General features: G+C 48.0%; 53 protein-coding genes and 1 pseudogene (1 of these 54 running past the window's edge). 32 read left to right on the top strand and 22 right to left on the bottom strand.

Annotation, left to right across the window (positions count from 1 at the left end):
• From KDK13_RS17300 to KDK13_RS17270, 7 genes are all read left to right on the top strand, one after another.
• Positions 1 to 251 carry the 3' end of an ammonium transporter gene (locus tag KDK13_RS17300; protein WP_257286239.1) on the top strand. Its footprint begins 958 nt before the window's first position, so 251 of the gene's 1209 nt are visible here — the last part of the coding sequence; the start codon falls outside the window, past its left edge; its stop codon occupies positions 249 to 251.
• A 319-nt stretch (positions 252 to 570) separates the two neighbouring features.
• The gene (locus KDK13_RS17295) at positions 571 to 915 is read left to right on the top strand and encodes a metalloregulator ArsR/SmtB family transcription factor (RefSeq protein ID WP_257286238.1); all 345 of its coding nucleotides are present in this window, start codon (positions 571 to 573) and stop codon (positions 913 to 915) included.
• 15 nt (positions 916 to 930) lie between these two features.
• Positions 931 to 1938 (top strand): ArsJ-associated glyceraldehyde-3-phosphate dehydrogenase, encoded by a 1008-nt coding sequence (locus KDK13_RS17290; RefSeq protein WP_257286237.1) that lies wholly within the window; start codon positions 931 to 933, stop codon positions 1936 to 1938.
• Complete coding sequence (gene arsJ, locus KDK13_RS17285; protein ID WP_257286235.1) at positions 1938 to 3179, top strand: organoarsenical effux MFS transporter ArsJ; 1242 nt, start codon at positions 1938 to 1940, stop codon at positions 3177 to 3179. Before KDK13_RS17290 ends, arsJ begins: the two co-directional genes overlap by 1 nt.
• A gap of 87 nt (positions 3180 to 3266) precedes the next feature.
• Positions 3267 to 5093: a hypothetical protein gene (locus tag KDK13_RS17280; protein WP_257286234.1), complete on the top strand. Its 1827-nt coding sequence runs from the start codon at positions 3267 to 3269 to the stop codon at positions 5091 to 5093.
• A 205-nt stretch (positions 5094 to 5298) separates the two neighbouring features.
• On the top strand, positions 5299 to 6057 hold the full coding sequence (locus tag KDK13_RS17275; protein ID WP_257286233.1) for an FKBP-type peptidyl-prolyl cis-trans isomerase: 759 nt from the start codon (positions 5299 to 5301) through the stop codon (positions 6055 to 6057).
• Positions 6058 to 6130: 73 nt separating this feature from the next.
• Entirely contained in the window at positions 6131 to 6304 is a 174-nt protein-coding gene (locus KDK13_RS17270) for a hypothetical protein (protein WP_257286232.1), read from the top strand.
• 7 nt (positions 6305 to 6311) lie between these two features.
• Here the strand turns inward: KDK13_RS17270 and KDK13_RS17265 are convergent, their stop codons facing one another.
• On the bottom strand, positions 6312 to 7655 hold the full coding sequence (locus tag KDK13_RS17265; RefSeq protein WP_257286231.1) for a sodium-dependent transporter: 1344 nt from the start codon (positions 7653 to 7655) through the stop codon (positions 6312 to 6314).
• A 229-nt stretch (positions 7656 to 7884) separates the two neighbouring features.
• On the opposite strand from KDK13_RS17265, the gene udp reads away from it, so the two are divergent.
• Together udp and KDK13_RS17255 are read left to right on the top strand one after the other, a co-directional pair.
• Complete coding sequence (udp, locus tag KDK13_RS17260) at positions 7885 to 8658, top strand: uridine phosphorylase (protein WP_257286230.1); 774 nt, start codon at positions 7885 to 7887, stop codon at positions 8656 to 8658.
• Between the two features lie 46 nt (positions 8659 to 8704).
• A complete protein-coding gene (locus tag KDK13_RS17255) occupies positions 8705 to 9634 on the top strand; it encodes a hypothetical protein (protein ID WP_257286229.1) in 930 nt (309 codons plus the stop codon).
• Here KDK13_RS17255 and KDK13_RS17250 read toward each other — a convergent pair.
• From KDK13_RS17250 to KDK13_RS17235, 4 genes are read right to left on the bottom strand one after another with little or no spacing between them, the layout of a single operon-like run.
• Positions 9607 to 10245 carry a PqiC family protein gene (locus KDK13_RS17250; RefSeq protein ID WP_257286227.1) on the bottom strand — a complete coding sequence of 213 codons (639 nt, stop codon included), beginning with the start codon at positions 10243 to 10245 and terminating at the stop codon, positions 9607 to 9609. The genes KDK13_RS17255 and KDK13_RS17250 overlap by 28 nt on opposite strands.
• Entirely contained in the window at positions 10242 to 11195 is a 954-nt protein-coding gene (locus tag KDK13_RS17245) for an MlaD family protein (protein ID WP_257286226.1), read from the bottom strand. Before KDK13_RS17245 ends, KDK13_RS17250 begins: the two co-directional genes overlap by 4 nt.
• A gap of 53 nt (positions 11196 to 11248) precedes the next feature.
• On the bottom strand, positions 11249 to 12031 hold the full coding sequence (locus KDK13_RS17240) for an ABC transporter ATP-binding protein (protein WP_257286225.1): 783 nt from the start codon (positions 12029 to 12031) through the stop codon (positions 11249 to 11251).
• A gap of 2 nt (positions 12032 to 12033) precedes the next feature.
• Positions 12034 to 13152 (bottom strand): ABC transporter permease, encoded by a 1119-nt coding sequence (locus tag KDK13_RS17235; RefSeq protein ID WP_257286224.1) that lies wholly within the window; start codon positions 13150 to 13152, stop codon positions 12034 to 12036.
• A gap of 162 nt (positions 13153 to 13314) precedes the next feature.
• Between KDK13_RS17235 and KDK13_RS17230 the strand changes: the two genes are divergently transcribed.
• On the top strand, positions 13315 to 14649 hold the full coding sequence (locus KDK13_RS17230) for a hypothetical protein (protein ID WP_257286223.1): 1335 nt from the start codon (positions 13315 to 13317) through the stop codon (positions 14647 to 14649).
• Positions 14650 to 14679: 30 nt separating this feature from the next.
• Here the strand turns inward: KDK13_RS17230 and argR are convergent, their stop codons facing one another.
• Positions 14680 to 15138, bottom strand: coding sequence for a transcriptional regulator ArgR (argR, locus tag KDK13_RS17225; RefSeq protein ID WP_257286222.1), 459 nt, complete (start codon positions 15136 to 15138; stop codon positions 14680 to 14682).
• Between the two features lie 220 nt (positions 15139 to 15358).
• On the opposite strand from argR, the gene KDK13_RS17220 reads away from it, so the two are divergent.
• The 5 genes from KDK13_RS17220 to KDK13_RS17200 all read left to right on the top strand — a co-directional run bounded on the left by KDK13_RS17220 (position 15359) and on the right by KDK13_RS17200 (position 19337).
• Positions 15359 to 16099 (top strand): ATP-binding cassette domain-containing protein, encoded by a 741-nt coding sequence (locus tag KDK13_RS17220; protein WP_257286221.1) that lies wholly within the window; start codon positions 15359 to 15361, stop codon positions 16097 to 16099.
• Positions 16100 to 16149: 50 nt separating this feature from the next.
• The gene (locus KDK13_RS17215) at positions 16150 to 16926 is read left to right on the top strand and encodes a transporter substrate-binding domain-containing protein (RefSeq protein WP_257286220.1); all 777 of its coding nucleotides are present in this window, start codon (positions 16150 to 16152) and stop codon (positions 16924 to 16926) included.
• A gap of 2 nt (positions 16927 to 16928) precedes the next feature.
• Positions 16929 to 17648 carry an arginine ABC transporter permease ArtQ gene (artQ, locus tag KDK13_RS17210; protein ID WP_257286219.1) on the top strand — a complete coding sequence of 240 codons (720 nt, stop codon included), beginning with the start codon at positions 16929 to 16931 and terminating at the stop codon, positions 17646 to 17648.
• Entirely contained in the window at positions 17645 to 18316 is a 672-nt protein-coding gene (gene artM / locus KDK13_RS17205) for an arginine ABC transporter permease ArtM (protein ID WP_257286218.1), read from the top strand. Before artQ ends, artM begins: the two co-directional genes overlap by 4 nt.
• A gap of 127 nt (positions 18317 to 18443) precedes the next feature.
• The gene (locus tag KDK13_RS17200) at positions 18444 to 19337 is read left to right on the top strand and encodes a D-hexose-6-phosphate mutarotase (RefSeq protein ID WP_257286217.1); all 894 of its coding nucleotides are present in this window, start codon (positions 18444 to 18446) and stop codon (positions 19335 to 19337) included.
• Between the two features lie 68 nt (positions 19338 to 19405).
• On the opposite strand, the gene KDK13_RS17195 is transcribed toward KDK13_RS17200, so the two are convergent.
• Entirely contained in the window at positions 19406 to 20032 is a 627-nt protein-coding gene (locus KDK13_RS17195; RefSeq protein ID WP_257286216.1) for a TetR/AcrR family transcriptional regulator, read from the bottom strand.
• Between the two features lie 129 nt (positions 20033 to 20161).
• On the opposite strand from KDK13_RS17195, the gene KDK13_RS17190 reads away from it, so the two are divergent.
• The 6 genes from KDK13_RS17190 to KDK13_RS17165 all read left to right on the top strand — a co-directional run bounded on the left by KDK13_RS17190 (position 20162) and on the right by KDK13_RS17165 (position 26391).
• Entirely contained in the window at positions 20162 to 22180 is a 2019-nt protein-coding gene (locus KDK13_RS17190) for an NADPH-dependent 2,4-dienoyl-CoA reductase (RefSeq protein WP_257286215.1), read from the top strand.
• Positions 22181 to 22486: 306 nt separating this feature from the next.
• Positions 22487 to 23455: a hypothetical protein gene (locus KDK13_RS17185; protein WP_257286213.1), complete on the top strand. Its 969-nt coding sequence runs from the start codon at positions 22487 to 22489 to the stop codon at positions 23453 to 23455.
• 33 nt (positions 23456 to 23488) lie between these two features.
• Positions 23489 to 24496, top strand: a complete 1008-nt coding sequence (locus KDK13_RS17180; protein ID WP_257286211.1) for a hypothetical protein — start codon at positions 23489 to 23491, stop codon at positions 24494 to 24496.
• 353 nt (positions 24497 to 24849) lie between these two features.
• Positions 24850 to 25050 (top strand): hypothetical protein, encoded by a 201-nt coding sequence (locus KDK13_RS17175; RefSeq protein ID WP_257286210.1) that lies wholly within the window; start codon positions 24850 to 24852, stop codon positions 25048 to 25050.
• A gap of 140 nt (positions 25051 to 25190) precedes the next feature.
• The gene (locus KDK13_RS17170) at positions 25191 to 26045 is read left to right on the top strand and encodes a hypothetical protein (RefSeq protein WP_257286209.1); all 855 of its coding nucleotides are present in this window, start codon (positions 25191 to 25193) and stop codon (positions 26043 to 26045) included.
• Between the two features lie 214 nt (positions 26046 to 26259).
• Positions 26260 to 26391 carry a DUF2237 domain-containing protein gene (locus tag KDK13_RS17165; protein ID WP_257286208.1) on the top strand — a complete coding sequence of 44 codons (132 nt, stop codon included), beginning with the start codon at positions 26260 to 26262 and terminating at the stop codon, positions 26389 to 26391.
• On the opposite strand, the gene KDK13_RS17160 is transcribed toward KDK13_RS17165, so the two are convergent.
• Positions 26388 to 26840, bottom strand: a complete 453-nt coding sequence (locus KDK13_RS17160) for a bacterioferritin (RefSeq protein WP_257286207.1) — start codon at positions 26838 to 26840, stop codon at positions 26388 to 26390. The genes KDK13_RS17165 and KDK13_RS17160 overlap by 4 nt on opposite strands.
• 280 nt (positions 26841 to 27120) lie before the next feature.
• Here KDK13_RS17160 and KDK13_RS17155 point away from each other — a divergent pair, with 280 nt between their 5' ends.
• Positions 27121 to 31377 (top strand): hypothetical protein, encoded by a 4257-nt coding sequence (locus KDK13_RS17155; protein ID WP_257286206.1) that lies wholly within the window; start codon positions 27121 to 27123, stop codon positions 31375 to 31377.
• Between the two features lie 30 nt (positions 31378 to 31407).
• Here KDK13_RS17155 and KDK13_RS17150 read toward each other — a convergent pair whose 3' ends face one another.
• Positions 31408 to 32181 (bottom strand): hypothetical protein, encoded by a 774-nt coding sequence (locus tag KDK13_RS17150; protein ID WP_257286205.1) that lies wholly within the window; start codon positions 32179 to 32181, stop codon positions 31408 to 31410.
• A gap of 451 nt (positions 32182 to 32632) precedes the next feature.
• Between KDK13_RS17150 and KDK13_RS17145 the strand changes: the two genes are divergently transcribed.
• Both KDK13_RS17145 and KDK13_RS17140 read left to right on the top strand, forming a co-directional pair.
• Positions 32633 to 33784 carry a hypothetical protein gene (locus KDK13_RS17145; protein ID WP_257286204.1) on the top strand — a complete coding sequence of 384 codons (1152 nt, stop codon included), beginning with the start codon at positions 32633 to 32635 and terminating at the stop codon, positions 33782 to 33784.
• Positions 33785 to 33794: 10 nt separating this feature from the next.
• Positions 33795 to 34802, top strand: coding sequence for a hypothetical protein (locus KDK13_RS17140; protein ID WP_257286203.1), 1008 nt, complete (start codon positions 33795 to 33797; stop codon positions 34800 to 34802).
• A 315-nt stretch (positions 34803 to 35117) separates the two neighbouring features.
• Here the strand turns inward: KDK13_RS17140 and KDK13_RS17135 are convergent, their stop codons facing one another.
• The 8 genes from KDK13_RS17135 to KDK13_RS17100 all read right to left on the bottom strand — a co-directional run bounded on the left by KDK13_RS17135 (position 35118) and on the right by KDK13_RS17100 (position 43315).
• Positions 35118 to 35903, bottom strand: a complete 786-nt coding sequence (locus tag KDK13_RS17135) for a type VI secretion system baseplate subunit TssG (protein ID WP_257286202.1) — start codon at positions 35901 to 35903, stop codon at positions 35118 to 35120.
• A gap of 142 nt (positions 35904 to 36045) precedes the next feature.
• Positions 36046 to 37815, bottom strand: a complete 1770-nt coding sequence (locus tag KDK13_RS17130) for a type VI secretion system baseplate subunit TssF (RefSeq protein ID WP_257286201.1) — start codon at positions 37813 to 37815, stop codon at positions 36046 to 36048.
• Complete coding sequence (locus tag KDK13_RS17125; protein ID WP_257286200.1) at positions 37794 to 38183, bottom strand: hypothetical protein; 390 nt, start codon at positions 38181 to 38183, stop codon at positions 37794 to 37796. Before KDK13_RS17125 ends, KDK13_RS17130 begins: the two co-directional genes overlap by 22 nt.
• 28 nt (positions 38184 to 38211) lie before the next feature.
• Positions 38212 to 39462: a type VI secretion system contractile sheath domain-containing protein gene (locus KDK13_RS17120; RefSeq protein ID WP_257286199.1), complete on the bottom strand. Its 1251-nt coding sequence runs from the start codon at positions 39460 to 39462 to the stop codon at positions 38212 to 38214.
• Between the two features lie 8 nt (positions 39463 to 39470).
• Complete coding sequence (tssC, locus tag KDK13_RS17115) at positions 39471 to 40955, bottom strand: type VI secretion system contractile sheath large subunit (protein ID WP_257286198.1); 1485 nt, start codon at positions 40953 to 40955, stop codon at positions 39471 to 39473.
• A 2-nt stretch (positions 40956 to 40957) separates the two neighbouring features.
• On the bottom strand, positions 40958 to 41458 hold the full coding sequence (gene tssB, locus KDK13_RS17110) for a type VI secretion system contractile sheath small subunit (RefSeq protein ID WP_257286197.1): 501 nt from the start codon (positions 41456 to 41458) through the stop codon (positions 40958 to 40960).
• Positions 41459 to 41576: 118 nt separating this feature from the next.
• Complete coding sequence (locus KDK13_RS17105; RefSeq protein WP_257286196.1) at positions 41577 to 42116, bottom strand: type VI secretion system tube protein Hcp; 540 nt, start codon at positions 42114 to 42116, stop codon at positions 41577 to 41579.
• Positions 42117 to 42265: 149 nt separating this feature from the next.
• Entirely contained in the window at positions 42266 to 43315 is a 1050-nt protein-coding gene (locus KDK13_RS17100) for a hypothetical protein (protein ID WP_257286195.1), read from the bottom strand.
• A gap of 352 nt (positions 43316 to 43667) precedes the next feature.
• Between KDK13_RS17100 and KDK13_RS17095 the strand changes: the two genes are divergently transcribed.
• The 8 genes from KDK13_RS17095 (at position 43668) to KDK13_RS17060 (ending at position 53891) form a co-directional block, all read left to right on the top strand.
• Positions 43668 to 45623, top strand: a complete 1956-nt coding sequence (locus KDK13_RS17095; protein WP_257286194.1) for a type VI secretion system Vgr family protein — start codon at positions 43668 to 43670, stop codon at positions 45621 to 45623.
• Positions 45624 to 45669: 46 nt separating this feature from the next.
• Positions 45670 to 46215: a hypothetical protein gene (locus KDK13_RS17090; protein WP_257286193.1), complete on the top strand. Its 546-nt coding sequence runs from the start codon at positions 45670 to 45672 to the stop codon at positions 46213 to 46215.
• A 3-nt stretch (positions 46216 to 46218) separates the two neighbouring features.
• A complete protein-coding gene (locus tag KDK13_RS17085) occupies positions 46219 to 46521 on the top strand; it encodes a PAAR domain-containing protein (protein WP_257286192.1) in 303 nt (100 codons plus the stop codon).
• A 94-nt stretch (positions 46522 to 46615) separates the two neighbouring features.
• The gene (tssJ, locus tag KDK13_RS17080) at positions 46616 to 47110 is read left to right on the top strand and encodes a type VI secretion system lipoprotein TssJ (protein WP_257286191.1); all 495 of its coding nucleotides are present in this window, start codon (positions 46616 to 46618) and stop codon (positions 47108 to 47110) included.
• Between the two features lie 40 nt (positions 47111 to 47150).
• Complete coding sequence (gene tssK / locus KDK13_RS17075) at positions 47151 to 48473, top strand: type VI secretion system baseplate subunit TssK (protein WP_257286190.1); 1323 nt, start codon at positions 47151 to 47153, stop codon at positions 48471 to 48473.
• 12 nt (positions 48474 to 48485) lie between these two features.
• Positions 48486 to 49310 (top strand): type IVB secretion system protein IcmH/DotU, encoded by an 825-nt coding sequence (gene icmH, locus KDK13_RS17070; protein WP_257286189.1) that lies wholly within the window; start codon positions 48486 to 48488, stop codon positions 49308 to 49310.
• Complete coding sequence (locus tag KDK13_RS17065) at positions 49282 to 52653, top strand: ImcF-related family protein (protein WP_257286188.1); 3372 nt, start codon at positions 49282 to 49284, stop codon at positions 52651 to 52653. Before icmH ends, KDK13_RS17065 begins: the two co-directional genes overlap by 29 nt.
• A gap of 281 nt (positions 52654 to 52934) precedes the next feature.
• Positions 52935 to 53891, top strand: coding sequence for a hypothetical protein (locus KDK13_RS17060; RefSeq protein ID WP_257286187.1), 957 nt, complete (start codon positions 52935 to 52937; stop codon positions 53889 to 53891).
• Positions 53892 to 54326: 435 nt separating this feature from the next.
• On the opposite strand, the gene KDK13_RS17055 is transcribed toward KDK13_RS17060, so the two are convergent.
• The 5 genes and pseudogenes from KDK13_RS17055 to KDK13_RS17035 form a co-directional block, all read right to left on the bottom strand.
• The gene (locus KDK13_RS17055; protein WP_257286186.1) at positions 54327 to 54977 is read right to left on the bottom strand and encodes a DUF799 domain-containing protein; all 651 of its coding nucleotides are present in this window, start codon (positions 54975 to 54977) and stop codon (positions 54327 to 54329) included.
• A gap of 1 nt (position 54978) precedes the next feature.
• A complete protein-coding gene (locus tag KDK13_RS17050; RefSeq protein WP_257286185.1) occupies positions 54979 to 55350 on the bottom strand; it encodes a DUF4810 domain-containing protein in 372 nt (123 codons plus the stop codon).
• Positions 55347 to 55673: a hypothetical protein gene (locus KDK13_RS17045; protein WP_257286184.1), complete on the bottom strand. Its 327-nt coding sequence runs from the start codon at positions 55671 to 55673 to the stop codon at positions 55347 to 55349. The genes KDK13_RS17050 and KDK13_RS17045 overlap by 4 nt, the downstream gene beginning before the upstream one ends.
• 10 nt (positions 55674 to 55683) lie before the next feature.
• Complete coding sequence (locus tag KDK13_RS17040) at positions 55684 to 56643, bottom strand: CsgG/HfaB family protein (RefSeq protein ID WP_257286183.1); 960 nt, start codon at positions 56641 to 56643, stop codon at positions 55684 to 55686.
• Between the two features lie 68 nt (positions 56644 to 56711).
• Positions 56712 to 56969 (bottom strand): annotated as a pseudogene (locus KDK13_RS17035) (transposase); the annotation flags it as partial.
• Positions 56970 to 57671 lie beyond the last annotated feature (702 nt).

Here is a 57671-nt window from a genome sequence, read left to right as displayed (position 1 = left end):
GTGTAGGCGGTTTTCTTGGTACTGTACTTATTGGCGTATTTGCCAATGAGCTGGTTAATCATGTTAGTGCCAGTGTCGAACAATTTTTAGTGCAACTCTTTGGCGTTGTCCTTGTCAGCGTATACTCCATGGTGATTTCTTATCTGCTGATGAAATATATGGACAGAGACAAAGCTATTCGCGTATCAAAAGCACAAATAGAAGCCGGGCTTGATGAATCACTGTTTCGTGAGGGGTACAGTAGTGATTAACTGATGCAGAAAGCAAACCAGGTTTTCGATGGCTGTTGACTTAACAACCATCGAACATTTTTGTGCATATCCGATACGCTTTGGTAAGTGTCAAATTAAGACGAAATTATTCCTGATCATAAAATCCCGGGAAATCGATCAGCGGAACCCAATCAGCACGTCCACAATTTTGTCTTTCCGGAAAATCACCTGCCCAGGTTGCATGATAACTTCTCTTGAAAACACAGTTACCGCTTAATCACTCCGAAAAAACAATTACTTATTGCATTTTATTTTTTATATGCGAATATGCGCATATACACATATTCAAGTAATTTTTATGCTACCTCATGAGTTCTTTAAAATGATGGCGGATGAAATACGGCTCCGCTGTCTGCTACTGATAGCCCGGCAAGGTGAGCTGTGTGTCTATGAACTGGTGGCTGCCCTTGATGAGCCACAACCCAAAATATCAAGACACCTGGCACAAATGCGAAATCACGGTTTGCTAAACACCCGTCGTCAAGATCAGTGGATTTTCTATTCAGTGGCAAAAGACCTGCCCGGCTGGATGAACAAAATCGTTGATGGCCTGCGCCACTCAAACTGTCTTAAAAGTGAGTACCGGCAGGATATCCACCGCCTTGAATCAATACCTAACCACCCTTCTGACACAAACTCTTGAAATATGGAGTATCACATGACGATTAAAGTAGGTATCAATGGCTTTGGCCGCATTGGCAGACTGGCGCTCAGAGCCGCATGGCACTGGCCGGACATTAAGTTCGTCAGAATTAATGACGTGGCCGGAAATAGCGCAACACTGGCCCACCTGCTGGAATTTGACTCCGTACAAGGCACCTGGCAGGAAACCATTTCATCCGACAACCAGCATATTTTCATCAATGGACAGGGAATTGAATGTTCTCAGGAAAAAGAGATTGGTGCCGTAAACTGGTCAGATTGTGATGTGGTAATTGATGCCACAGGCGTTCACCGGGCAACAGCCAAACTTAACCAATACCTTGAGCAGGGCGTTAAACGAGTCGTCGTCACCGCGCCTGTGAAGGAAGAAGGTGTTCTGAATGTGGTGATGGGGGTTAATGACCATCTCTATGATGCCAGCCAGCATCGAATTGTCACAGCCGCATCCTGTACCACCAACTGCATAGCCCCTGTTGTTAAGGTCATTCACGAAAACCTTGGCATTGACCGGGGCGCTATCACCACCGTTCATGACCTGACCAATACCCAGACGATTCTGGATGCCCCCCACAAGGACCTGAGAAGAGCCCGTGCCTGCGGCATGTCCCTGATCCCGACAACCACGGGTTCCGCTACCGCTATCACCCAGATTTTTCCTGATCTGAAAGGTCGGTTGAATGGCCATGCTATCCGGGTTCCCCTGGCGAATGCCTCAATCACCGATATGGTGTTTGACGTGTCCAGGGATACTTCGGTGGAGGAAGTTAATCAGTTGTTGAAATCCGCCGCTGAGGGCTCACTGAGAGGCATCCTTGGTTATGAGGAGAAGCCACTGGTGTCCATCGATTACCGTGGTGACCAGCGTTCTTCAATCATTGATGCACTGTCCACGATGGTGGTTGACCAGCGCATGGTCAAAATCTATGCCTGGTACGATAATGAAATGGGCTACGCCTGTCGTACGGCTGAGCTGGCGCTCAAGGTTGGCAGAGAGAATTCCTGATGACTGAGACTACCCACGTTGAAAATAGCAGGCAATTCCGGCAACAGCAGATAAGAAATTACGCGCTTATCACCTTCAACTACTGGAACTTCACCCTGACCGATGGCGCCCTGCGCATGCTCGTGGTCCTCCACTTCTATTCGCTGGGCTATTCCGGTCTGGAAATTGCCATGCTGTTTCTCTTTTATGAGTTCTTCGGGGTAGTCACTAACCTGATTGGCGGCTGGCTGGGGGCCCGCATCGGTCTGAACAGAACCATGAATATCGGCCTGTTCATGCAGATCACCGCCTTGCTGATGCTGTCAGTCCCTGCACAGGTCCTTTCAATACCCCTGGTGATGTTTGCCCAGGCTATTTCAGGTATTGCCAAGGACCTGAACAAGATGAGCGCGAAAACTTCCATAAAAACCCTGGTCAGCAGCCAGCAGCCTGGAAAACTCTATCGCTGGATTGCCATTTTGACCGGTTCAAAAAATGCCCTGAAAGGTGCCGGTTTCTTTCTCGGTGGTGCCCTGCTGAGTCTGATTGGATTTCAGAATGCCATGTTTACCATGGCTGCTATATTGACCCTGGTATTGGCAGGCAGCCTGGTATGGCTGCAAAAAGACATGGGCAAAGCCGGCAGCAAGCCCAAATTCACCCGGATATTCTCCAGGAGCAGGGCCATCAACACGCTCTCTGCTGCCCGGCTTTTTCTCTTTGCCTCCCGGGACGTATGGTTTGTCATCGCCCTTCCCGTCTCCCTGAGTGCCGTTTTTGGCTGGAGCCATGTGGAAACCGGGAGTTTCATGGCCATCTGGGTGATTGGTTACGGCCTGGTTCAGGGTATTGCACCCAAAATTACCGGGTCTGAGAGCCAGCATACCCAGAGCCGTCTTCCGCTGGTAGTTTGGTCGGCAACTCTACTGTTAGTGTCAGTATTGCTGGCACTGGCGATCACATGCCAGTGGTATCCACAGTTGAGCCTGATTGCAGGGCTGCTGATTTTTGGCGCCATATTCGCCATCAACTCATCACTACACTCTTACCTGATCGTCTCTTTTGCCCGGGAAGAAGGCGCATCGATGGATGTTGGCTTCTACTATATGGCCAACGCCATGGGGCGTTTAACCGGAACCGTGCTGTCGGGGTGGGCATTTCAATGGGGAGGGCTGGCAACGTGCCTGTGGATCTCTGCACTCTTTATCATGCTCACTGTCATGATTTCGTTGACAATGCCTGCCCGGGAAGCTGTCCAGTAGGGCATAACGGTACTATTATTGCCATCTTGAGGTTAACCAACACAAGAAAAGCGATGTTATACCGCCAATAGAGGGAGGATAGTTGTCGTGGACCCAAGCTGTGCGCCGTCAGCAAGTATGTCAATCCCGGGTACCAGCAGCCAGGCCAGTGAACTGAAAATGCTATCTGACGATATTGCCGACCGCCGGTTTTGTCAGCTTTGTGCCCAATATATTGAGCATCCTCCCTTTATGGTATCCCTCTGTTGCAAACGTACCTACCACAAAACCTGTTCTCTCGCGTTCCGGGATATTCTCCATTGCTCTGTCTGTAATTCGGCCCATATTAAGTTTTACCAGGATACTGACTTTGCCGAAGAGGTGAAGCGCTACGACTGGAGCATGTTTGAACCAGCAACCCGGGAAGCAACGGGGGACCATGCACCGATCCAGATCCCGGTGGTCGATAGTGGCGAGACCAGTAAACGACCCGAATCACCAGTGGCGGGACCGTCCGGGCTATCGTGGAACAATAACCAACAACTCGACCAACAACACGTACAACAAGCCGGGCAACAAAAATCAGCACTTGACAAAAACGTTGGCGAAGCACTCTCCCAAATGGGTGCCTTCGCCTTTATCCCGCAGGAGTTTCAGGAAGTGTTGTCACCCCGGACGGTTTTTTCTGCTCAATCGGCAACGTCAGAAATGGTCCTTCAGCCCACGGAGCAACTGGACCTTTACCAGATGACCAGCACCTTTGAACGGCTGTTTAGCGCGTTCCCCATACCCGGTGGGCTGGAAGCCCTGGCAAAGGAGTCTGGGTACAGTTTTCTGACCGAGATGATGGACGTTGGGGTGGTGCCAAAATGGCGGGAAATATGCGACAGAGAAGGCTATGTGTGTGGCAAGCAGATGAATATTGGCAAATCCGCAGAGGCCAACGCGTTCTTTACCGCGATGCAACAACATCTTGATCAGCTGGCCCCCGGGGATCTGTTCTTTTTTACCTTCGTCTGTCGACGGCCGAGCAGTAAATCGGGGTTGCTGCAACAGGTCTCGCCGGTATCGCGAATTTTCCGTCACCCGTCCGGGGATCGTCTGACATGGCTATGTACTAACGATAAGCCATTGGCCAGAAATCCCCTTGGACGCCTGACTTTCCGGGTGTTTGCCAGCGGTACCCAACTGGTGAAATACCTGCAGTTCCTTACCCTGACCGCTGAGCCTACCCAGGCCATATTTGTCCGGCCAACCCAGAAAGGAAAACCGGATGCCGAAGGCCTGGATAAAATCAATATCAAGGAGTTTATCCGGGATTACCCTCCCAGGGATATGGGGACCGGGGCAGAGTTAAAAAGCGACAAGGAAAAGCTTCTTGCGGCCGCCCAGAGCCTCGGTCTGCAGCGTATCCTCAAAGTGGCTGCCAGTCAGGTTGTGCTGCTGAACAACCTGATTGACAACAACTTTCGCAACCCACAACTGACCGAAGATCGCCTGGTTGACCACCTGAGCAACCTTGGTTATTACCCAGACTACGAGATAAACCTCACTTCCAGGCGGACGTTCGAGCAGTTGCTCGGGTTACCTGTGAGCGATGAAGAGTCCTTTAGACGAAAAGCCCGTATACAAGACCAGGTGGCCGATACCTTGAAAGAGATGCATTGGGCGCTGGCCAGCGGAACCCCGGGCTATATCATGATCCAGCTCACTTCCCGGGTACCTGTTATTCCTGATGAGATTCTGATGCTGGCCTGTGATACGGACAGGCTGTACCTGGTGAATATGAAAAGCGAATGGGTGTCTGTCCAGTGTTCGTCCAACATTGATGATATCTGTGACTTCTGTCAGGTGTTTATGAGCGGCTGCCGTATCAAGGCGGCCAATCTTACGCGTTTTCTACCGACCAAAACCAAAAAGCTCCGGGTATTTTAGTGGACACGCTCTGACCCGGATATTTATGGTCCTTTTAGACGACTGCGGCAAATGGCAGTGCACATTTGAAAATATTTCGCTATCTTAGTTCAACTGACGTAAAGGCTGTGCCATTATTATTGGGTTTTTCTTAACTTTACTCCTGATACAGGCAAGATTGTCTTGGCCAATTCGTCACTTCTGGCCAGAAACCATGGAAACCGATATGAAGAAGGCTATTAAAATATCTGCTCTGGCAGCGGCTGTACTTTTGGCAACAGGCTGTCAGGACAAGACTACCCAGGCTCCTGAAGTTGAGTTAAACACTGAAGATCAGAAAGCGGCCTACGCCATTGGCGCCTCTGTTGGTAACTTCGCCAGTCAGACACTGAAGCAACAAGATGAGCTCGGTGTTGTGCTTGACCGTGCGCTGGTTCAGCAGGGCTTGCTGGACGCCCTCGCCGATCAAACCAGAATGAACGAAGAGGAGATGGGCGCAGCCCTCCGGGTTCACGAACAGAAGATGAACACCGTTGTTCAGGAAAAAGCCAGGGAGAAGCGTGAAGAGACCCTTAAAACCGGTGCCAAATATCTGGAAGATAACGCCGGTAAAGAAGGTGTTTCCGTGACTGAGTCCGGTCTTCAATACGAAGTGATCAAGCAGGGAGACGGCCCAACACCGACCGCAGCCGACACCGTTACCGTTCATTACACGGGTACACTGACTGACGGTACTGTTTTCGATAGCAGCAAGCAAAGAGACCAGCCAGCGACTTTCCCCCTGGCAAACGTTATCAAGGGCTGGACGGAAGGCGTTGCCCTGATGCCGGTTGGCTCTGAATATCGCCTGACCATTCCCGCTGAGCTGGCGTACGGCGACCAGGACGTTGGCACCATTCCAGCAGGCTCCGTTCTGGTATTTGATATTGAGCTGATCAGCATTGAAGACCAGGAAGAGAGTAACGAAGCAGCCGAAGACAAATAAGCCACGCAATAAATCTTCAGGCTATTTACAATAACGGGCAGTACGACTACTGCCCGTTATTTATTGGTGGATTATGAACCTGATCTCTATTTTAGTCCTTTTGTTTATCACCCTGTTTGTTGTAGTGAAACTGACCGAGCGTCATGGCAAACCACTTACTGATGAACAGCAAGGCAAGCTTGCCAAAATCGCCATGATATTAATTTTTATCATGTTAGTGGCGGCACTGATCAAATCCCTGGTTTAACCTCAGGTCAAAATTGCAACAACTCCCCAATAATGACCATCAATAGCAATGCCGGGCTGACCCAGCGAATCAGGAGCTGCCAGATTTTCAGGGGCTTGCCTCGCATTCCCAACTGTTCAATCAGCACGTTTCTTTCCATGATATAGCCACAAAAATAAAGCACCAGAAGCCCAACGACCGGCAGCATGACCTGGGTGGCAAAGGCGGTATAAAGATCAAAAAGTGTGTTGTCACCAACAGAAATCTGCTTCCAGACACTGAAAGAAAGGCCGGGTATTAACCCAGCCAGAAATATAATAACACCGGCTATCGAGGCTCCTGCTGTGCGAAAACCAGAACACAGGCGACTCATCATCACCACCAGGGGTTCAGCCAGGTTAACTGCAGATGTCCAGACAGCCATTACCAACAGCAGAAAGAACAAGGGCAGCACCAGTGAGCCAAAGGGCATTTGGGCCAATGCAACCGGTAGTGTGATAAACATCAGCCCGGGACCTTCTGCTACTGAAAGCCCTTCACTGAACACCACTGCAAAAGTTGCAATACCCACCAGCACCGCCACCAGGACATCCAGCAGGGCAACAACCAATACTGCCTTAACCACCGACTGCCTTTCAGGCATATAAGCCCCATAAGCCATCAGGCAGCAGGCCCCGATAGCAAGGGTGAAAAAGGCATGCCCCATGGCCTCCAGCACCACACCCGGGCTAACCGCCTCAAACCTGAAGGCAAACAGGTAATCAAGGGCTGTCGCAAAGCCACTGAACTGGCTGGCATAGATCAGAAGGACCAACAGAATCAGATACATCAGGGGCATCAGCCAGTTATTCAACTGCTCTATACCTTTTGCAATGGTTCGGCCACTGATGGCAACCGTCATAACAATGAATAGACCGTGGTATAAAACCACTTGCCAGGGTGATTCCAGGAGCTGTTGGAAATGTATCAATGTTGCCTGAATGCTGTTTGCAGGAAGGTCCCCCGACAGCGACTTGAAAAAGAAGTGAAGCACCCAGCCAGACACCACACTGTAGAAAGAAAGAATCATCGTGGCAGCCAGCGTTCCGATCCAGGCCAGCTTGCTCCAGTGCCTGGTATGGCCTGCACTGACCGCCAACTGCCGCAGACTGCTGGCGGGTGAAGCACGCCCCGCACGCCCAACAACAATCTCGGCAATCATTACCGGCAGCCCCAGCAGCACCACAAACATGATATACAGAAGAAAAAAAAGGCTTCCCCCGTTTTCACCGGCTACATACGGGAAACGCCAGATATTTCCCAAACCGATGGCAGCCCCGGCAATAGCAAAAATAAACGCCCGGTTGGAAGTGATTCTGTTTTCAGGTGACATGGATTGTCCATTTTTCTATTGGTATGCCAGCAGTTGACTACCAGCATAGACGCAAAGTTGTCCTTATATCATCGGATAGGCTCTGAAGGACTGCAGGGCAGGCGTAAAACCGGGATCTCAATTGGATCAAATATTGATTCAGATCGATAAATACCCTCGATAGATAGGTCTATGATGGATTCCATGAAATAAAGTTCAATGACTCAACGTGTGTATCCGGAGGCATAATATGAGCAGCAGCGAAGTTTTTCATCTCGGCCTGACCAGGAAGGCTCTCAATGGTGCCAGACTGGCTATTGTCCCCGGTGACCCGGAACGGGTCGAACGCATTGCTGAACTGATGAATAACCCGAAAAAACTGGCCAGCCTCCGGGAGTTCACCACCTGGCGGGGTGAGCTGGAGGGTGAATCCGTAGTGGTTTGCTCAACCGGTATCGGCGGGCCTTCGACCTCTATTGCTGTAGAAGAGCTGGCACAACTGGGCATCTGTACTTTTCTGAGGGTGGGCACCACCGGTGCCATCCAGCCCCATATCAATGTGGGCGATGTGATTGTCACTACCGGTTCCGTTCGACTGGATGGTGCCAGCCGACATTTTGCTCCCCTCAGCTACCCGGCCGTTGCTGACTTCCAGTGTACCCGTGCACTGGTAGATACTGCCGGGCAAAGCGGTGTTAATTACTGGACCGGTATTACCGCCTCCAGTGACACGTTCTACCCCGGCCAGGAACGTTATGACACCTTCACCCGGCGGGTCAGGAAAGAGCTGCAGGGTTCTATGGAAGAGTGGCAGTCGCTGGGGGTGCTGAACTATGAAATGGAGTCTGCAACCCTTCTGACCATGTGTGCGGCGATGGGGCTTAAGGCCGGATGCGTTGCCGGGGTTATCGTGAACCGAACCTGCAATGAAACACCGGATACGGTAAAGCTGGCCAGTGTTGAGCCCAACGCGATTAACACCGTGGTTGGGGCCGCAAGACGCCTTCTGGGAACTATTGACTAACGTTTGAACCAAACGTACGGATGGATGCGGAGTAATAAGGTCGGGAGTGATTCAAAACTCAGATGAGGCCCTTTTGATGCAGGCGTTACCAATCACTTCATCCAGCGTTGCTGCTGATCGGCACGGTGATACGTCCCCGACAGGCCAACCACAGGCCAGCTGGAAACGCTGGGCAGTCTGTGTAATCTCAACGTCTGTCGCCGTCGTGTCAGCAGCCATTACCCTGAGTGCGATATTTGCCGAACTCCCCGCCATAGCCTTCGTTTATGGTGCCATTACTGCGGTTTCCATAGATTGTGCCCTGAATGCCCTGCCACCGACGGGATTGCCCCGCAGTATCAATATACCGGAGTTTTTCAGCTTCAATCATGACAGTACAGCCGACATTGTGGACAGCCAGGGATACGAAATTGTCGATGTCCCTGGCAATGGCGACTGTTTTTTCCATGCTGCCCTTGTGCCATATGGGCAATGCCTGGACTGGAATGCCAAGACCTTACGACAACAGGTATATGAAGAAGCAAGACAATGGCTACAGGAATACGAAAACAATCATTTACATTTCAATGGGCACGAAAGCTCGCAGGATCCTGTGCCGGAGGAAGTCCTTTACGTCTACTTGACAGGTCATTCCCGGCCCGGTGGCATGACAGGCATGGAGGCCATCAAATGTGATGGCGAGTGGATGGATACCATCATAGTCCCCCTGGTCGCCAGGGTCTTGAAAAAGCCAGTCATTACCGTCAACGACTCTGGTACCATTATGAATGTCATTGATGCCCGGGGTCTTTACTTTCCCATCGTTGACAGTAAGCTGAAAAACCTTGATTTAAAGGCTCTTGGCGACTTTGTACTGCTTGAACACATTAACGGCAATCATTTCAGGGGCTGCAGAAAACGGGACTTCTCCTATTCCCACAAGCCAGGGCAGGAAATAGATAAATATCTTCATCTGCGCCCCTGTTTGTCAAAATAACCCTGAATCATATCCTCTGCAACCGTCCCCCAGGCCTGACTTAATGCCTGCACGAAAGCTTGTGTAGAATCACCACTCTCCAGCGACAGGGCATAGACCTTTTCCCGCTGGGTAATAACCTGTCGGTCCTGCCCTTCCAGCGTCCAGGCAACGCTGATCCGCAACTGCCGGTTCACCACCGCGATGGACTGAACATCAATAAACGCCACCACTTCCGGGCGTTTATCCTGGCCCCAGGGACCTGAGCTTACCCAACTGGCAGAGTGAACCCTTTTACGCAGATTTTGTACCATCGCCTGTGTCAGAAGCTCTGGCAAAGGCTCTCCCCAGTGATCGTTAACAGAGGACTGTAAACGAACATCTCCTTCACTCCAGGTAATATTTTTCCTGTCCAGCCAACCAGCAACCCTCACCGGAAAAACCCCCAGTGTTGCGGGCATGTCTGCATGCACTTTTTTGGGTTGTGAAACCGTTGCCGGTACCAGCGTATAATCATGATAGGTTGGATTATTGACTGAGCAGCCCGACAGCAAAATGATCAGGAAGAAAGCCTTTGCAGCAGCAGTTCTCTGGCCCATAACAATATTCAATTTACCGAGGTAACTGCTCACCGGGAGTCTCCTGATTGTCTGCCAAAGATAATCGAATCAGGCTGACGTTGCAGCATGTCAGCCAGATCGACCACGGCCCTGGAAGCACGACTGATGTCTTTTGAACTCTGCGTCAGCTGGTATACCAGTGGAGAGTCAGGAGCCAGCGTCCCTTCTACGACGGAAATGGTCTCCTGAAGTTGCAGCATGGTTGCATTCAGCTGCTGTGTGGCGGCAGGCAACTGGGCTTTCAGTAATGCGGTCACTTCCCCGGCATCCTGTGACATGGAGGCAAATTCACTGCGAATGCCTGCCATGTCGGCGCTCATCTCATTGGACATCGCTTCCATACTGACAAATGCCTGATCAACATCGTCAATCAGTTTGTTCAGGCGATCATCACCGGTCAGCCTGGCCAGATTATCCAGAACTTCTGTCAGGCTGCTGGCCATTTCTGCGATATTAATGCTCTCGAACCGCTCAATAAACTCTTCCAGGTTGTTGGGCACGGTGGGAATCTGCGGATACTCAGTAGCCACCGGCTGCATTTCCGGGGCAGAGTCAAACAGATCCACCTCGATATACAGCAATCCGGTCAATACACTCTGCAGCCCAATCTGGGCACTGAGCCCCTGCTTGATCAACTGTCCCAGTACATTATGCCCACTGCCTTTTCCCTGCTCACTGATGGTATCCGGATACAGATCGATAGTGACCACATTCAAGACCTTCTGGTGATTGTGATACAGCTTGGACTTGATACTGACTACCTCACCAATTTTAACGCCACGCAGAGTGACCGGCGCGCCGACACTCAGGCCTTTTATCGAGCTGTCAAACAGAATTTGGTAACGCTGGACATCGTTCCGGGAAAAGCCACCTGCATTAAGAAACAGCACCAGGGCAATCGTCATGGTCAGGATTAGAATGACAAAAAGACCGACAGATACCGACAGGGATTTTCTATTCATAAATTTCTCTCGGAAAAGCGAGCCTCACTAATTGACTGAGTCGCTTTATACCTTCACTCGTCTGCATACTCACCTCCTCCGGCGCCTCTGGAAAGAAACTCTCGGACCACGTCGTGTTTACTGTGGTTAAGCATATATTCGGGAGACCCGGTATCCAGCTGGGTTCTGGTGCTGGCATCGAGGTAGACCCCATTGCTGCCAATGGCAAAAATACTGGCCAGCTCATGGGTGACGATGACGACCGTAGCACCGGTTGAATCTCTTAACTGCAAAATCAGGTCATCCAGCCGTCTGGCACTGAGGGGATCCAGTCCAGCCGAAGGCTCATCAAAAAACAGGATATCCGGATCCAGGGCAATGGCTCTGGCCAACCCTGCACGCTTGCACATACCACCACTGATCTGGGATGGATAAAAAGCTTCAAAACCGGCCAGCCCCACCAGCGCCAGTTTATAGTGCACCATATCCCGAATATCCTTACTTGTCAGTGTCGTATACTGTTCCAGTGGCAGGGCAACATTTTCTGCCAGTGTTTTATCACTGAACAACGCTCCCCCCTGATAGGTAACGCCCCAGCGTTTACGCATTGCCAACTGCTGCTTTGCAGTGGCGGAAAAGTAACTCTGCCCACTAAAAAGGATTTCACCCTCTGCTGGCTCATAGAGTCCAATCATATGTTTCAGGAGCGTGCTCTTGCCACAGCCACTGCCCCCCATAATGACAAATACATCACCTTTGCTGATTTGAAAATGCAGGTTGGACTGAATCAGGTTACTACCATACTTCATGGTCAAACCACAGGCTTCAATCACCACTTCCTGTCTCAGCTGACTCATGCTCAGATTCCCAGGTGATAAAAAAGGATGTTCAGCCCGGCGTCTGCCACCACCAGATATATAATGGCCGTCACTACCGCATTGGTAGTCGCCTGACCTACTGCTGCAGATGAGCGACCACAAGCCAGGCCAGCACGACACCCGGCCATGGCAATCAATACAGCGAAGATAAAGCTCTTGAAAACACCGGTCATGATATCCCCGGATGAGATAGCATCCCTGAGCTGGTAAAGGTACATCAACCAGGTAATATCCATACTGGTAGCGACCAGGCCACCACCAATCATGCCCAGAATATTGCTGTAAAGACAGAGCAGGGGAATGGTCAGGATCAGAGCCAGCGTCCTTGGTAACACCAGGTAATCCATGGGTTTTATACCCAGCGTTATTAATGCATCAATCTCTTCATTCACCTGCATGGTGCCCAGCTGGGCGGCATAGGCGGCACCGGTCCGACCGGACATGATCACCGCCGTCATCAATGCCCCCATTTCACGCACCATGCCAACCCCCACCAGATTGGAAACATAGACTTCGGCACCAAACTGCCGCAGCTGGACCATGCCAAGGTAAGCAAGAATCATCCCGATCAGAATACTTTGCAGCGTGATAATCGGCAAAGCAGAAGGACCGGACTGATGGCAGAAGTTAATAATATCTGACCAGCGGGCGGATCCTTTACGGGATAACCAGTAGCACAGGGACAGTGCCAGATCGCCGGTAAATGCCAGCAGCTCCATCGACTCATCCCCCAGGCGGGCGACCCGGTTGATCAGGTGATGAAACAGGGATTGGTGTCTTTGTGGTAGCGCCTTATTGGGAGGTACGGTATTAGCAAGCCTGAACAGATCGCCTACATCCTCAGGCATACCACTGAGATCGAACTGGCATTGGGAGGATTCAAGCATTCGCTGGCAAGCCAATAGCCAGGCCAGCAGTCTGGAGTCCCATGAAAAGTCATCACCGGTAATAAAGGCAACGGCTTTTAATTGACCACAATCCAGCAAGGCAGAAAGCTGATCCAGGGCTGGCAAAACACCACTGACCGTCCAGCTTCCCCGCAGGGTTATCACAACAGTCGGGTCAGACACTTTAGCAACGGTCAGTGTCGCCTGATTCATACTTATCAATGCCCTGAAAAAGGCCTAATAATAACAGGAAAACTCCACCAGTAGGCAAGCCTGCCAACTAAGTAGCTACACCGGGAACTATTTGCTCCTTATGTTTTCTTAATTAGTTCATACAATATCGAAGTAAGCTTCAATCAAGTAACGCTCGCAATTATGGATCAAGCATCAATAACATCAATAGTGGTTGCCTCGTGCTGGCCACAGTACAACCCTGCCCCCCAGGCCGAACGCCCGTTGTGGTTGGGTCGTGAAACAGAAAGTATCAATCCACTCGAAACAAAGGTATGTACTGATACCACTGCATCAACGCACCTCACTGTCTCATCCGTGTGGACTCCTACCTCATCAGAGCTGGAAAAAATGGGCACAGTAGCCTTTCACGACATATCTGTTGCTCCTGACAACGGCCCCGGGCTTGACGAAGAGCCAATATGCGAAGCTATTCTGCAAATAGTCAAAGGCAGAAAGTATATTGTTCTATCAGGGACAGATGAACCACCGTCTCCAAGTACGTTAGGGGGAACGCCCCTCATTGACAATCCCGCGCCCATTGATAAGGGTGAGTCGGTCAGAAAAAACGCCACTCTGACGCAAGCCATTTCCAAATGCATTTCCAAATGCAAAGTGGATAAATTGCGATCAGATACCACCAGTGTTGGCCAGGCTCCTTCAGCCAAAGCAATACCCGCATTACTTGATATACCCTCTGTCAACCACTCGGCCATTATAAGGACGCTCAGGGCGCTGAGGGGAAAGAAGGTAACCGCTAACTTTGAATACATCAAAGATGACCTTAGTTCAGGTTTTGCCAGCATTTCCCCCAAGGGGAGTTTGTTGTGCATCCAGGTATTCTTCAAAAAGAATTTAGCCACACAGGGAATAGCGGCAAAAATACTTCAGAAAAATTACGTACTATCCGGTAACCTGATATTTGATGATAAAGCAATGATTAAGCGAGTTACCTCAATGCCTGCCTGGTGCTTTATGAAAGAATCGCGGCAACATATTTCCCCCAACCCCCTTTGTCTTGCCCAGAACAGTATAAAAATTTTTAAAAAAGAGCCACCAAGAGAACTTATAAAATACCTTTACTTAACCAAGGATCAGAAGGAGGTTTATGATGTAATTTCATCACTGTTTAACAAACAAATTAATACCGATATTGTCAGCCTGAGAAATACCCCAAAACCGGAATTCCCACTATCGGGACAGGCGTGTTTTTATCTCAATACCGGACGATTACTTTTTATCAGCTTCAAAATCCCTGCTAATGAAGTAGCCTTGGGAATAGAGCCGTCCGTCTACCTGAAACAGGGTAAGATTCGAGGCCGATTGAGATACGACGAAAAATGGTTGTTATCCCAAATATCCAGAAATTCACCATTACTTTACTCATCGCCCCCCAAAAAAATTCCGGATGATAACAAAATCTTTTTTCCAGCCAGTAGCGTATCACTGTATTTTGACGAAAAAAAAGCCTCTGAATAATACCCATATTTCAACAGCAAACCGGCAAACTCAGTTAAACATCCCAGAAATACTCAACGTAATCTCTTCAATCTCCTGAACACTGGCGGGGACGACAAGAATCGTGTCATCCCCCGCCACACAGCCCATAATCCCACCTTTCACCCCAATGGAGTCCAGAAGCCTGGCAATCATCTGGGCGGCACCCGGGCTGGTTTTGATCACAATCATGGACTCATTATGGTCAACTTCTTCAACCAGGTCTTTTACCGCGATACTGGAATCCATCTTACCCAGCTCAGGGGGCAGGCAGTAGACCAGTTCATTCAGTGCATTGCGCGCCCGGACCGCACCAAAACGGCTGAGCATGCGGGATACTTTGGACTGGCTGATATTGTCAAACCCCTGCTCCTGCAGAAGAGTGACAATCTGGCTCTGGGAGCCGCAGCGCTCTTCTTTAAGCAACTGGCGGAAAGAACGAACCAGGGCATCCTGTTTTTGGCTAGTCATAGTCGTCTAATAACCTTTCAGGAAAATGCTGCCTGCCGATTTGCAATAGACCGAAAGCCTTCAGTGACGCAGCATTTAAAAAAAAACAGTTCTGAAATATGCGGCAATTATAGAGCCTAACCACAAAGAAATGAATTTTTATTCACTTTTTTGTTGATTTTATCTAACCCATGCCGGACAATCTTTCATAAATCGCAACCGGCAAAAGAAGATTCAGGCAATGGGCATCGCAGTACAAAGCCTAAGCAAATCCTTTGGTGGCCACCAGGTACTAAGGGATATCAGCTTCAGCATCAGTAAAGGAGAAACAACGGTATTACTGGGTTCCAGTGGTGCGGGAAAAAGCACACTGTTACGCATGTTGAACCTTCTTGAGAGTCCGGACCAGGGCTCTCTCCACATAGCCGATATGGCATTCAGCTTTCCACAAAAGAAATCGCCGTCTTCCAATGCATCGACAAAAGCCTGCCAGCTGAGACGCAAAGTCGGCATGGTTTTCCAGCAGTATCATCTGTGGCCTCATATGACGGTTCTCGAGAATCTGATGGAAGCCCCCGTTCAACAGGGTATGTCAAAAGCAGAGGCCCGGGACAAGGCCATGGGACTGCTGGAACGGATGGGCCTGCCGGATAAAGTCAACGCCTGGCCCTCGTCCCTTTCCGGTGGTCAGCAGCAGCGGGTAGCCATTGCCCGGGCGCTGATGCTCTCTCCGGAAGTATTATTGTTTGACGAGCCCACCGCCGCACTGGACCCGGCCATTACCAACCAGGTTGTGGAGATTATCAACGAGTTGCAGGCTTCTGGCATTACCATGGTGGTGGTTACCCACGAAGTCGACTTTGCCCGGAAAATTGCCAGCCGCGTAGTCTATCTGGAAAACGGGGAAATTGTCGAGCAAGGAACTGCCGAACGATTCACTGCCCCACAAACCGGTGCATTTAAACGTTACCTTCAACATTGATTCGATCCAACCACTGCTTTCAAGAACAAGCTGTCTGTAAGGAAAACCCGATGAAAAAAATAGTTGCTACTTTCGCTCTGGCCAGTGCTGCTTTCGCCTCCCTCTCTTTTTCCGGGATAAGCCAGGCTCAGGAAACCATTCGTTTCGGTATGGAGGCGACCTATCCTCCTTTTGAGTTCTTTAATGAAAAGAATGAGCTGACCGGTTTTGACGTTGAACTGGCTAATGCCATCTGTGCCGAACTGGATGCCACCTGTGAGTTCAACAACCAGCCTTTTGACAGTTTGATCCCGGGCCTGAAATTCCGTCGGTTTGATGCTGTCATTTCCGGTATGGATATCACACCAACACGAATGGAACAGGTCGCCTTTACCCAGCCTTATTATGAAAACTCAGCCATCTTTGTGGCTGGCATCAGTAATGATTTTAAAGACGCCAAAGATCTGATTGGTAAAACCGTCGGTGTACAAAATGGGAGCACCCATCAGGCCTACCTGATCGACAAACTGGAAAAGCAGGGCTTGAAAACCCGCCCATACGACAGTTATCAAAATGCGTTGCTGGACATGACCAACGGCCGGGTGGATGCGGTTTTTGCCGACACAGCGGTTGCCCGTGAGTGGCTGGATCAGCAGGGAAAAGGTCAATACCGAACTGTGGGGGAAGAAGTAAAGGACGCCAATTACTTTGGTATTGGTATGGGCATCGCGGCCCGCAAAGGGGACCCACTGGTTGAAAAACTGAACAGGGCACTGGCCCAGGTAAAAGCGAGCGGTGTTTACCAGCAGCTGCATGCCAAATATTTCAACTCTTCGGAAGTGAGGTAACAGTGGGCCTGACCACTCTCTTCGCCGAAGCGACCGTGATGACCCTGGGACTGGCCCTGTCATCACTGGTTCTGGGCCTGTTAATGGCCCTCGCTTTTTCGCTTGCCGAACTCAGCCGCTGCAAACCCCTTGCGCTTGCCACCAGCACAGTGGTTGCCATATTGCGCGGACTTCCGGAAATTCTGGTGGTCTTTTTCATTTACTTCGGTTCAACCCATGCACTTTTCCTGTTAACGGATGAGTTTATTGAAATCAGCCCGTTTGTTGCAGGCACTATTGCCCTGTCGTTAATTTATTCAGCCTACGCCTCACAAACGCTTCGCGGCGCTTTTATGGCTGTCCCCAAAGGACAGACCGAAGCAGCGGTAGCACTGGGTATCAGTCGCTTTCATTGTTTTTTTCGCATCATTCTGCCGCAAACATGGCGTCATGCCCTGCCCGGCCTGGGCAACCAGTGGCTGGTACTGCTGAAAGATACGGCACTGGTTGCCCTGATTGGTGTCCATGACTTATTACTCCAGGCCAGGATGACCGCCGCCAGCACCTATGAGCCATTTACCTGGTATGGTATTGCCGCCTTGATTTACCTGGCAATTACCCTAGTCAGCCAGAATATACTGGAGCGCATGAAGTCCCGCTCTAATCGACACCTGACATCCAGTCACAGCGTGACAGAAGGGCCTGTTGAAAAAACCGTAAGCCCTGGTGAGGCCACAGCATGAATATGGACTATTTACCCGAACTGCTGAAAGGTTTTGGCACCACACTGGAACTGACCCTGGTCAGCCTGTTTACCGGACTGATGCTGGCCATCCTGTTCACCATCGTGCTTTCCCTGAAAGTAAGGGCACTGAGCTGGCTGGTCAAACTTCAGATTCTGTTGTTTACCGGCACGCCATTGTTGATCCAGATATTTCTGATTTATTACGGTCCGGCTCAGTTTGATGTGATCAAAAACAGCGTCTTGTGGCCCTGGTTAAGCCAACCCTGGTTCTGTGCCATGCTGGCCCTGGCCCTGAACTCGGCGGCTTATTCCACCTTGCTGTTCAAAGGAGCCATCGATGCTGTGCCAAACAGCGACTGGGAAGCCTGTATGGCGCTGGGCATGACCCACAGACAGGCACTGCTGCGGGTTATCCTGCCCCATGCCGCCCGTCGCGCGCTGCCTGCCTATGGCAACGAAGTCATTCTTGTGATGAAAGGCTCATCCCTGGCCAGCACCATTACACTGATGGATCTGATGGGCTATGCTGCCAGACTGAACGCACAAACTTACGACACATTAACCGTGTTCACCATGGCCGGCCTGATTTACCTGACCATGACAGGTGTTCTGACATTACTGATCCGGTTGATGGAACACAAAGTCCTGGCATTCAGTCGCTCCTGATGGCTTTTCTTTGAACCACAAAGATCACCCGGAAGCAGAAAATCATTTCTCTGCGCTCTATATGACCCCTGTGGTTCAACCCATGCCCTAAACTCCTGAAAGCGCGAACGTTAATAGGGTTTACCCGATGCTGTCCAATGACATGATTTTTGAAGAAACACTGACCCCTTTCATTGCAAGGCATAGCATGAATGGTCTGCCCATTCTGAAAATTCAAAGTCCATCGTGTGAGGCGGCAATATCTCTCCACGGTGGCCAGCTGATTCAGTTCAAACCGTCCGGGCATCAGGACGTTATCTGGCTCAGTAAAAAAGCGATCTTTTCACAAGGCAAAGCGATACGTGGTGGCGTTCCAGTCTGCTGGCCCTGGTTTGGCCCTGTTAGCACTCCTTCACACGGATTTGCCCGAATCAGCACCTGGCAGTTGCTGGATCACGAGGAAAATGGGCTGGCGACAACCATTCGTCTGAAGCTCAGCGCCTCCAGAGAGACCCATGCAATCTGGCCCCATGACTTCAGCGCCGTTCTGACCTTTACCCTGGGAGAAACGCTGTACATAGAGCTGGAAATGATCAACACGGGCGACAGTCCCTGGCAATGGAGTGGCGCTCTGCACTCCTACTTCAATATTGCCGAAGCAACCGAAACCTGGATTACCGGAGCCGGCACTTCCTATATTGACAACCTGCAAAATGATCTGCCCTGTGAAACATCAGAAGCCCTGATCATCAATCAACCTATTGACCGGATATATTCGGCCCCGGATGAAACCATCGCAATCCATGATCAAGGTAACCAGCGCATTATCCATGTCAGTAATAAAGGCCATAACTCGGCCATTATCTGGAACCCATGGAAAGACCTGAGCAGAAGTATGGGGGATATGAGTGACGATGGTTATGAGACAATGGTTTGTGTTGAATCAACCCGCTATGGGAAAGATCTGGCATCAGGTGTACTGTTGATGCCCGGTAAAAAAAGTACGTTGAGTACTCTGGTCAGCGTTACCGCTGAAAAATAACCAATGACCCGAGACAACCAGGCTGTGATACACAAACGCAGCCTCTCCACCGTGGGAATGTACTTTTCTTATACCGTTGCCGCTGCCAGAATCATTTCCACGGCACTGTCCGACATGGCATCAATGGAGTTTCTATCCAGGTAAATACCATCGTTCAATAAACGACTCATACCATGCAGCATGCTCCAACTCACCTGGGCAAGACGCAGACAATCAATAGCTTTTGATGGTTTTCCCTTATCCTGCCCCTCTTCCAACTCTTTTACTAACAGCCGGATAAGGTATACATAGTCCTGAAAACAGGCAAAAGAGGCTGCTTTCAGACTCTCCGTCGGTTCACCATTTTTCCAGACCGGGCGACCAAACATCAGGTCGTACTCCTCAGGATGCTCCCGGGAAAGATCCAGATAGGAATGAACAAAAGCCTTTAACCAGCGATTCATATCCACAGACTGTTCCCGCATCAGTTGTGCAAAATGTGCCTGCCACTTCTCAAAACCCTGCTCGGCAATGGCACAGAGCAGTGCATTTTTATCTTTAAAATGATGATAAGCCGCCGTTCTGGAGACCCCAACCCGTTCGGCCAGAGTGCGCATGGAGATACCATCCACCCCCTGCTCGCCAATCATCCGGGTTGCCTCTTCGAGCAGTTCCTGATGAAGGTTGCCATGGTGGTAGGGTTTTCTGGCAGTCATATGTCGTTTAATACCTGTCTGCTGTTTGCTACAAAAGATGTTCAATGCAAAATATCTTGACAGTGTCAAAATACCATTTTATCTTGACAGCGTCTAGATAAGGCGTCGGATCACAAGAAGGATTATAAAATGACTACTCCTTACCCACATCTTCTGGCACCGCTGGATCTGGGTTTCACCACGCTGAAAAACCGGGTTCTGATGGGTTCCATGCACACCAACCTGGAAGAACAGCCCAACGGTTTTGAACGACTGGCGGCTTATTTTGCCGAACGCGCAGTCGGCGGTGTTGGACTCATTGTAACGGGCGGTATTGCGCCGAACCAGGAGAGTGGGGGTATGCCCGGCGCTGCCACCATGGAAACCATGGATGATGTAAAGCACCACCGGGTGGTCACTGATGCTGTTCATCAGGCTGGCGGTAAAATCTGTATGCAGATCCTTCATACCGGTCGTTATGCTTATCATCCGAAAAGTATTGCCCCCAGTGCCATTAAGGCCCCGATCAACCCTTTCAAGCCCAAAGAGCTGAGCTCTGATGAGATCGACGTGCAGATCGAGGACTTTGTCAATGCTGCCGCCCTTGCCAAAGAAGCAGGTTACGATGGCGTTGAAATCATGGGCTCAGAAGGCTACTTCATTAACCAGTTCATCGTTAACCGTACCAACCAGCGACAGGACGACTGGGGTGGTGAATACCATAAGCGCATTCGCCTGCCCGTAGCCATGGTCAGTAAGACCCGGGAAAGAGTTGGCCCGGATTTCATCATTATTTACCGCCTCTCCATGCTGGATCTGGTGGAAGGCGGCAGTAGCTGGGATGAAATCGTACAACTGGCCAGGGAGATTGAGCAGGCTGGTGCCACCATTATTAACACCGGCATTGGCTGGCACGAAGCCCGCGTCCCCACCATCGCCACAATGGTGCCAAGAGCAGCCTTTACCTGGGTAACGGCAAAAATTCGCAACGAAATCAATATTCCGGTCATTACCTCCAACCGGATCAACATGCCGGAAACCGCAGAAGACGTTCTGGCCCGTGGTGATGCAGACATGGTGTCCATGGCCCGTCCAATGCTGGCAGATGCCGAGTGGGTCAACAAAGCGGCTGAAGGCAGAGCTGATGAAATCAATACCTGCATTGGCTGCAACCAGGCCTGCCTTGACCATGTCTTTTATCTGAAACCCGTCAGCTGTCTGGTAAACCCCAGGGCATGCCATGAAACAGAGCTGAACTATCTGCCCACCAGCGAACCCAAGAAACTGGCTGTTGTGGGAGCAGGCCCTGCCGGCATGGCATTTGCCACCACTGCTGCCTATCGTGGTCATAACGTCACGCTCTTTGACGCAGCAGACAAAATTGGTGGACAGTTTAATATTGCCAAAACCGTACCCGGTAAAGAGGAGTTTGAAGAAACCCTCCGCTACTTCAAACGACAGATCGAGCTGACCGGCGTCGAGCTGAAACTCAACCACAAAGTAACGGCAGAAGCGCTGGAAAACAGTGACTTTGACGAAGTCATCATCGCCACCGGTATCACCCCCAGGAAGCTGGAGTTGGACGGCATTGATCACGTCAAGGTTCTGAGTTATCTGGATGTATTCAAGGGTGCACCTGTCGGCAACAAGGTAGCTGTCATCGGTGCCGGTGGTATTGGTTTTGATTTGTGTGAACTGATTACCCAGGAAGGCCCATCCAGCAGCCTGGATATTCCTGCCTTTATGAAAGAGTGGGGCGTGGATATGACACTGGTAAATCGCGGTGGCCTGCTGACAGAAAGCGAGCACCCGAAACCATCCAGAGAAGTCTTTCTGCTGCAGCGGAAAAAGAGCAAACCCGGTAAAAACCTCGGCAAAACCACCGGCTGGATTCACCGCTCATCACTGGCTAACCGGGGGGTTCGTATGATACCAGCCTGTGAATACCATAAAGTTGATGACCAGGGCCTGCATCTGTCCATTGCCGGGGAACCTCAAGTACTGGATGTAGATACCATCGTAATCTGCGCAGGCCAGGAGCCCATGCGAGAACTTGCAGATAACATCAGCGGCAAGCCAGTTCACCTGATTGGCGGCGCGGATGTGGCTGCGGAGCTGGATGCCAAGCGGGCAATCAACCAGGGCTGCCGACTGGCTGCTGACATTTAATACGCCCTCTTAACCAGTAAAGGGAGCCTGGCTCCCTTTACCTTCTATAGGAGGATCTCCCTGTTCTTTTCCTTCCACCATGAACCACCAGTCTCAGGACAAATGACGATTGGTACAGGCATCGGCTCCTATAGGAACCGACTTCATTGCCTTGCTCATCCACCAGGTGCTGGCTTGCGAAGATTTTTACATCGATATTATTGGTTGACATTAATATTGAGGGATATTGAGAGATATGTGTGAAAGGCCGGGAACTTTATATAAAAAAGAGTGGTCGAATCTGCAGTTCACTAACGCCGTAATTCAATGAATACATTCAGATTATATTCAAATAGTACTCCTGCCCTTTCAAATTTTCAGGGTTTGCCAGGGGCGCATACGATACCAACTGACACTTCCAGTTCAGAGCCAGGCATAGCTGGCTATTCCACGAATATATTTCATTCATTCTTTAATAAATATTTAAATCAGGCAGAAACAGATCAGGTTATACCAATTACTATACGTTCACTTAAAGATTTTTCAATTTATCCTATTCCCTCTACGGAAAATGAAATACTGCTTCCTCCGTTTTATTCTCAAGAAGTTCTTGACGAAATTGCACCTTGTGACCTTAACAGTAAAATTGTTAATGATGATTATCCATTCATTGATTCAACCTCAGAAAACTATCACCCAATTGCTCAGAAATCCCCCTCGGTAAATGCATCAGTCAGTTTTTCTCAGCCATCACCCAGTCCAGTTGTTAGTCCAGTTGTTATAGTTGGTCCGTTGAATAAAGACACGCAACAGCAAATGAACAGGGGAATGGTAAAGTTTAAACCAACTGAGCCTTCTGGTTCCCGGGAACCTCTGCCCCCTGTACCTGGAAAGGTGCGCACGTCTGGAACAGGCAATGCGGGCAAAACCAAATACGCTGCATCCGAGAAAGCTAAGGCGAACAAAGCCAGATATGCCGCATCCGAGAAAGGCAAGGCGAGCAAAGCAAAAAGCAATGCCAGGTACCGCGCATCCATAAAAGGCAAGGCAAGTCAGGCGAGATACGCAGCATCGGATAAGGGCAGGCGGAGCCTTGCCATCAGAAATAAAAAAACAAACACCTATCATTCAGCCCTGATAAGAGGCTTTAGTAAAGAAGTAGCGAGAGAAATAGCAAAGTCGGCAGCTGATGTAAAAAAAGCAGAATTATTATCAGAACCCCCTCCTTCCCCCACGCCTTTCAGTTACCTGACTGAAGAAATATTTTCAATCCCGATCGAACCTGTCTCACCCTGAGTGAAAAGTCAGCAAGCAAAGGAAAAAGAGTTTATGAAAAGTCTTTCGCAAGACTACAGTCCTGCTTCTTCTGCTCAATTAAATGAAGTTGCTGATCCCTTTCTTTATTTTCAAGATACTTTTTTTTCTGAATCTGGAATATCAGTCAGGGCACTTTCCCGTGAAGTAGTAGAAGCCGCAAATATTCTTTGTTCGATGTGCACTGATAAACCAATCGGAAATGACCTTCATCAGACAACGGCGCTTTTTCATAATCCATTTGATCATCCCAGGCTGGAAAAAAGATCAATAGCCATCGTTGATAGCCATACTGCAGGAGATCAATCACAATGCTTACCAATTGTCAACAACAACCTTCACCCACCTTTAGAACTTGCCCGTCAGGTTACCAGCAATCAGGGTCGTACTGATATTTTTTCCAAGTCAATTGATTTAGCCCGGTCAAGCGTTGGAAAGTCAGATGAAAGTCACTCCCTGACACTGGAATGCCAAGGGGAGCATCATGACGATTCCACTTATGCTGAGCGACAAAGGCAGCATAGAAAGGAGCGCAACCGGGAGCGCTATCGGAATGATCCTGCTTTCGCAGAAAGCATAAGGGAGCGCAACAGGAAGCGCTACCAGAATGATCCCGCTTTCGCAGAACGCCAAAGGTGTCGCATCAGGGAACGGCAAAGCAAGCTTCGCAAAGATCCCGCTTACCTTGAGCACCAGAGAAAGCTGGAAAGAGCGCGCCAACAGAATAATCCCGATTATGCAAAGCGCAACAGGGGGCGATACCAGAATGATCCCGCTTATGCAGAGCGCCTGAAAAAATACAACAAAGAGCGTTATCATAATGATCCCGCTTACGCTGAGCGCCAAAAGGAGCGTCAAAGAGAGCTTCGTAAAGATCCCGCTTTCTTGAAGCACGAAAGGGAGCGCCGAAGGAAGCGTTACAAGAATGATCCCGATTTTGCTGAACGCGAAAGGGGGCGACAAAGGGAGCGCTACCAGAATAGCCTTCAATTGCGTAAAACACCAAAGAGTGCACCAAAATAAAGGGCCACTTGCCCGGAACGCCAGGGGAGCGCTAACAGAATGATTCCAATATTGATTCACCAATACTTGACAATCCAGCTGATTTTATCGGAACTGATATTTCTGACATACCACAATCACTACTTGATGAATATGTCCCCTGGAATCCTGATCATGACACCGATATTGATGCACAATCATCAACTGCAATCCATTCGGATCCAGAGTATCAGCTAACGAACACTCATGCAGCACCCTCTGGCCTACCGGATTTACCACCAGTTGCCGTAGTTAACCCGCCAGACCAGACGACAAGTGATAATCAGACGCCCCACGCTGAAGAAGGCATTGGTGAGGGCAACTCATCAATAATTGTGCGTTCAAAGGTGAGGCACCAGAGTGATCCTGATTTTGCAGAACGCCAGAGAAAGAAGAGAAGGGAACGTTACCAGAATAATCCCGCCTCCGCAGAGCGCCAAAAGCAGCAACAAAAGGAACGATACCAGAATGATCCCGTTTATGCAGAGCGCAAGAGAATGATAGAGAGGGAGCGCCACAAGAATAATTCATTTTAAGCCGGGTCAAAGCATTTATATAGCTCTCACAGCAAATCTTTATAGTTGGTTAACATAAATTTTGAATGGAGCGTGAATAGAAGGAACTTTTATAAGATGAAGAGGTCTTAAGCTGGAGTTCAGTAACTCAATAATTATTAATGGATAACCCTGCTTTTCCCGTTCTGATAAGTGTAGCTCCTGACAGCTCTTCTTATTTGCATGGTACTGGCTTTTCCGATTCTGGTATATCAGGCCAGGCCTTCTCCCGTGACGTTGTAGAGGCAGCGAATATTCTATGTGCCATGCGTACCGATAAAACTGCCAACAACTGCTTTCAGCAGTCAACGATGCCTTTTGATAATCGTCTTAATGCTCCCCGGCTGGAAAAAAGATCGATAGTCATCGCAGGAGATCATACTGTAGATCAATCACTTGATTATACGGTTAGAAATGAGCCTGTTAATAATGATCACTCCCCCGGATACATTCCCGCCAATGAACGTTTTTCAATCCAGTCTATTTTAAGTTCAGGGCAAGCAACCTCACAAAATTCACTGATTGAGCACAAGATTGAGCACAAAAAGAAGCAAAAAAAATGGCGCTACCAGAATGATCCTGATTTCGCAGAGCGCCAAAAGGCACGCCAAAGGGAACGCTATAGGAATGATCCTGATTTCGCAGACCGTCAGAGGAAGTACTTGAGGGAGCGGCAGAGAGCGCTTCGCAAAGATCCCGCCTACAACAAACGCCAAAATGAACTGAAAAAGGAACGCTACAGGAATGATCCTGATTTCGCAGAGCGCGAAAGAGTTCGCAAAAGACAATATCATCAGAATCCCGCTTACAAAAAACGCCAAAGTGCTCGCCTGAGGGAGCGCTACCACAGCGATGCAGCCTTCGCAGAGCGCCTGAGGGAGCGCCAGAGAAAGCGCTACCATAACAATCCCGATTACGCAAAGCACCAGAAGTCTCCCAGGCCACAATGCGTTCTCTCAAATGGACTGGTGCAATGAATAACTGTATAAAATCTGACTCAGTAACCAGCCTGCAGTACCCTGCGATTGACGCAAGCCAGGAAGTGTTTTTAACGAATAAAGCGGTCTCCATTTTTCGATGCCACACGGTTACAACGATTGACAATAAAAATACCCTGTTATTGGACGTCAATGATACAAGCACCACCATATTCAAAGATGGCCACCGGCTCACCAGTATTAATTTTCATACATGTCTATACACTGGAAAGAGGCGCTTGAACACGATGAAGCGCCTCCGGTTTATATCCGGGCCACTCATATCAATACCTTGAAGGAAATTGAACTCACTGTATTGAAGCGGTTCGCCATTGATCTTTGCTAAACGACACTGGCGATCGCCCCCGGTTTCCTCAACATTTTATCGATGTCGCCTATATGAGTTTCTTCATCAGCAATTAAGCGACGAGCATACTCTTCGACCACAACCAGCTTACTTTTCTCAGCAACCTCCAATAGATCGTAATAGTACTTTACACCCTGCTTTTCAAAATCCAGGGACTCCATAAGGATGTCGTGAATATCATGTTTTGAGGTTTCCAGAAGACCACCAATGCCAAGAGATGGATGCTCCCCCAGGTAAGTGATCATTTCACCGGCTTCATACGCATGATTCAACGTTTCTGTTGCTGCTGAACGAAACCACCCGACAATAGGAATCCGGCTATAGCCAAAAACCATAAAGCTATAGTGACTGTATCGAACAACCCCTGCCAACTCATGCTCCAGAATCTGGTTCAACTTGGCCACTACGGCCTGCTGCTCAGCGGACATAAACACCTCATCTCAATGTCGTATTTGCAGGGAAGTATAGTCAGAATTATCAGCAAACCAGTTAACCCGGATGATTAAGGTTGCTTTCCGGTTGGCATTGCTGACAGGTGAATGGTGGAAAAAAGAAAGCAGGTTTTCTCTGGCCACAGGAAAGGAATTCAGGCACTGACACAGGTCGGCCCACAATAGCGGGAAATGTTTGTCGCTCCCCCTGACACACCATAATGGAGTGAACCTAATAATCATTTAGCGGTCAAATCACGGTATTTATAGTCTATGTGTGCAGGGTTTTATTCTGAAAGCAACCGCATCCTCCCACCCGAAGCGTGCTGGCTGTGCTGCCCCACAAGCTGGCGCAGGCAGGGTTCCCAACGGCAGTACGTTTAACGGCAAATTTAACGGCAAATTTAACGGCAAAAGAGTCTCAAGCCATCCGTCTTATAGAACTGCCGCCTCTACTCCAAACGATGGCAAGCATCTTGAAAACGCCTTCTGGAATAACAGGCAGTTGCAAAGACGTAAAATCACCCCGGCTGATGTGCTTACTGCCTATAGAAAAGATACAACGTCACTGAGAGGTGGCTTCTTCCTGCAAAAACTCTGCTTACAGCACATTCTACACGACAATAGAAAAGTAACCCCGGATCAGGTCATTCAGGAATTCAACCGGGTGCCGGACCGGTATAATAAGTACAAACTGGCCATAGCGCGCTTCAAAGCGGAATGTTGCCTGAGGGGCCTGTCGCTGAATCGCCAGCAGGTCACACCGGATATGGTGGTTAAGGCTTTCCCCGATAGTCCGGAAGGCAAACTGGGGATAACGCGCTTTCAGGAACAATGTTGCCTGAAAGACCTGCCGTTGGGTGGCCAGCAGGTTACACCGGCTATGGTGGTTAAGGGTTATCAGGGAGCCAGGGCAATACTGGAACTGGCACGCTTTAAGGAACAGTGTTGCCTGAGGGGCCTGCCCTTGAATGGCAGGCTGGTTACACCGGATTCGGTGGTCAGGAGTTTCCCGGATAGTCCGCAGGGCAAACTGGGGGTAGCGCGCTTTAAAGAACGATGTTGCCTCAGGGGCATGCCGTTGGATGGCCAGCAGGTCACACCGGAGGCGGTGATTAAGGGTTTTCAGGATAGTCCGGAAGACAAACTGGGAATAATGCGCTTCAAAGAGGAATGCTGCCTGAGGAACCTGCCATTGAATGGCCAGCGGGTCACACCGGAAGCGGTGGTTAAGGGGCTTCAGGCCGCCTGGGCAATACTGGAGCTGGCACGCTTCAAAGCAGAATGCTGCCTGAGGGGCCTGACGTTGAATGGCCAGCCGGTCACACCGGATTCAGTGGTAAAGAGTTTCCCGGATAGTCACGAAGGTAAACTGGGTATAGCGCTCTTTGAGCAGCAATATTGTCTGAGTGGCATGTTCTTGAATGACCAGCAAGTCACACCGGAAGCGGTGCTCAGGAATTTCCCGGATAGTCCCGAAGGCAAACTGGGGATAGTGCGCTTTATGGGACAATGTTGCCTGAATGGCCTGTTGTTAAATGGCCAGAAGGTCACACCGGATGCAGTGCTTAAGAATTTCCCGGATAGTCCGGAGGGTAAACTGGGGATAGCGCGCTTCAAGGCGGAATGTTGCCTGAGGGGCCTGCGGTTGGCTGGCCAGCTGGTTCCTCCGGATGCAGTGGTCAAGGATTTTCAGGCAGCCAGAGTCCCCCTGGAGCTGGCACGTTTCAAGCAGGAATGTTGCTTCAGAGGCCTGCTGTTGAATGGCCAGCAGGTCACACCGGATGCGGTGGCCAGGAGTTTCCCGGGTAGTCGGGAAGGTAAACTGGGCAGAGCGCACTTCAAGGAACAATGCTGCCTGAAAGGGCTGTTGTTAAATGGCCAGCAGGTCACACCGGATGCGGTGGTCAAGGATTACCCGGATAGTCCGGACGGTAAACTGGGCATAGCGCGCTTCAGAGAGGAATGTTGCCTGAGGAGGCTGGAGTTAAATAGCCAGCAGGTCACACCGGATGCGGTGGCCCAGGATTTTCAGGCTATTAAGGCAACACTGGAGCTGGCGCGTTTCAAAGCGGAGTGCTGCCTCAGGGGGCTGGAGTTAAATGGCCAGCAGGTCACACCGGATGCGGTGGTTAGGGATTTCCCGGACAGTCCAGAGGGCAAACTGGGGATTGCGCGCTTTAAGGAAGAATGTTGCCTGAGGGGCCTGCCGTTGAGTGGCAAGCAGATCAAACCGGATACGGTGGTTAGGCATTATCAGGAAACCAGAGCAAAACTGGAAATTGCCCGTTTCAAGGCAGAATGCTGCCTGAGGGGACTGCCGTTGAATGGTCAGCAGGTCACACCGGGTGAGGTGGTTAAGGATTTTCAGGCAGCCAGGGCAACGCTGGAGCGGGCGCGCTTCAAAGCGGAATGTTGTCTGAGGGGACTGCCGTTGAATGGTCAGCCGGTCACACCGGATGCGGTGGTTAAGGATTACCCGGACAGTCCGGAAGGCAAACTGGGGATAGCGCGTTTTAAGGAACAATGTTGCCTGAAGAGCCTGCCATTGAATGGCCAGCTGATCACACCGGATGCCGTGGTTAAGGAATTCCCGGATAGCCCGGAAGGCAAACTGGGAATAGCGCGTTTTAAGGAACAATGTTGCCTGAAGGGCCTGCCATTGAATGGCCAGCTGATCACACCGGAGGCGGTGGCTTTGGATTATCAGGAAGCCAATGCAACGCTGGAGCTGGTGCGCTTCAGGGCGGAATGCTGCCTGAGGGGCCTGACATTGAATGGCCAGCAGGTCACACCGGAGTCGGTGGTAAAGGATTACCAACGCGGTGGCTGGTTACTCGAAAGAGCTATTTTTTACTCCCTGCTGTCATTGAGTGCAACAGAATTGAATGGCAACTATCTGGATAACAGGGACATATTAAATGCGTTTAATGAAGCACCCGGGAATCATTCAGCAAGACAAGCCAGATACCTGATGCAAAAGGTGAAACAACCCCAGTGGTACGATGAAACGGACGAAGCCCAGGATTTACTTCAGGAAGCCTGGCAAATCCTGAACAATGTACTGGTTAAAGATGAAGAGCACTACCGACTGCAATCCATATTGACATTCATGGCCATGAATCATGAGCTGACAATTGATCATCATAGGGTATCAGCGGAACAGGTATTGCGTTCCATCAAAATACTGAGACCCTCATTTCAGAACTCACGCATTCATTTCTTCTTCCTGGCACACTGTTATATCACCAACCAGCCAGTCCATGGGCAACAAATCCATAAGGTCCAGGTTCTGGGGTGTCTCCAGGGTTTTCCAGAAGGAAGCAAGCTTCGCCATGGTTTAGGTTGCTGGCTTGAAATATGGAGCTCCGAAGCCAACATAATGGATGAGTTACTGTTTACACGAGAAAGTGACGTCTATGGACATAGAAACCGCCTACCCGACGTGGTCCCCGATTCTGAGAGCACTGGTCGAAGAGCAAAACCGGTAAAAGTCTCCGCTGTCAGTCCTGACATGGAAAGTCCATTCCCCTGTCAGATCAGGGAATACCGGGATAAAACAGAAAATACACCCGCCACTCAGGCCGTTACCGCCAGTGCGGCGCAAACCTTTAAGCCATGGTCAAAAACAGGTGAACCGGGTTTTCCGGATGAACAGGTTCCGCGATTAAATGCCCTGACGTTGAAAGCGCTGGAGATTATTCAGGAAATCAATGGGACCTATAGCACTCCTCGCCTACTGATTACCGGTTCATTCGCGCGTTTTTTACAGCACCTCTGCTCAACATTTAAAGATATTGACATTATCTGTATGACCGAAGAGTCTGCCAGAACACTCTTTGCAAAGCTGCAGGCACTTAACACCAGCCAGGATTCAGAAATCCCCAAAACCATAATCATCTGGCCAATCCCGGGATGTCAGGCGATCAGGCTCCCAAAAGCCTACAATATTCAACTCAAAGACGGTGATTTAGGTACCAAAGCCATGGGGTTTCAGGTCAGTATTGACGCCAGACTAACCTGTGAAAATGCAGCAAGACTGGCCGTTCGGGTTCCCGGCGTTGAGAGGCCGGTATGGCATTTGTCGTTTGCTGAAGAAACTCAATTACTAAACGATACCCTGCAACACCTCGTTGATAACCTTGATCCGCTGACAGAGCAGTTGCTAAACGGAGCAGTATTTGACTTACCCCGAACCATTCTTTTTAACAAACCCCAAAACAACGGGGAACGTATCTATGGATTGCTGATACGCTCCCTGCTTACCCTGAATAAAGCCAGGCATTTCATCGCTCTGCACTCTCAGGGAAAAACCGGAAAACCAGACTGCCAGAGTAACCAGCTTCAGAGAGAACAACAACGACTTCACGCACTTACCAGGAATCTGCAAATGAAACTGCATAGCCATGTTTGTCGTAATGACTTTGAGTGCAGAGTTAGCAGCTGGCTATCGGCTAATCAGCATGTTAATGACTACCAAGCCAGAAGGAAGGCCTTTATCGAAGTACTGCTTGCGATGATGCATCCTCAATAAGGTTCTCCGGGTTTCGCGACAGCCTCCTGGTTACTGTTTTTTCCTTTTCACTCTAAGGTTGGCTCTGATGCCATAGACACTCATCTCGATATGTTCCACTACCATAAAGTCATTGCCAGAAGTGATAAAACGGTGCGTGCGATCAAACATGTAGTTTTCCGAGCTGTGATTAAACTCCAGGTATTCACCGCTAAGGGCAATAACAACATCATTCATGGTACGGGGCAGCACATCTTCGGATACGTTGATAACGATCTTTGAGTCAGAATCAAGTCGGATTCTTCCAGTGGCCTTAAGCAGGGGCTTATTCCTATTATAATCATCCTGAAAATAATTCAGGTCTGTTATGGTGATATACGTGGTTCCTCCGGAGCCATTAAAGTCAGCAACGACGGATCCTTGCTCAAACGATAACGTACCTTTATTCGTTACATTACCGCTGCTGTTCATCACCCCAAGGGATGCTACCGCTCCCATATTATTGATAAAGTGCCCATCACTCCAGTAACTTCCGGCAGTGAGTGTTCCCCCATTGGTGGCCGTCAATGTACTTCCGGAAATATTCAGCCCCCTGGAGACATTAACTGAGCCACCAGCTCTATTGGTAAAAGGACCGTTGACATTCATATTTCCATCTACGTTGAGTGAGCCAGCGTTATCGATACCAGCAGACTCATAATTTTCGCTCACAGAAAGCATATTGCCCCGGACCATGACATCTTCAGCCGTCACCGGGGAAGCCAGCGCAACGGATAGCCCGGCCATAACAATTAATCTGAGAACTGATTTTTTATGCCTATCCATAGCTTTTATATCCTTTAAACAATAGAAATTTGCCCACACTTTCCTGTCGACAGGGCCGGGAAGAAATTTAAAGGGAGTACCAAATCAGCCCCCACTTACCCGCTCACTGGATGATTATTCAATTTCTCAGTTACTAACCACTGAAAATGAATCGCCGTTTCCTGAATTTTATTTACAAGAAAAGCTTGATGTTATTGTACCAGATGGTTATACCAGTGAACCTTCTGAAGATGATTTTGCACGTAAGGATTCAACCTCAACAAATTGTCAAAAAATAGCTCAGCCATTCCAGCTATTATCGCCTGAAATTGCTATGAATGGCCTGTTGAATAAAGACACACATCCAAAAAAAAGCAAAGATGCCATGGCCAAATATTTTTCAGTTTCTGAGCAATGAACTTTTATAAGATATGGTGGTCTCAGATCCATATATCACCAATTGAATAATTCAATGGACAGATTTAATTTTGACCCAAACCTCACTTCCGGATTTCCCTGCTTTCAGGAGTTTCAAAATAGCTCCATTTTACCGACAGTAGCCTCAAGTCCACACTTGAGCAGGCTTGGATATTCTGTACGGTCATTTAACCCACCCCATTCCGGACATTTAAATCAGCAAGCTACCTGTCAGGATATTCACAGCCCTTCACGCGAGCTGAATGTTTTTTTTATTTCTCAATGTCTCCCCACTGAAAATAATTTAGTGTTTCCTGGGTTTTATTCACAAAAAGATCTTGATGCAATTGTACCTTGTAGCGTCTCCTGTCAACCGGCTAATGATAATATTTCGTACACGGTACCCACCTCAACAAAACCTCAGCAATTTGAGCAACTACCCTCGGGGCCCTCATCAATTACTTTTTCTTCTCAGCCATCATCACAACCAGCTACTACGTTTCACCCGTTGAATAAAGACACATTACAGCAAGCACCAATAGATACTGCTGCCACTGTTTCAACTAACTGTGGCAATGTCGTTCAATCTTTGAAAAGGACATTTTCTGAAGTAGATTCTGAAGTAGATATAGCTAAGCAAGCTAAAATCACGGCAGCTGAGAAAACTGATGATCAAAAAGCTTACCTGAAGGCTTACAAAGATAAACTGCAGGAATTAATATCCCAGGATATATTTATTCGAGCCAAAGCAGCGGGTATAGCAGCTCGTAAAAAGGCTTACAGGAATACTTATCAAAATGCTTATCAATCTGCTTACCATACTAAACTGAGCGAATTAGTATCATTCGATATATTTGAACAAGCTAAAACAGCTGGTCGAGTAGCTGGTCGATTAGCTGTTCGAGTAGCCAGGAAAAAGACTTACAGGAAGGGTTACCAGAGTGCTTACCACAAGGCTCACGATGATAAACTGAAAGAATTAGTATCATCCGATATATTTGAGAAAGCCAGAACTGCTGGCCAGGCAGCTGGGAAAGCTGCTGTTCGAGCCACTGAGAAAAAGGTTTACGGGAAGGCTTACAATGATGAACTGAAAGCCCTGGTATCTTCAGATATATTTGAACAAGCTAAAGCAGCTGGTCAAGCAGCCAGCTACAGAATCATGGGCATTAAAGCACCTTTTGATAAGGTACCATCCTTCTCCTAACCAGAATTCAATGAATCGATCTAATAAATCACCTGCCTTCGATATTGCTTTTTCTGAGCTTTGTACAAGTTCACTGGAACGAACATATCATAGTAGGAACAAGGAAAAGCCGACGAAATTTCAAGGTATGTCTGTCAAGACATTACATGCTTCTTTTCCTGTTTATCTCAACCAGCCGGATATAAACGAGATTATCACCGAACCATCCATTGAATTTAAGGAATTAAATAGTGCCTATCAAAAACAGGTAGCTTCATCAGACAACTTTGCAATAGATTTACCTGACATACCACAATCAATTCTTGATGATGATTCCTCAATTTTTGATAAGAATTTCTCAATTTTTGATGACCAGCTATTGCCTGATCTCGCTAATAAACCTATTGATGATAATATTACACTCACAGATTCAACCTCAACAAATTATCAAACAAAAGTTCAGCAATCACCCTCAGAGCTTTCATCTGTTACTTTTTCATCTCAATCATCACATCCAGTTAACGTATTGAATAAAGGTACACAAAAGCAAGTTCAAATAGAATCTGCAGCCCCTGTTTCAACCAACAGAGGTAATGTCGTTAACTCTCTGAAAAGATCATATTCTGAACACTCAGGCTTTGAGTCGGCGCCCAAAAAGTTAACAAAAAAATCAGATACATTTGATAAAGCCAAAAAAAATGAAAGGGTGGCTTACCAAAATGCTTACCATTATGCATACCATGATAAACTGAAAGAATTGGTTTCAGAAGATATATTTGAACAGATAAAAGAAGCTGCTCAAACGGCTGGTAAATTAGCTGGTCAATCAGCTGAAAATATTACTGGCAAGAGGGCTTCCTACAGTGCTTACACAAAGGCATACAACCATGCTCACAAAGATAAGCTGAAGGAGTTAGTATCTTCAGATATAATTGATCAAGCCAAAGCAACTGCTCAAGCAGCTGGTAGAGCGGCTAGTCAGGCAGCCAGAGATGAAGCCATGCTTGCTGATGGTTCGGCCCACTTCCCACCAACTTGATAACCGCCTGCCTGAAGAAGTATTGATAACCCTGACCGAACCCATTTCACCCTGAGTAAAAGATAAACTATTGAAGGTGATAATCCTATGCAAGATCCGGCATTTACAGTTATAAGACAATTCATTAAACGCGTACGAAAAACTGTACAGAAATTACAACCAATCATGCTGGATGGTCTTAAACTCACGCAACCTGTGAAAATATCTGGCATTGATTTTTCCAGTTCGAGGACACTATTAAACAATGAAATATATAATTTTAAACGGGCCATACTCTATCCGGCTTATAGAGTTTATCCAATCGATAAAATCAAATCACTCAATTTTTGACAAAAGCACCTGAACCTTTTTCTTATCGCAAGACTGTGGACCCAGAACCTGATATTGCCCCAAACGTATTCTGCCTGCGGATAGCACAGGAGCCTCTAGAAGGTCACCGGGTATTTCTGCGTAACATTTTAAGGTCGTACAATTCAGCAGCAGATATCCGTAGCTGTATAGACTATCTATTGTATTCTTTGCATTCAGCTTTTGCCAAAGGTCTCTGCTGTTAACGCTGACATGTATCGTACATGACATATCATTGGTTATAATCTGCCTTCCCAGTATCAATCCCCTGCCAAGAGAATTGCTGGTCTTGAAACCGAGGCACCAGCACTGCTCTTTATTTAACGTATGATGTGACAAATGCCCCCAACGAACTTTAATCGGTAAATTAAAATAGAACGACATCATTCTCTCCAGGTCACCAATATAAGTAGTCTTTACTTTCAGGATCGAATGGAATCGTAATAAAGCAAGGTTGGTGAATACACTGTCGGAGGATTGAGATAACCCGTTGATGTCTAAAAATGCCCGGGGCCACTTGCCGAGCTGATGGATGCGCTCAAGCATCATGGGCAGTGATGCGTATTGATCTATCGAAAAGCGTTTTTCAAGGATTGTACGGTTGAATAATTCAATAAAGTAAAAAAGACCAGATTGTTGCTCAATATGAACCTGTCTTAATGCATCTTGAAAGTAATGAGGCATTATGCCTTCAGGGCCAGTCAGACAGGGCAGGTTTGCCATCACAACGGTCTCGTTGTCAGTGGTATCCAACGCCAATACTTCCTGATCAGACTGATGCCCATACAAAGAGGTTACTATTCCCGGTAGCTTGCCATCGATAGCAAGCAGCATCCTCAGAACCTGTCGAAACTCAAATCTTCCTGAATGGTTGAAAAGTGCGGTTTTGATCGTGTCAGTCATCAGTCAGCACCGGGAAACTCAGGGTCTTTATCCCGCTGTCAGCACCTGACTTTACCTGCGCTACCATACGACTATGGGTACCCATCGGGCGCCAGAAGTTCAGCACATGGCAAAGCAGGTTCAGCAGTAGCACTGCTGGAAGTGCCGTTGATTCCGGGCTGTTCAGGGTAATATGAAAACAACAGCCCTGGCTGACAAAATAGCGGTTATCGACAATAGTTGGCTGAAGGTCATGTGAGACTTCCAGCGACTCAATACTCCGCAAGATATGACCAAAATTACCCGAACCCGGCTGGATAAATAATTCAAGCAGCCGTCGTAATTTATTGGCCTCATTCCTATGGGTTCTGAAACTGCGTATATTAAGCTGTAAGGCCGAGAGTAAATCCCAGCTTGCTCCCGCAGACAGCAAACCATCCACACACACCCTGGAAGTACCATTTAACAAGCGAATGCTGCAAGGCAAAGACACATTGATCGCCTTGACTTTTGCCGTAACCGGTAACTGGCTGGCCTGCGGGTCATAACAAAGACATCTTACTGCCACTAATTTCCTGTCCGGACAATTATGTTCTCCAGTGTTCATGAACTGTAGATAGTCGGTATCGTGATCCCTGCTGAACTGCCAGCTGATGTCTGAACGGGCCTGTTCAAAGGAGGAATGAAACAGCGCTGATAATTCAACAGGCTGTTCCGGCTCGGTGATATCGGTGACTGAAAGTATTTCCCGTATCCGTGCATGCTGGTTCAGAGGTCCCATGGACAGCGGTGTATCATGGGTTTCATGGTTGATTTTGACCGGATTGGTATAACCCTCATAGAGGTTAACCACCGGTGTACAACCCAGCAGGAGATGGTCCAGTCCAATATTATCCGTACTGTGCCCAATCTCATCTTCCAGTAACCAGAGGATATCCAGTGTTGTACTGCTGATTTTTTCCGTAAAACCGGTGAAATCAAGATGGAGGAAGCGGAATAGTTCAGGAGCCTGGAAAAAGTTCATCAGCAGCAGATGACTGTCACAAAGCCCGGGATCCGTTGGTAATATACGACAATCCCCACGAAACATCGGCCAGGATAACCGCTCCACTGGCAGGGTGATCACCTGTTTATCAAAGCAAACCAGGATGTGCTTCAATGAACTGACCAGGGTGTCGAGGAATTCATCGGCCCTTAACGCACTGGGGTTTGCGTAAAACTCTATTCCCTGATCAAGGTATTCCCCCAGACCGGTGGCAGGATCATTGCTGGCAATGGCAACTTTCAGTGCTGAGCGTACCTCCGGAAACCGTTCCATAATATCTTCAGGGAAAGGCGCTGAAAGGCTTTCAATACTGTTGATGCTGACCGGCATCAGGTATTGGTTTCTGCAGGTCTGGAACTGATATTTACCCTGTTTATCCCCAAGTTCAAAGGCAGATCCTTTATCAAGTGTTGTTGCCTCTTTTAATGAGCCTGTAGCAAATTTCAGAATACCCAGCGCAGGGACCGGCTTGAGAAAATCCGAATAGAACAGCTGGAAAATCTGCCGACAGACGGACTCATAACCATCATCCAGGCGAATCTGGAGTTCAGTACAAAGCCAGGCAACCCCCTCCAGAAGACGGGATATGTCCGGATCTGATGGGGTGCCCTCGTTCAAATCCAGTTGACCGGCTGTCTCTGGCTGTTCTCTGGCAAACGTCCGCAGTTTAACCCTGAGTTTGTGTAACTCCTGTTCATAAAGCCTGTTCTGCAGACTCAACTTATGTGTAGATGGCATGGGTAACTGACCCTGAACTGAATATTCTGCTGGTAAGGATCCGATAACGCCCCTTCGATAAAAAAGCTCAGTACATTCTGTCCATAATCCACATGCACCGTCACCCACTCCAATCGAGGCTCAAAGATAAGAATTCGCTGCCAGAGCGTTTGACGCAGGCGGGTGTTATCGATCAGGTGAGTCTGACAGCAGGGTATGCCAAATCCGGCAAGCCCGGTTTGCCTGAGTCCGGAATCGGCAAGGCCAGACAGGATTGAATTTCCGGATGGGGCCCGGGTTGATAGCAGAGTCACTATGGTGTAAATGACACCGCCACGAATACTGTCATCGTCGTCTTGAGTGGTCATATTAATGAATTTTTCGAACATGATTTCCTCCACGCTACCTGGCGATGTCCTAGGGCAGAAAATCGTCAGAATCCGCAGACAGCTGCAAGTGAATTCTTAATGCATCCACGGTAAATCCGGGTGGTAAGTGCGGGAGCAGTTCCAGGGTTGCCAGAAAAGCTCCCGGTTTATCTTCAACCTCCTGAACCGATATCTTTGCCCATTTAAGTGGAGAGACCGCCAGCAGGGACAAGTCCCTGATTTCTGAGGGACTGCAGTATTGATCAAGCCACCGTTGCAGGTAGTTGGTATACTCCACAACCTGATTGGTCGAGCCTACACGTTCACGGATTTTTACTTTCAGATAATGCCCAAAGCGACAGACAATCAGTAAAGGTGGCAGAAACTGGCGGTACTCCTTGCCCGGGAGAACACCCGTCATGGACATGGAGAAAAACCCCGAGCTATGGTCAAGCCAGCCGCTGCCCAAAGGCATGATGCCCAGCCTGACAAGGGTCGACTCAAGCAATTCAGTAAGCCGGATTTCAGCCATGGTACCTGGCTTATCCGGCGCCTGTGGCAGTATGGCCCCACACTTGACCCCTTCGCCCCAGGCCTGCAAACCGGAAAACCAGCCATGTTCACCATACTCCCTGATCACCAGGGCCAGCAGCGCATAACCACTATGACACCAGACAGGACCAATGCGAGGCAGATAAGTCCTGTCGTAAGTCTTCCGGCCAATTCCCGTAGTAAAACGAGGCCAGGTAATGGCAAGAAAACTGGCAGACGTTTGTTCCCTGATTGCCCTGAAACTCTCATAATCGGGAAATGCGCCCACCCTTTCCAACCTTGATGCACAGCAGGACAGCGAGGGGTTGTCACATTGCCACAGGTTGCCCATGCCGAGAACTACCGGGCAGAGGGACAGCTCCCCCAGTTCAGAAAGCTTCCGGACAAGCCCCGCCTGTTCAGAAGGAATCTGGTTGAAAAACTCTAAACGATAGTCTGCCATCAACAAACCAAAAGGCTCCCCTCCCAGCGTACACAGCCCTTCACGGTAAACCTTCTGATAGAGCAGCGTTTGTGACAGACTACCTGACGACCGCAAGTTGTCGCTTAACTCAGCCTCCGACAGATCCATGACTTTTACTTTGGTGCCATCGCCAACCTGTTGTTGCTGAGTCAACCAGTGCAAACCGGTCCATGTTGCCTTGAGTTCTTTAAAGGCATCGGAGTCAATCACACACTGGGTCTGGCGGTGCAACCGATCATCAACCGCTGCAACCAGACGCAAGAGGTTTATTTCCAGTGTTCCCATAGCATTCATTACGAAGAGGGTATGGCAGCCACCGTTCTCAGGGACGCAGTAAGCTCTTCCATTTGCAACCAGGGCCTGAGGTTGGCAACCACAAAATAACTACCGGGCCTGCCTTTTTGTTCTATCACCGAGACCTGCGACTCCCTGAGTGGACACCTTGCCCTGGCTTCATTACCTACCGCATTGGGGTTGGTATACTGGCCGATCCAGTTTTTAAGTTGCTTTTCAACATCTTCAGCGGTCAAATTGGAACCAATAAAGTCCCGCCCCATCACCTTCAGGTAATGGGCAATCCGGCTGCTGGCCATCACATAAGGCAGCCGGGCTGATATCGCGGCATTGGCCGTGGTTTCCGGCTCAACAAAAGTCTGTGGTTTCTGGGTCGTTTGAGCCCCCAGGAACACGGCATAGTTCTGCCCTTTGTAATGAACCAGCGGCAGGAAGCCGAGGTCACTGAGTTCCTTTTCCCGCTCATCGGTAAGATTGACTTCAGCAGGACAAAGTTGCAGGCGGTCACCTGATAGCGATTGATAGGTAAAGTTGGGCAAGTTCTCTACCCTGCCACCATTATCAACGCCACGAATGGCGGTACACCAGCCTGACTGGCTGAATGCCCTGGTCATATTCAAAGCCAGCTCATAGGCGGCATTGGTCCAGACAAAGTCCCGTTCATGATCCAGTTGCAAGACACCTTCCCTGCTGCGGGTCAGTTCCTCAAAATTAAACCGGGTTACCGGATTGGTGTCGGCGCCGTATGGCAGCCTTGCCAATACACGGGGCACGGTCAATGTCACAAACCGGGCATCGTCACAGCTTCTGAACGCATTCCAGGCGCCGTAAAGCGGGTCATCAAAACCTGTGGCAACAGGCCTGCCCTCCGCCAGGGCAACAAATGAAGGCAATTCAAACATCTCAGAGGGGGCTGCCGCTATAAAAGGACAGTGGCTGGCGGCGGCGACTTCCGCAAGATAACGGAGCAGCGTAATATCCTGATCGCTGTAGCTGAAATACATATCGCCCACCAGTAAGCCATAAGGCTCACCGCCGGCAGTGCCGAACTCCTGCTGATAGAAATTATTAAACAGTGGACTACGATCAACAGCAGGCGCATTCTCAAATTGTGTTAACAACTCTTCCTGGGAGGCATCAAAGAGTTTTATCTTCAAGCTGGTACCAAGCTCTGAGTTTCGTACCAGCTTTTGCAAGCCAAGCCAGCTTCCCTCCAGTTTACGAAACCCGGGATTCGCCATAACAGCAGACAGCTGACGTGAAACAAGCTCATCAAGGTTGGCAACGGCATCGTTAATGGTATGAGTCAGGTTACCCATCCATTTCAGGCGCCCTTCCCTGAACTGAATAACCAGATTGATGATCAGGGACTTCAGGTCATCCGCATTACTCTGGCCCCGGTTTTCCTGAAGGGTTAATAAAACGCCGTTGGCAAACACGTCCGGGAAGTTGGTTTCAGCCTGGTTCGCTTCAACATCACTCATGACTACTCCTCACCAATATCCAGCTCATCTGCCAGTTTTTGCATCAATTCATTATTGCTGATCACTTCTCTCAGCGTTTTTTCCAGATCCCGACAGCGGTCAGACTTGCCAAGTAGCGACATCAACTGGTTTCTGGCAGTGACCAGTTCATTCAAGACAGGTACCTGTTGCACAATATTGTCGGGATCAAAGTCTTCCATGGCATTAAAAGAGAGATCACAGGCAATAGCTCCCCCATCCTCTTCGAGCTTATTTTCTACTGAAAGGCTGAGTTCAGGGCCAAGCTTTGACATAATCAGATCAAAGTTATCCTGATCCACCCGGATAAATTGCCGGTCTTCAATGGCGTCTTTTCGATTATCCGGGCGATGGCCGGAGAGATCGGCAATGACCCCGACCACAAATGGCAGTTCACGGCTTTGGGTAGATCCACTGACATCAACATCATAAGTGATACTGACACGATTTTTATGAACACGTTTATGTTGGGAGTTTTGAGGCATTTTCTTGAATCTTTACTTTTGATAGTCGATTGAGATGATTAATCTCAATTTCAGGAATCTACGCAATTGCCTTATAACAATTGCCTTATAACAATTACTTTATAACAATCGCCGTACATCAGCTTGACACTGTAGATTCTGCTGATGCTGACTTGACGTTATAGGTAATCAGCCCTCCCGGTGATAATTCACCAGAGGCAGATTCAAACCAGTGCTTTATATGGAACATGCTATAAGTGATGTGATACTGAACCGTTGGTGTACCTTCATCACCTGACATACTGAAATAACTGAGCCGACTTTCCTCAAGGGTCACCTGCAGATAGACTTCAGGTCCCTGATTTGCCACTCTTTCAGGTTTTGTGCCAATCAGAAATAATTTCTTTCCCTCATTTGAGGGCGCCAGTAACAGGGATAATATGTTTTCATAGGCACCACAGAGTGATTTGTTGAGCCTGAATTCGTGCATCATGCAATTTCCGCTCTCCATATTACTGTGATCTCCAACATCCATGCCTATTGACCGGGAGGCTCCCCAGCTAAACGACGATATTCCAAACCAGCCTTCCTTTGGTAAACCATCACCTCCAGTGAATTTTTCCAATGTTGCTGCTCCTTTTGGGGTTTGCCCTTCGATATTCATGTAAAAACTGGCCATAACAATTTTCCCGATAATTTAGTAAATTAATAAAATAAAATAGGTACTGACCGTATTTATAAACATCAGCCAGACGCCCAATGGATAAAAAAGACTCAGCATAAACAGATGGCAGAAAGCTGTTTATTGGTTTCCCCTGTATTACTGGATTATTCATCATTTTTTTCTCCAATTGATAAGGTATCAATCATACCAAGCCGCCGACTTATATCCTGATAGATCTCCTGTTGCTCACCAGTCATCTTTAAAAGAAGTTCAGGAAAACTCATATCCAGCCAATTCAACGCGGTTTCAAGCTGCCAGGAAACCGGGCTATGGGGTTCGGTCCGGCGAAAAAAAGCAAGCAGCTCCTGAATGGTAAGCCTGGCACTATCTCTATCCATGACCTTTGGTGCCGACTGTCCGGCGAGGATACCGTTATCACCCGTACTGTCTGATGGTTGATGGCAGGCTGAACTTTCCTGATCAGTTTTCTGATCAGAGGACCGAGAACCCGGGATACATTGATTGAGCACCAGCACTGCATCACTAATGACCGTTTTCATTTTCTCAAGATGTATAATTTGGTCAAAACGATTGAAGTGCCCTGGAAGTTTCTCCAGTGACTCAGACAGGGATTGGAGACATTTCAATGTATCAGAAGAAAATCGGTCTGGTACTTTCTGTTCCTGATTATCCTCCTTAAGTTCCCTCAGGGAGTGGTTATTCAGCAGTTCCGTTTCCAGCAAAGGGGTCAAAAACAGGGGCTCCCTACTCTCATCAGAGATCATTGAAGCAAGGCGACCAAGGGATTCCAGAAAAGATTCCCTGGAATTACCGTTGAAATCAGCAGGCACCCGTTCGAGACAAAGATCAAGAAGGAGAAAGGAATAGCAGAAAGACTGCCATGGGGATTCAGGTGAGTACAGACTGGTATACGCCAGCCAGCCGAACCATTCCGGAGACCACAAAGCCTTACCCTTTATCTCGCCCAGTAACCACTGATGACACTTCTGCCAGGCATTTATTAGATTGTTTTTCAGGCTTATCGCTACATCAGCGTCTGGCTCATATAACCAGGACCTGGAAATCGAATTAGCTTCCGCAATCAGCTTACGAAGGAATCTGTACTCGGTGGTATCATTAAGCAGGATAAGCTCGACCGAATCAACAAATCGAGAACTCAGGGATAAATATAAATTCTCATTCAAAATAATCATAATAGGCATTACTGAAAATATATAATTGGCACAGGCAAGAAACACCTAACCATCTTTATTCACTAAACACAGATGTTTCAGTTTTTACATCAAATTTTTACATTAGGTTTTTACATCAGGTTTTTACGTTGATTGTTGTCTGATTTTTTTGCACTCCCTGTCTGTCTGCAATAGCTAATGAGAATCTAGATGACTTTCAAAAAAAACACTTAATTTTTTATGATATGAACATCATATATTAATTAGATTTTCTTATTTTCTTTCTTTCAATAAAGAATCTATTTTGTTCTGTCCAAATCAGCCATAAAATCAGTAACTACAGGTTCAGTGTCTGATAAATAAGGATATTTTTATGAACAGTGACTTTATACCGGACAACAGGCGTCTTGTTGCCGAAGATAGTTCAGGAAACAGGTACATCACCACAAAACTGGAAGTTAGCGAGAGATTGAGTGAGCTTTTTACGGCAAGGGCAACGGTGTTTACAAACAGTATCAGCCTCGATGAGAGCAGCCTGATTAACAAGCCTTTAACCATCAGTTATCGAACAGGTTTTGAAACACAGCTGACCACACTATTTATTGTCAATGGCTATGTAAAGGAACTTTGGAAGTACTCAAGGGAAAGGGGTGGTGCATTATGGGAGATAGAACTGAGTCCCTGGCTATATAGACTGAGGTTTAGAAAAAACTGTCGTATTTTTCAGAATATGAATACCTATGAAATTATTGACCAGATCTGTTCTGAATATGAATTCGATACGCCAATACGTTTTGTTGATAATGATACTATCGAGTCTCGAACCATTTGTGTCCAGTATCTGGAAACTGACCTGGAATTGATCTCACGACTCCTCAGTGAAGAGGGTAAGTGCTACTATTTCACCCACACTTTCGGCAGCCACACCATGGTTGTTGGTGCAAACGACCGGACCTTTAACCTGTTCGATGAACCTGTTGAATATGGGGAACATGCCAGCGATAAAATCAAAAGCCTTCGTAGCTGCACTCCAGTGTTCCACACCCATTACAGCTGTAAAGCTGGCGTAACCGGTTATAACCGGGAGCAGGGAGAGGCAATCATCAGTTCAATTGCCCAATCCGACACGGGTCCAGGAACAACCCCCGCCACAGAAACTACCCTTTGGGATTCCCGGGTTGACCAGAGATCAGCGGCTGACCAGGCGGCCCTGAATTTTGTCAATCGCGTATCCCGCCATCGCATTAGCTGTAAAAGTTCACAATCCGGATTTCGTACAGGCACCAGGTTTGAAATCAGCTGTCATCCGGATGCTAACCAGCAGGGAGAGTATTACATTGATCAAATCTCTCACCAGTTTCACTGCAACGTTAATGAACAATCCAGAAACAGGCAAAAAGAGTATGAAAATACCTTTACCTGTATCAATATCGACTACCCTTTTGTCCCTCCTGCCCTCAATAAAAACAGAATTTGCGGTGTACAGACAGCCTTGGTTTCAGGACCTGACGGTAAAGAGATTTACCATAATGAACAAGGTGATATTAAAGTCCGTTTTCATTGGGACACTTCAGAAACAACAAAAGGTGATCAATGCTTCTGCTGGGTACCGGTGGCTCAATCACTGGCAGGTTCCGGTTTCGGAAGCTTTATATTGCCCCGTGTCGGACAGGAAGTGGTCGTCAGTTTCATTGATGGTGACCCCGATCAACCAGTGGTGGTAGGGTGCATTTTTAATGGGCTTAACAAACGACCCTGCAGTGAAGGTCACTTGACCGGTTTCAAGACACGTTCCATGCCAGATGGCACCGAAGGTCACGAAATCAGGCTGGATGACCGCAAAGATCAAGAAGAGTTTTATATAAGAAGCCAGAGGGATATGTTACTTGAAGTCGTCAACGACCTGGTTTCCTCTGTGGTGGGTAATCAGACAATGAACATTGAAAAAAGCCTGATGCTTGCATCCGGTGCAGACATCAATATTGAATCCAGGGCAAACGCCAGTTATTCCTCTGATTCAGATACCACAATAAAGGGACAGAAAATTAACATTTCAGGAAGTTCAGGTATTAGTCTGACCTCCGGCAACAGTGAAATCAATATTGACCCATCGGCTGTCACCATAAAATCACCCCGTATTACCATTGAAGCGGATGTATCAACCACTATAAATGGCAAAATCGTTAACATTAAGGGAGAACTGGCCACCCTTGGCGGAGAGATGGTCGATATAAAAGGAAAAATTATAACCTCCAGTGGTGACGCCTGCGTGAATTTAAAAAGCGACGGTGTGTTAATAATTAATGGCAAATTAACAATGGTTAATTGAGATTATGAGTGCTTTGTTATTCGATGACCTGTCCAGACTGCTTGAGGTGCACGATTTTAATGGACGCATTGTTGATCTGGCGCAAAAAGTTAAAACCCCAAGTCATCTGCTGACCAGCTTATTAACAGAACAGTCCTACAGCGATTCTGTCATTTTCTTAGCGCATTGCCTGAAGAAAAGATATTCCATCTCATGGGGGTATGTCTGTTTGATTCATACTCCTGTGTTATGGAGTAGTCAGGAAGTAAATGTCCTTGAAGGAATCAATTCGTGGTTAAAGGAACCTGCGGAAAAGTATCGCCGATCCCATGAAAAAGATTTACATCATCTTGGGGTAAAATCCCCCATAGCTTGGCTGGGACAGGCAATCTTCTGGAGCGGTGGCAGCATTACCCCGGAAGATGCACCAGAAGTTAACCCCAGTCCTTCCCTATTCGGTCAGGCAGTATCCGGAGCTGTCCAACTTGCGGCACTGGTTGAGAATGCCATGCATAGCGACAAACTCTACCCGCAGTTTATCAAGCTGGGAATCAAGCTGGTTGAAGGTATGCATAAAGATGACTTACTCGCTCTTTCTCTGGAAGGAATTTAACTTATGATGCCTGCAGCACGCGTTCTTGATATGCACATGTGCCCGATGCAGAGTCCCACAGTGCCTCCGGTTCCCCACGTAGGAGGGCCGGTGTTACCAGCGCCTTCGGCACCCACTGTTTTAATTGGTTGCCTGCCTGCAGCTGGTGCCGGTCAGCAGTGCTTATGTGTTGGGCCGCCGGACTCGATTGTCGGCTGCAGCAAATCAGTTCTGATCAATAACATGCCACAGGCCAGGATGGGTGATTCCACGGCTCACGGTGGGGTGATCATCATGGGGTGTCCTACAGTCTTGATCGGCTCTTGAGTTTGCAGGCGCAAACAGTTCTGCATTGATTGTCGCCCCTGGGCAGGTTGAAAGGAATAGGCCCCTCAGAGTTCCAATACAATACGGAGGAGAAATGATTAGTTATACTGTGAAGTTGTTGTTTATTTTGTCATTTACCACACTTTTGGGTTGCACCAGTGCATTGACATCAGGCGAAATAGCATCAAAAGAAACCATCAAAATCAACATAAAGGCTAACAAGGTATTAAACCCCTATTCAGGCTCTGAACAAAACCCATTATTTATTCAAATAGTCCAGCTCAAACAGATTGAACGCTTTCAATCCCTGGACTTCCTGTCTTTGTATCAAGATATAGAAAAATCACTTGGGAAAGACCTCATCTATCCTGATCTATCGTTTCCTCTAAAGCCCGGAACCACTGTAACAAAGCTGATCAAACCTGAAACCGGGGCAAATTTTATCGGACTGCTTTATTTTTTCAGTAACTTTGAAGAGGCAACTACACGTCATTGGTTACCAATCCAGCCCGGAAAAAATCCCGGAAAAAATCAATGCTTTGATATTTCATTCAATAATATCAAAGGGGTATTAGAACGCTGTAAATAATCAGCATAACTGATTTTGACTTCACTTTGTCGTTTTCGTTATGAGGACTTTTATATTGAAACCCTATCCTGTGTGCTGGCTTGAAGGTTCTTTTATGACTCCCCAGCACTTTCAGCAGCAAAATCGATTTACCCAATACCTTGCGGGGCAGTATTTCCAATTGATGAACCCGGTCTGTTCCGGCTTCACGACATTGGACATTGACGTGGAATCATTGAAATCCGGCAAGTTCCGTATCAATTATGCCAGCGGCATACTACCGGACAGCACCCCTTTTCTTCTGGACGAACCGTTAACGGGCACACCACCATCAGCCACCAGCGATGCTATAGTTTCCCTCGTTTTGCCGGTAACCCGTGATGGTTGTCCAGAAATCGGTGATTCAGCACAGCACCGTTACCGATTTCATTCACAGGTTCTGGTTGATACGGTTAACCCGAATGCCCCGGCAGCCCATGTTGATATGGCTCTGCCAAATTTCCAGTTAATCATTGGCAATCATGCCGCGGAAAGTTACGTAAGTCTTAACGTTGCCCGGATTGCTTATATTGATGGCAATGGTGCCGTTTGCCTGGACAACAGCTTTATCCCTTCTGCCATTAATTTACAAATATCCCGGGTGGTCATGGATAAAGTCGAGCATCTATTCAACCGAATACAGCAGATGGCGAGTGCCGTTGCTTTCAGGATCAATAGCGGCAGGCAGTTTAAAAGTGAACACATACTATTACAGGATCGTTTATGGAGCATGTATTTCAGCCAGTGGCAAGCACGTTTGGCGGTTATGATGACACGCCCTTACCTGCTTCCCCAGGACCTTTACCAGGAACTTTACTCAATGGCAGGTGGGCTTTCCGGACTGACCGGCTATGAGATACCCGGGCCTAAAACTATCCATCTGGATTCACTGAGTGATGTATTACCGGAAATATTCGAACAGCTCATGAATGCCATGGATATTATCTCTCGTGACACGGTCATGGAAGTACCTCTGGATCACTCTGATTTTCAAATGGAAAGAATCCTTACCGCTGCCATTCCCGCTGTACTGGGTTCTAATGTTCAGTGTGTGCTCTCTTTTGACATTTCAGGCGCTGACTCAGGTTGGTTAATGGCGAATATACCCCGGTTTATCACGGTTGCTCCACAGGACAGGATTCAATCGCTGTTAAAAGCCGCCATGTCGGGACTCAAGCTGTCGCCACTGGCTACACCTCCCATTGAGCTGTGTTTGCCAAATTGTCAGACTTTTGTCGTTGATCTCAGTGATCCGTTGATCAAGGACTGCACCCATTTCGCCCTGCATTTTGATAAACAGCTTGGCGATCCCCAAGTCAGGCTTTTCATGATTCAAACGCCTTGAGAAAAACGATCTATGTATGAGCCAATTGCCAATTCTGAGAATAACAGCCCGGACTGTGTCCAACCCCAGTCACCGGAAGATGGGCTTGATGACATAAAAGGTATGATCCCCATTGATACCGGTAACCGCCTTGTAGACGGTGCATTACCACTGCTGACCCTGATCAATGCGATTCAGCGACTTGAAACACCCGCCAGTGTTTCAGCCTTCTACAGTAGCATCCTGCAGCAACTGCAAAATTTCGAGAATGAGGTTCAGCACCCTGATACCAGGCAGGCCCTCCTGATTCTGGCCGCGACGCTGGATGAGCTCATTATGGCCACCTCCTGGGGCAGCGGCTTCTGGCTCCAGGAAACCTTATGCAGCCATTTGTTCAATAGAAGAGACGCGGGCAGATACGTTTTCGAGGTCATTGATGAAAGCCTCAAAGATACTGATAATCACATGGACCTGTTATTTCTCGCTTTTCTCTGTTTCAAATCCGGGTTCAGTGGCCAGTTCAATAATGGCAATCAGGAAGGGCTTAATACACTTCTGGTGAAACTCTACCATCTGTTTATCAAGCAGGGTTTACTGCAGAAAGTGAAGCTGGAGAACAAGAACAGTTACCATGAATTCCAGCCATTAAGATCGTTTCCCTATCGACAAACACTGTTGTGTTTCCTGGGTATATTTATTTTTCTGTTTATTATCGGTGGCATTTTAATCCATGAACAAAAAGACATTGGGATCATCACACTTGAAGATACCAGAAATGTAACCAATCAGCCTACTGACGGCTATCAATTAGCCACAATGGACAAGATTCATGAACTCTTATTTAATCAAAATCATTAAGCTGACGTGCTTGATTATGGGAGTGGTGTCTTTATTCCCATTGGCTTTTCTGGCGTTCTTCCTGAAATGGATGATCACATTTTTCTGCCTGCTGGCTGGTGCTATCATTTCCCTTTGTACAGCACTCTTTTTTACCCTGCTTCAGAGACGCAGAGAACAGGATGAACGTGAAATACAGAGTTATCTATCCACATTTATCACCAGACAAATTTCCCGAAGCAACCGATATCGTCGCCCATTATTCCTGGTATTTTCTGATAACAACTCTGCCTTGGATCAGATTTTCCTGACAATGGGGCTTGAGTTATTCATGCCCCACATTGCCAGGGAAAAGTTCGTCGAGGGCTGGCACGGTAAAGATTGTCTGTTGCTCCATGTCAAACGACTCAACGAACTGGAAGAGAACGACCGGTCCTGGAGCACCATGCTTGCCATGGTCAAAAACAGACGGCCACGGCAACCTTTAAATGGCATTCTTCTGGATTTGCCACTGGCTACTCTCTCCATGAGCCTTGAGGAGCAGGAGGCTTACCTCAACGGTATCTGCAGGTACAGCGACCAGGCGGCTTTGTCTGCGCAGCAAAAGCTGCCAACCCTGTTCATGCTTTCCGGCATTCGCCAGTTAACCGGGTATGACAGCTTCTGTAAAAGCCTGCATCGTGATGAGCTTACCTGCCCGTTAGGAGCTATCCGACCGAAAGACAGTACCGAAAAAATAGTGCACTGGTTTAATTCATCCTGGCAGAAACTGTTGCAACCGCTTTACCTTCGCCAGTCAGATTTCATTGGACTGGTATACAATACCCGGCACGCCAATGATAGCCTGGAAATACTGTTTCAACTGTCAACTTATGGCAGTCAGATCCAGCCGCTTATCACCCGTTTTTCAGAAACCCTGATGACCAAAAGGCTGGATGTTGCCGGATATTTTCTCTGCCCGCCGAGCAATCCCGATGATAACAACCGTTATGACTGTGTAGCCACCTATTGCCATTCCCTGTTTTCTTCCGGTAGCCGACAGACGTTCGACACCCTTAGTTCTGAATATCACAGCTCATTCCTGCGGAACATTTTCCAACACTTTCTGCTTCCGATTGCCAACCGCGCTGGCATGAATAAAAAAGCACACTATTTCTATCGCTTTGCCAGCATAAGTAGTTACGGCTGTTGTTGCCTGTTGCTATTGCTTTCCGGTTGGTGGTTATATCTCAATTTCATGGCTGAAAAAGAGCTGACCGGCCAGACCAGAAAAGTACTCCTGGCATACAAAACCAACACGGACCTGCTGGTGCGCGATCAAGGCCGTATCAGCTCATTGCCAGCCACGCTGGAAAAGCTTACTTCCCTGGCAGACTTACTGGCGGAGTATGAGCAAATGCCCCGGATGTTAGTGGCCAGTCGTCGGAGTCTCCTGCCGTTGCAGGAAATGCTGAAAAACTATTATCACGAACAATTAAAGCTGAGGCTGTCGCCTTACCTGATTACCGCTTTTGCCAATACACTGAACCTGCAGATTCAAAAAAGAAACATGATAACGGTTTTTGAAAGTCTGCGGCTTTATATGATGCTATTTGATCCCTCCCAACTGGCAACCCATGAGCTAATCAACAACTCCCGGCCCCTTCTGGCACAAACGGCTGGCTTAAACCCACAATTTACCGAACAACTTGAAAAGCGCCTGAGGGACTACCTGACCTTGCCGGATTATATCAACTACAATCCGGACTCTGTGTTAATACACAGAGCACAAAAACAGTTACAGGGCATAACCGCCGCGATTCTGATCTATAATCGCCTTAAGGTAAGGCCTGACTTCAAGCAATCTATCGCTATTGCCAACCTGATGGGACCTCATTTCAATCATGTCTTCGAAGTGAGTAATGCACCCTCCTGCACAAAAAACCATCCCTTGCTGTTCACGTCCAACAGCTGGAACAATAAACAGTTACAACCTGATGCACCACTGGTTGTCAGGAGTATTCAGGATACCCTGAAAATACAGGGAGAAGATGGGGTGGTCTCCACTGCATTGGCCGTAAACACCATTGACTCAGTCAGAAAACTGTTTGCCCAGGAATATATTGCTCACTGGCATCAGTTACTGAACTGTATACATATACGTCGATCGGCGACCATAAACGAACTCACCGATATTGTATCTTTGCTTGCGCTGCTGGGTGTCTCTCCATTAACGGATGTTCTGGGGGCCGTTAATGAACACACCAAGTTCCTGACAGCGGCAGAAACTAATGATCCCGATAGCAGAGATGGTGTAAACAGTGATGGTGTAAACAGTGAAGGACAGCGTATTCTGCTGACATATAATGAACTCAGTGGCTCCGCTGGTCACAACCAACTTCTGTCGTTAGCATTTACTGATTATCATCGTCTGATTGACGAAAACAGTAATGGAGAATTTTTCCGCAACCTGCACAAAAATCTGGAAGAAATTCTTGAAAACCTGATTCACCTGCGTAGCGCTGATAACCCTTCCGTTATTGCCTTCAAACAGGTTCGGCAACTGCTTAACGGTCATCACCCGGTGCTGACTCTCACATTGCTGGCTGAAGGCCAGCCTGTGGCCATCCGACAATGGATCAAACAACTTGTTTCACAATGGGGGAGTGTCCATTTCAGGCTTGCCAAACAGTACATAGAGAATCAGTGGCTGACAGAGCTGGTATCCCCATGGCATCAAACCATTGCCGGCCGGTTCCCGATTTATGGCAATGGTTCACTGCACATAGAGCCTGATGCATTTCAAGCCGCTTTCGGACCAGGAGGCTGGATAGATAATTTTTATTCTTACTACTTAAAGCCTTTTCAGGTTAACTCCCATCGAATCCAGCTTTTAGAGCACCAGGATTTTCGTCTTAGCCCTGAGCTGAAGATTTTTTTTAAACATGCCAACGTTATTAAAAACTTCTTTTTCAATGAGACCGGAACCTTTTCTGATAATTCATTAAATATTCGAGTATTTTCATTGAGTTCAGATGTGACCCATTATCAGCTGGATGATGGTTATAAAAAAATTATCTATAATCATGGTCCCTCGCTATGGCAGAAAAGTGTTTTCCGAATTAACAACGATGAACGAATACTGAGTTCATCATTCCACGATGCGGCTCAACAGCAGGCGGTCAAGACATACTCGGGCCCATGGGCATGGTTCAGATTCATTCGTGAATCAGCCGGGGAGAAAAAAGGTGACACGGTTATCCTGCATCATAAACAGAATGAATATGAATCTTCAATAGAGCTCCAATCTGTTAGCAACAAAAATCTTGAAGCCCTGCTGTTCAGCTTGAAGCGCATTACCATTCCCAAAACTATTTTTGGCTAAACTCCATCAACATTGAATAGGTTGTGTTTGTGGGGAACTTTTATAAGAAAAAGTAGTCCTAAGCTGAAATTCAATTATTCAAGAATTCAATGTACAAGCCTCCTTTCTCTGCGCAATTATATGTTGCTTCCGATCAACCTCCTTATTCTCAAGCTCCCACTTTGTCTGAATCTTGCCTGTCGTCAGGCCAAGCGTTCTCCCGCGATGTTGCAGAGGCAGCTATTATTCCATGTATTATGCATGCTGATGAAACTATCAAAAGCTACCCTCAGCAGCCAACAGTGCCTTCTCATAATCCATTTCGAGAGTCCTGGTTTGAAAAAAGAACGATAGCAGTGGTTGACAGCCGTACTGAAAACGCTCACCCCCTTTACTTACCGGTCAGAATAGAACCGAAGAACAATGGTCATGCTGCTACATATATTCCTGAAAATGAACGCTTTTCGATCCAGTCTATTTTAGGTTTAGGCCAGCCAACCACACAGAGCCAGGCAGCTGTTGATAATAATCTTCATCGGCTCACAGGATTTTCTGATCAAGCCGCCAATAATCAAGGTCGTTCTGATACTTATTCCAGGTCAACACCCCCCGTTGCGATGGTTAAGCCTCAACCAAATATGGTACCGCTTCAACAACACACATCTCCTGCAGAAAGAAGGTTTGCTATGGAGCACTCCGCGTTTGAAGACCCAATTCACATGCCTGCCAGGTGTGAAATGGACTCATCCGGCAATTTTGCCCGTGCAAGCGTTGAGGTGTCTGATGAAAACAGCCACTTGCAAACTGAGCTTCGCACAGATCCTGATTACGCAGAACAAAAAAAGGAGCGCCAAAAGATGCGTAGAAGGCAGCTCCAAAAGGAGCGTTACCAGAATGATCCCGTTTACGCAGAGCGCGAAAGGGAACGAAAAAGGGAACTACGCAAAGATCCTGCTTACGCAGAACGTGAAAGGGCGAAAAACAGGAAGTACTACCAGAATAATCCTACTTACGCAGAGCGCCAAAAGGAGCGCTCCAGGGAGCGCCAAAAGGAGCTTCGCAAACATAAAGGCCCTGTTTACCTGGAGCACGAAAAGCAGCGCAAAAGGACTCGCTACCAAAATAATCCCCCAAAACCAGAGGGCCAACAAATTTCCATAGACGCTTACGTTAGTATTAAAAGTAACCCCACTGACAAGGAAGAAGTTTCAAATCGACAGAGATATATGCCGATCATCCTGGTGCCAGATCTGCCATAGCCAGAGGCAAAGGCTACCTGGTATGTACTGACAGTGACAACTATTTCTTTGCCGCTGCAACTGACGGTGGAATCTGTACCTTTCACACCGGTAGTTCTGGAGAACTGATTTTATTGATGACGTAATTGAGCACAACGAGTAACTCTCATGCCAATCGACAGGGAATGTCATCCTTAGAGAATAATTCAAATCCAGTCCCGAGCCTCTACCACTGGAATTGCTGCGAACCTGCAAAATCCCTTCACTAAAATCCACAGCATCCGTTTAACCCGTTGTTTACAGGCCCTATAACGACAAAACCCTTACGACAGGTATCGTAAGGGTTAAGGTGTATGGCGGTGGGGTGGGAACCAGTGGCGGAATTTTTTGATAATGGCCAGACACAATTAACCAAAAATAGAAAACTACATCACCCGGAACCCCGTCTACCTTATCTCAAGACTTTGGCTGCAAATAAGGTCCATTAGGCAGTTTTGTCGGGTCAAGATATAGCACCTGATAATTTGCCTGTTGAGTTAACGGTAAATAATTGGGTGCCGCCCGGGTTATTGCTGCAGACACTGCCATCACGAGCAAATCCGCCAAAGGGTTACCAGAGGAGTTGTTCTGTTGCGGCGTATATTGCATGATTTTATTGGCGCTCCACAGCTCTTCACCGGTTTTGCCGCTGACAATCCGATAGGTAAAGCCCACAGTCACCGTGGTACTAAGCACAATATACTGGGCATCCCACTTATTAATGGTGACATAAAGAATAGCGTCAGCACCAAACATATTCCCCAACTGTACTGGGTCAGCAGAATGTACCAGATTGGCATCATACAGGCCTTCACCTTCCAGTACCGTCTTTACCGTATTCACCGGAAAAACATAGTAGCCTTTTTCCGCCAACGGGACTGAGATCGTCGATAAGAAGTAGTTGGGTGCATCAACATCGACCGACTCGTTAACCACAGGCACAACCAGTATGGAAGCGGGGTTTGCCTGCTGAAAAGCACTGAAGTCAACATTCGGAGCCTGTACAGCGCAACCGGTCAACAGCAATATCCCCAGAAAAACCAGCCATTTTTTCACATATGCCATCATATCACTCGTCCCTCTGCACACTGGTATCCTCTGTACCAGCCAGGTTATTGATCATGGCATCCATTAAATGCCGACTTTCAGGCCACAGATCTTTTTCTTTACGGTAATAAGCGATCGCTTCTTCTTTTTTCCCCTGCTGTAATAACAGAGTACCATATTCTGCATACATGCCGGGTGCTACACGGCCATCGGCGGCCTCAATCGCCGTCAATAGCTGCTCAGACAATGTGGCCAGCTCCGCCGGATCCTTATAGTAGCCGAAAAGTCCACTTTCGTATTCACCCCAGTGGTATAGCCCTTGGCTGGTCTGGCAACCTGCCATCAGCACAGTGGCAGCAAGAACTGTTATAGCGGTGATCTTTTTTATTATCATTTGCCAGCACCCACCGTGAATGTCTTACTGACGCCATCAGCGACATAAAACTTCTGGTTGAAAACCGTTTTCCCGTCCCGCTTGATTTGCAGAAAATGAGTACCGGGTTCAATACGCATACCCGACTTACCCACCATATAATCAGAAGCTGCTCCCATATTGATACCGTCCAGTACGACAACATCACCGGAGCGTACTTCAGCAAACATAATAAAAGGCCGGTCATCCCTGGCCTGAACTATTTCCGTTGGCGTATTGACGCAACCGGTGAGAACCAAAAAAGACAAAGCAATAGCAGCTGGTGCAAATCGCTTAACCATCATCAAATCCCCCTTATTCAACCACTTCCAGTGTCTCCAGACGATGTCCGTCCAGTGTTCCACTGATAATTTTTACCAGAGAGCCTTCATTACTCTCACTGTCACCAAAGGTAGAAACCACCTCTACTGTTGCTACCTCAGCACCTGGCAGAGTGATCATAAAGCCGGTCTGGCGAGATTCTATCTGCTTACCTGCAGTCATCACTTTTAACTGCTTGCCCGGAGCCAGCCCCTGACTTTTACCACCACTGATAAAGACCTGCCCATCGGCAATATCAAGAATAAAGGTCTTCCACGGACGCTCCATCATTTTTTGGATCATTTCATCAATCACATCACTGATAGCAGCAGCAATGGCTTTGTCGGTCAGCGTACCATCATAGGCAGCCCTTGAACCAAAACCGGCCACTGAGGCACTTTCCAGGGTTGCCTCACCTGCACCTGTGGCAGAGAAAAAGGCTTGTCCGGTGTTAACATCCACCAGCCGGAGTTCAACCTTGGCATGGGCTTTTTGTGTTTTGGTACTGCTTAGAAAACCGCTTTCACCAGTCACATTGCGACCAAACTCAGTCAACGAACCAACAATCAATGTATCGACTCCGACCAGCTCCCCCCCGGCACCAAACAGTGCTCTTTCCTGCTCAATACGGGCTAAGTCAGGCCGTTCGAACACCAGGAAATTTCCTGAATTAATTAATCGGGCAGACAACATATCCCCTACTTGCTTACCCAGTGGATCCATATAGTCGTCCCGTAATAAAGAACGACCATAGGTGGTTTCATTACTCATCCGACCAATGGCGATCTTACGTTTCAGTTGCAGTGGCTGAGTGGCAGTAATTTCTGCGGCTGTTTTCTGGGCTTCGATCTGCTGCTCCTGGCTGACCGGTGCCTCTTTAACGGCTACATGGGGTGTCTGGGTGGCACAACCAGCCAGGACCATGGCAAGTGTAGTTATGGTTATCTTTTTCATAGTGATGATAATATTTGCTGACGTTATACTGACAAAGTTCTCAAATATTACATGAGTATTTTTTTCAGTTATATACTCGCCGGGGTAAAAAACTCCCAGGATATGCCTCGCCAGTAAAATCTGTGGGCCATTTCCGGTTCCGGTAACTTGCCAAGCGCATGATATAACGCGATTTCCGCACATCTGTAGGTTCTGAAACCGTATGATTTTCTCGTAGTGAGTTTTATCTTGGTGTTCAGACCCTCAACGATACCGCTGGAATACGCCTTTTTAGCCTTGAACCAGTTCAGGATAAGTGGCTTGTGTCGTCGAATAATTTTAGCAACTCCATTTCGGAAAACCGGGGTCGGGTCTTGATTCTTGATCTGATCTTCTTCCACTTCGTACTGCGCCTGATTCGGCGCAGCTCCAGCTCCCTTTACCCCCCGTTCTGAATAAACACCTTTTCTCCAACGCTCACAGACTCCCCCTTAACCGTAATAACTGAACCATCATGAAGTGAAGTGGTTATAGAACCACAAACCTAACTCCCAAGAAGTTCTGGCAGTTTGAAGCAGCAGACGCGACCTGTTTTCGTATTGTTCACCCAAAAGCTCAAAACGGGCACGCTGTATACAGAGACAAAGTGATTAGTACAATTTTGTCGCTTATTCAAAGCAAAACACCAGCAGTGAGCCTATAAACAATTCACCCGTGTTTCACAGCGCCCACCTCAGGAATAGCTGCGAACCCACAAAATTGCAACACCTCAAACAACAGCGAAAGGATTATAAAATCAGACAGTTAAACGCTACAGCTCTCGGAAGGTCTCAGACCATAGCTTTTCAGAGAAGAGAGAGAAAAGAAAGAAAAACGGGGAAAAATAGCTTCAAATATGAAAAGGAGAAAACCTCAGCGAAATACGTTTAACCCTTTGTTTACAGGGCCTATAAACGACAAAACCCTCACGACAGATATCGTAAGGGTTAAGGTGTATGGCGGACCGGACGGGACTCGAACCCGCGACCTCCGGCGTGACAGGCCGGCAT

The organism is Endozoicomonas sp. SESOKO1 (assembly GCF_024606265.1).
In the GTDB taxonomy this organism is placed as follows: domain Bacteria; phylum Pseudomonadota; class Gammaproteobacteria; order Pseudomonadales; family Endozoicomonadaceae; genus Endozoicomonas.
The sequence above is the reverse complement of the archived record's forward strand: the minus strand, read 5'-3'. Positions and strand labels throughout refer to the sequence as shown.

Coding starts and splice junctions, on each gene's coding strand:
- tssK (WP_257286190.1), top strand. CDS start 47,151: ATGAGGACTTTTATATTGAAACCCTATCCTGTGTGCTGGCTTGAAGGT.
- KDK13_RS17125 (WP_257286200.1), bottom strand. CDS start 38,183: ATGTTCGAAAAATTCATTAATATGACCACTCAAGACGACGATGACAGT.
- KDK13_RS17240 (WP_257286225.1), bottom strand. CDS start 12,031: ATGAGTCAGCTGAGACAGGAAGTGGTGATTGAAGCCTGTGGTTTGACC.
- KDK13_RS17220 (WP_257286221.1), top strand. CDS start 15,359: ATGGGCATCGCAGTACAAAGCCTAAGCAAATCCTTTGGTGGCCACCAG.
- tssB (WP_257286197.1), bottom strand. CDS start 41,458: ATGCCTCAAAACTCCCAACATAAACGTGTTCATAAAAATCGTGTCAGT.
- KDK13_RS17065 (WP_257286188.1), top strand. CDS start 49,282: ATGAACTCTTATTTAATCAAAATCATTAAGCTGACGTGCTTGATTATG.
- KDK13_RS17105 (WP_257286196.1), bottom strand. CDS start 42,116: ATGGCCAGTTTTTACATGAATATCGAAGGGCAAACCCCAAAAGGAGCA.
- KDK13_RS17055 (WP_257286186.1), bottom strand. CDS start 54,977: ATGATGGCATATGTGAAAAAATGGCTGGTTTTTCTGGGGATATTGCTG.
- KDK13_RS17275 (WP_257286233.1), top strand. CDS start 5,299: ATGAAGAAGGCTATTAAAATATCTGCTCTGGCAGCGGCTGTACTTTTG.
- KDK13_RS17165 (WP_257286208.1), top strand. CDS start 26,260: ATGTCTATACACTGGAAAGAGGCGCTTGAACACGATGAAGCGCCTCCG.
- KDK13_RS17295 (WP_257286238.1), top strand. CDS start 571: ATGCTACCTCATGAGTTCTTTAAAATGATGGCGGATGAAATACGGCTC.
- KDK13_RS17195 (WP_257286216.1), bottom strand. CDS start 20,032: ATGACTGCCAGAAAACCCTACCACCATGGCAACCTTCATCAGGAACTG.
- KDK13_RS17230 (WP_257286223.1), top strand. CDS start 13,315: ATGGATCAAGCATCAATAACATCAATAGTGGTTGCCTCGTGCTGGCCA.
- icmH (WP_257286189.1), top strand. CDS start 48,486: ATGTATGAGCCAATTGCCAATTCTGAGAATAACAGCCCGGACTGTGTC.
- KDK13_RS17265 (WP_257286231.1), bottom strand. CDS start 7,655: ATGTCACCTGAAAACAGAATCACTTCCAACCGGGCGTTTATTTTTGCT.
- KDK13_RS17245 (WP_257286226.1), bottom strand. CDS start 11,195: ATGAATAGAAAATCCCTGTCGGTATCTGTCGGTCTTTTTGTCATTCTA.
- KDK13_RS17140 (WP_257286203.1), top strand. CDS start 33,795: ATGAATCGATCTAATAAATCACCTGCCTTCGATATTGCTTTTTCTGAG.
- KDK13_RS17145 (WP_257286204.1), top strand. CDS start 32,633: ATGGACAGATTTAATTTTGACCCAAACCTCACTTCCGGATTTCCCTGC.
- KDK13_RS17270 (WP_257286232.1), top strand. CDS start 6,131: ATGAACCTGATCTCTATTTTAGTCCTTTTGTTTATCACCCTGTTTGTT.
- KDK13_RS17085 (WP_257286192.1), top strand. CDS start 46,219: ATGATGCCTGCAGCACGCGTTCTTGATATGCACATGTGCCCGATGCAG.
- KDK13_RS17120 (WP_257286199.1), bottom strand. CDS start 39,462: ATGGGAACACTGGAAATAAACCTCTTGCGTCTGGTTGCAGCGGTTGAT.
- KDK13_RS17200 (WP_257286217.1), top strand. CDS start 18,444: ATGCTGTCCAATGACATGATTTTTGAAGAAACACTGACCCCTTTCATT.
- tssJ (WP_257286191.1), top strand. CDS start 46,616: ATGATTAGTTATACTGTGAAGTTGTTGTTTATTTTGTCATTTACCACA.
- artM (WP_257286218.1), top strand. CDS start 17,645: ATGAATATGGACTATTTACCCGAACTGCTGAAAGGTTTTGGCACCACA.
- KDK13_RS17185 (WP_257286213.1), top strand. CDS start 22,487: ATGAATACATTCAGATTATATTCAAATAGTACTCCTGCCCTTTCAAAT.
- tssC (WP_257286198.1), bottom strand. CDS start 40,955: ATGAGTGATGTTGAAGCGAACCAGGCTGAAACCAACTTCCCGGACGTG.
- KDK13_RS17215 (WP_257286220.1), top strand. CDS start 16,150: ATGAAAAAAATAGTTGCTACTTTCGCTCTGGCCAGTGCTGCTTTCGCC.
- KDK13_RS17190 (WP_257286215.1), top strand. CDS start 20,162: ATGACTACTCCTTACCCACATCTTCTGGCACCGCTGGATCTGGGTTTC.
- KDK13_RS17130 (WP_257286201.1), bottom strand. CDS start 37,815: ATGCCATCTACACATAAGTTGAGTCTGCAGAACAGGCTTTATGAACAG.
- KDK13_RS17040 (WP_257286183.1), bottom strand. CDS start 56,643: ATGAAAAAGATAACCATAACTACACTTGCCATGGTCCTGGCTGGTTGT.
- KDK13_RS17045 (WP_257286184.1), bottom strand. CDS start 55,673: ATGATGGTTAAGCGATTTGCACCAGCTGCTATTGCTTTGTCTTTTTTG.
- KDK13_RS17170 (WP_257286209.1), top strand. CDS start 25,191: ATGGATAACCCTGCTTTTCCCGTTCTGATAAGTGTAGCTCCTGACAGC.
- KDK13_RS17050 (WP_257286185.1), bottom strand. CDS start 55,350: ATGATAATAAAAAAGATCACCGCTATAACAGTTCTTGCTGCCACTGTG.
- KDK13_RS17095 (WP_257286194.1), top strand. CDS start 43,668: ATGAACAGTGACTTTATACCGGACAACAGGCGTCTTGTTGCCGAAGAT.
- KDK13_RS17290 (WP_257286237.1), top strand. CDS start 931: ATGACGATTAAAGTAGGTATCAATGGCTTTGGCCGCATTGGCAGACTG.
- KDK13_RS17150 (WP_257286205.1), bottom strand. CDS start 32,181: ATGGATAGGCATAAAAAATCAGTTCTCAGATTAATTGTTATGGCCGGG.
- argR (WP_257286222.1), bottom strand. CDS start 15,138: ATGACTAGCCAAAAACAGGATGCCCTGGTTCGTTCTTTCCGCCAGTTG.
- KDK13_RS17180 (WP_257286211.1), top strand. CDS start 23,489: ATGAAAAGTCTTTCGCAAGACTACAGTCCTGCTTCTTCTGCTCAATTA.
- KDK13_RS17160 (WP_257286207.1), bottom strand. CDS start 26,840: ATGTCCGCTGAGCAGCAGGCCGTAGTGGCCAAGTTGAACCAGATTCTG.
- udp (WP_257286230.1), top strand. CDS start 7,885: ATGAGCAGCAGCGAAGTTTTTCATCTCGGCCTGACCAGGAAGGCTCTC.
- KDK13_RS17100 (WP_257286195.1), bottom strand. CDS start 43,315: ATGATTATTTTGAATGAGAATTTATATTTATCCCTGAGTTCTCGATTT.
- KDK13_RS17235 (WP_257286224.1), bottom strand. CDS start 13,152: ATGAATCAGGCGACACTGACCGTTGCTAAAGTGTCTGACCCGACTGTT.
- arsJ (WP_257286235.1), top strand. CDS start 1,938: ATGACTGAGACTACCCACGTTGAAAATAGCAGGCAATTCCGGCAACAG.